General features: G+C 59.8%; 60 protein-coding genes, 1 tRNA gene and 1 pseudogene (2 of these 62 only partly in view). 16 read left to right on the top strand and 46 right to left on the bottom strand.

Going from position 1 to position 54,663, the window contains the following annotated elements:
• The 4 genes from HJC00_RS07765 to HJC00_RS07750 all read left to right on the top strand — a co-directional run.
• A protein-coding gene (locus HJC00_RS07765; RefSeq protein WP_221134831.1) for a CopG family transcriptional regulator crosses the window boundary here: on the top strand, positions 1-242 show its 3' portion. The gene continues 49 nt to the left of window position 1, outside the view; the window shows 242 of its 291 coding nt (coding positions 50-291); the start codon falls outside the window, past its left edge; the stop codon is at positions 240-242.
• A gap of 18 nt (positions 243-260) precedes the next feature.
• Complete coding sequence (locus HJC00_RS07760) at positions 261-470, top strand: hypothetical protein (protein WP_221134830.1); 210 nt, start codon at positions 261-263, stop codon at positions 468-470.
• Positions 467-841, top strand: coding sequence for a thermonuclease family protein (locus HJC00_RS07755; RefSeq protein WP_221134829.1), 375 nt, complete (start codon positions 467-469; stop codon positions 839-841). Before HJC00_RS07760 ends, HJC00_RS07755 begins: the two co-directional genes overlap by 4 nt.
• A 118-nt stretch (positions 842-959) precedes the next feature.
• Positions 960-1,277 carry a succinoglycan biosynthesis protein exoi gene (locus HJC00_RS07750; protein ID WP_221134828.1) on the top strand — a complete coding sequence of 106 codons (318 nt, stop codon included), beginning with the start codon at positions 960-962 and terminating at the stop codon, positions 1,275-1,277.
• Between the two features lie 61 nt (positions 1,278-1,338).
• Here HJC00_RS07750 and HJC00_RS07745 read toward each other — a convergent pair whose 3' ends face one another.
• The 23 genes from HJC00_RS07745 to HJC00_RS07630 form a co-directional block, all read right to left on the bottom strand.
• A complete protein-coding gene (locus HJC00_RS07745) occupies positions 1,339-1,794 on the bottom strand; it encodes a hypothetical protein (protein WP_221134838.1) in 456 nt (151 codons plus the stop codon).
• 231 nt (positions 1,795-2,025) lie between these two features.
• Positions 2,026-2,781, bottom strand: coding sequence for a hypothetical protein (locus tag HJC00_RS07740; protein ID WP_221134827.1), 756 nt, complete (start codon positions 2,779-2,781; stop codon positions 2,026-2,028).
• 180 nt (positions 2,782-2,961) lie between these two features.
• Complete coding sequence (locus HJC00_RS07735) at positions 2,962-3,390, bottom strand: DUF1515 domain-containing protein (protein ID WP_221134826.1); 429 nt, start codon at positions 3,388-3,390, stop codon at positions 2,962-2,964.
• A gap of 12 nt (positions 3,391-3,402) precedes the next feature.
• Positions 3,403-4,995 carry a hypothetical protein gene (locus tag HJC00_RS07730; RefSeq protein WP_221134837.1) on the bottom strand — a complete coding sequence of 531 codons (1,593 nt, stop codon included), beginning with the start codon at positions 4,993-4,995 and terminating at the stop codon, positions 3,403-3,405.
• 399 nt (positions 4,996-5,394) lie between these two features.
• A complete protein-coding gene (locus HJC00_RS07725; RefSeq protein ID WP_221134825.1) occupies positions 5,395-5,676 on the bottom strand; it encodes a hypothetical protein in 282 nt (93 codons plus the stop codon).
• Positions 5,676-6,389, bottom strand: a complete 714-nt coding sequence (locus HJC00_RS07720) for a lysozyme (RefSeq protein WP_221134824.1) — start codon at positions 6,387-6,389, stop codon at positions 5,676-5,678. Before HJC00_RS07720 ends, HJC00_RS07725 begins: the two co-directional genes overlap by 1 nt.
• 30 nt (positions 6,390-6,419) lie before the next feature.
• Positions 6,420-6,935 (bottom strand): hypothetical protein, encoded by a 516-nt coding sequence (locus HJC00_RS07715; protein WP_221134823.1) that lies wholly within the window; start codon positions 6,933-6,935, stop codon positions 6,420-6,422.
• Entirely contained in the window at positions 6,932-7,288 is a 357-nt protein-coding gene (locus HJC00_RS07710) for a hypothetical protein (protein ID WP_221134836.1), read from the bottom strand. Before HJC00_RS07710 ends, HJC00_RS07715 begins: the two co-directional genes overlap by 4 nt.
• Entirely contained in the window at positions 7,288-8,643 is a 1,356-nt protein-coding gene (locus HJC00_RS07705; RefSeq protein WP_221134822.1) for a hypothetical protein, read from the bottom strand. The genes HJC00_RS07710 and HJC00_RS07705 overlap by 1 nt, the downstream gene beginning before the upstream one ends.
• 241 nt (positions 8,644-8,884) lie before the next feature.
• Entirely contained in the window at positions 8,885-10,987 is a 2,103-nt protein-coding gene (locus tag HJC00_RS07700) for a hypothetical protein (protein WP_221134821.1), read from the bottom strand.
• Positions 10,988-12,967 carry a hypothetical protein gene (locus tag HJC00_RS32370; protein WP_259672203.1) on the bottom strand — a complete coding sequence of 660 codons (1,980 nt, stop codon included), beginning with the start codon at positions 12,965-12,967 and terminating at the stop codon, positions 10,988-10,990.
• Between the two features lie 137 nt (positions 12,968-13,104).
• Positions 13,105-14,106, bottom strand: a complete 1,002-nt coding sequence (locus HJC00_RS07685) for a tail fiber domain-containing protein (protein WP_221134820.1) — start codon at positions 14,104-14,106, stop codon at positions 13,105-13,107.
• Positions 14,090-14,488: a GNAT family N-acetyltransferase gene (locus tag HJC00_RS07680; protein ID WP_221134819.1), complete on the bottom strand. Its 399-nt coding sequence runs from the start codon at positions 14,486-14,488 to the stop codon at positions 14,090-14,092. Before HJC00_RS07680 ends, HJC00_RS07685 begins: the two co-directional genes overlap by 17 nt.
• A complete protein-coding gene (locus tag HJC00_RS07675; protein WP_221134818.1) occupies positions 14,485-16,308 on the bottom strand; it encodes a hypothetical protein in 1,824 nt (607 codons plus the stop codon). Before HJC00_RS07675 ends, HJC00_RS07680 begins: the two co-directional genes overlap by 4 nt.
• The gene (locus HJC00_RS07670; RefSeq protein ID WP_221134817.1) at positions 16,305-17,012 is read right to left on the bottom strand and encodes a hypothetical protein; all 708 of its coding nucleotides are present in this window, start codon (positions 17,010-17,012) and stop codon (positions 16,305-16,307) included. Before HJC00_RS07670 ends, HJC00_RS07675 begins: the two co-directional genes overlap by 4 nt.
• Before the next feature lie 15 nt (positions 17,013-17,027).
• Entirely contained in the window at positions 17,028-17,591 is a 564-nt protein-coding gene (locus HJC00_RS07665) for a hypothetical protein (protein ID WP_221134816.1), read from the bottom strand.
• Between the two features lie 66 nt (positions 17,592-17,657).
• Positions 17,658-18,443, bottom strand: coding sequence for a hypothetical protein (locus HJC00_RS07660; protein WP_221134815.1), 786 nt, complete (start codon positions 18,441-18,443; stop codon positions 17,658-17,660).
• A 21-nt stretch (positions 18,444-18,464) separates the two neighbouring features.
• Positions 18,465-19,436 (bottom strand): phage major capsid protein, encoded by a 972-nt coding sequence (locus HJC00_RS07655; protein WP_221134814.1) that lies wholly within the window; start codon positions 19,434-19,436, stop codon positions 18,465-18,467.
• Positions 19,437-19,452: 16 nt separating this feature from the next.
• A complete protein-coding gene (locus HJC00_RS07650; RefSeq protein ID WP_221134813.1) occupies positions 19,453-20,535 on the bottom strand; it encodes a hypothetical protein in 1,083 nt (360 codons plus the stop codon).
• A gap of 35 nt (positions 20,536-20,570) precedes the next feature.
• Positions 20,571-20,882, bottom strand: coding sequence for a hypothetical protein (locus HJC00_RS07645; RefSeq protein WP_221134812.1), 312 nt, complete (start codon positions 20,880-20,882; stop codon positions 20,571-20,573).
• Between the two features lie 11 nt (positions 20,883-20,893).
• Positions 20,894-22,987: a hypothetical protein gene (locus tag HJC00_RS07640; RefSeq protein ID WP_221134811.1), complete on the bottom strand. Its 2,094-nt coding sequence runs from the start codon at positions 22,985-22,987 to the stop codon at positions 20,894-20,896.
• The gene (locus HJC00_RS07635; RefSeq protein WP_221134810.1) at positions 22,987-24,558 is read right to left on the bottom strand and encodes a terminase; all 1,572 of its coding nucleotides are present in this window, start codon (positions 24,556-24,558) and stop codon (positions 22,987-22,989) included. The genes HJC00_RS07640 and HJC00_RS07635 overlap by 1 nt, the downstream gene beginning before the upstream one ends.
• Complete coding sequence (locus tag HJC00_RS07630; RefSeq protein ID WP_221134809.1) at positions 24,524-24,991, bottom strand: terminase small subunit protein; 468 nt, start codon at positions 24,989-24,991, stop codon at positions 24,524-24,526. Before HJC00_RS07630 ends, HJC00_RS07635 begins: the two co-directional genes overlap by 35 nt.
• Before the next feature lie 601 nt (positions 24,992-25,592).
• Here HJC00_RS07630 and HJC00_RS07625 point away from each other — a divergent pair.
• The 3 genes from HJC00_RS07625 to HJC00_RS07615 all read left to right on the top strand — a co-directional run bounded on the left by HJC00_RS07625 (position 25,593) and on the right by HJC00_RS07615 (position 26,345).
• Positions 25,593-25,775, top strand: coding sequence for a DUF3606 domain-containing protein (locus HJC00_RS07625; RefSeq protein ID WP_221134808.1), 183 nt, complete (start codon positions 25,593-25,595; stop codon positions 25,773-25,775).
• Between the two features lie 162 nt (positions 25,776-25,937).
• Positions 25,938-26,072, top strand: coding sequence for a YHYH domain-containing protein (locus HJC00_RS07620; protein ID WP_221134807.1), 135 nt, complete (start codon positions 25,938-25,940; stop codon positions 26,070-26,072).
• A gap of 21 nt (positions 26,073-26,093) precedes the next feature.
• Positions 26,094-26,345: a hypothetical protein gene (locus HJC00_RS07615; RefSeq protein ID WP_221134806.1), complete on the top strand. Its 252-nt coding sequence runs from the start codon at positions 26,094-26,096 to the stop codon at positions 26,343-26,345.
• Positions 26,346-26,729: 384 nt separating this feature from the next.
• On the opposite strand, the gene HJC00_RS07610 is transcribed toward HJC00_RS07615, so the two are convergent.
• The 5 genes from HJC00_RS07610 to HJC00_RS07590 form a co-directional block, all read right to left on the bottom strand.
• Complete coding sequence (locus tag HJC00_RS07610) at positions 26,730-27,413, bottom strand: transcription termination/antitermination NusG family protein (protein WP_221134805.1); 684 nt, start codon at positions 27,411-27,413, stop codon at positions 26,730-26,732.
• On the bottom strand, positions 27,410-27,697 hold the full coding sequence (locus HJC00_RS07605) for a hypothetical protein (protein ID WP_221134804.1): 288 nt from the start codon (positions 27,695-27,697) through the stop codon (positions 27,410-27,412). Before HJC00_RS07605 ends, HJC00_RS07610 begins: the two co-directional genes overlap by 4 nt.
• A 3-nt stretch (positions 27,698-27,700) precedes the next feature.
• Positions 27,701-29,302, bottom strand: a complete 1,602-nt coding sequence (locus HJC00_RS07600) for a bifunctional DNA primase/helicase (protein WP_246826473.1) — start codon at positions 29,300-29,302, stop codon at positions 27,701-27,703.
• Positions 29,303-29,494: 192 nt separating this feature from the next.
• Entirely contained in the window at positions 29,495-30,268 is a 774-nt protein-coding gene (locus tag HJC00_RS07595) for a DUF1376 domain-containing protein (RefSeq protein ID WP_221134803.1), read from the bottom strand.
• Between the two features lie 231 nt (positions 30,269-30,499).
• Positions 30,500-30,769, bottom strand: coding sequence for a hypothetical protein (locus tag HJC00_RS07590; protein WP_221134802.1), 270 nt, complete (start codon positions 30,767-30,769; stop codon positions 30,500-30,502).
• Between the two features lie 92 nt (positions 30,770-30,861).
• Between HJC00_RS07590 and HJC00_RS07585 the strand changes: the two genes are divergently transcribed.
• On the top strand, positions 30,862-31,638 hold the full coding sequence (locus tag HJC00_RS07585) for a helix-turn-helix domain-containing protein (RefSeq protein WP_221134801.1): 777 nt from the start codon (positions 30,862-30,864) through the stop codon (positions 31,636-31,638).
• Positions 31,639-31,950: 312 nt separating this feature from the next.
• Here HJC00_RS07585 and HJC00_RS32975 read toward each other — a convergent pair whose 3' ends face one another.
• The gene (locus HJC00_RS32975) at positions 31,951-32,430 is read right to left on the bottom strand and encodes an Arc family DNA-binding protein (RefSeq protein WP_221134800.1); all 480 of its coding nucleotides are present in this window, start codon (positions 32,428-32,430) and stop codon (positions 31,951-31,953) included.
• A gap of 107 nt (positions 32,431-32,537) precedes the next feature.
• Here HJC00_RS32975 and HJC00_RS07575 point away from each other — a divergent pair, with 107 nt between their 5' ends.
• The 6 genes and pseudogenes from HJC00_RS07575 to HJC00_RS07550 form a co-directional block, all read left to right on the top strand.
• Entirely contained in the window at positions 32,538-32,711 is a 174-nt protein-coding gene (locus HJC00_RS07575) for an Arc family DNA-binding protein (protein WP_221134799.1), read from the top strand.
• A 99-nt stretch (positions 32,712-32,810) separates the two neighbouring features.
• Entirely contained in the window at positions 32,811-33,140 is a 330-nt protein-coding gene (locus HJC00_RS07570; protein WP_221134798.1) for a hypothetical protein, read from the top strand.
• A 54-nt stretch (positions 33,141-33,194) separates the two neighbouring features.
• Positions 33,195-33,503, top strand: coding sequence for a hypothetical protein (locus HJC00_RS07565; RefSeq protein WP_221134797.1), 309 nt, complete (start codon positions 33,195-33,197; stop codon positions 33,501-33,503).
• Positions 33,500-33,769 (top strand): hypothetical protein, encoded by a 270-nt coding sequence (locus HJC00_RS07560; protein ID WP_221134796.1) that lies wholly within the window; start codon positions 33,500-33,502, stop codon positions 33,767-33,769. Before HJC00_RS07565 ends, HJC00_RS07560 begins: the two co-directional genes overlap by 4 nt.
• A complete protein-coding gene (locus tag HJC00_RS07555) occupies positions 33,762-34,424 on the top strand; it encodes a hypothetical protein (protein WP_221134795.1) in 663 nt (220 codons plus the stop codon). Before HJC00_RS07560 ends, HJC00_RS07555 begins: the two co-directional genes overlap by 8 nt.
• 128 nt (positions 34,425-34,552) lie before the next feature.
• Positions 34,553-35,602, top strand: a pseudogene (locus HJC00_RS07550) (recombinase family protein); the annotation flags it as partial.
• 30 nt (positions 35,603-35,632) lie between these two features.
• Here HJC00_RS07550 and HJC00_RS32360 read toward each other — a convergent pair.
• From HJC00_RS32360 to mnmA, 3 genes are all read right to left on the bottom strand, one after another.
• Positions 35,633-35,863 (bottom strand): hypothetical protein, encoded by a 231-nt coding sequence (locus HJC00_RS32360; RefSeq protein ID WP_246826472.1) that lies wholly within the window; start codon positions 35,861-35,863, stop codon positions 35,633-35,635.
• A gap of 244 nt (positions 35,864-36,107) precedes the next feature.
• Positions 36,108-36,184: transfer RNA gene (locus HJC00_RS07545), tRNA-Met, on the bottom strand.
• Between the two features lie 136 nt (positions 36,185-36,320).
• The gene (mnmA, locus tag HJC00_RS07540) at positions 36,321-37,520 is read right to left on the bottom strand and encodes a tRNA 2-thiouridine(34) synthase MnmA (RefSeq protein ID WP_221163830.1); all 1,200 of its coding nucleotides are present in this window, start codon (positions 37,518-37,520) and stop codon (positions 36,321-36,323) included.
• Between the two features lie 489 nt (positions 37,521-38,009).
• Here mnmA and HJC00_RS07535 point away from each other — a divergent pair, with 489 nt between their 5' ends.
• Entirely contained in the window at positions 38,010-38,273 is a 264-nt protein-coding gene (locus HJC00_RS07535; protein WP_210629949.1) for a hypothetical protein, read from the top strand.
• A gap of 74 nt (positions 38,274-38,347) precedes the next feature.
• Here HJC00_RS07535 and serA read toward each other — a convergent pair whose 3' ends face one another.
• The 14 genes from serA to ybgC all read right to left on the bottom strand — a co-directional run bounded on the left by serA (position 38,348) and on the right by ybgC (position 54,329).
• Positions 38,348-39,943, bottom strand: coding sequence for a phosphoglycerate dehydrogenase (gene serA, locus HJC00_RS07530; protein WP_210629948.1), 1,596 nt, complete (start codon positions 39,941-39,943; stop codon positions 38,348-38,350).
• A gap of 85 nt (positions 39,944-40,028) precedes the next feature.
• On the bottom strand, positions 40,029-41,207 hold the full coding sequence (locus HJC00_RS07525) for a phosphoserine transaminase (protein WP_210629947.1): 1,179 nt from the start codon (positions 41,205-41,207) through the stop codon (positions 40,029-40,031).
• A gap of 189 nt (positions 41,208-41,396) precedes the next feature.
• Positions 41,397-42,233, bottom strand: coding sequence for an outer membrane protein (locus HJC00_RS07520; protein ID WP_210629946.1), 837 nt, complete (start codon positions 42,231-42,233; stop codon positions 41,397-41,399).
• A 259-nt stretch (positions 42,234-42,492) separates the two neighbouring features.
• Positions 42,493-43,845 (bottom strand): phosphoglucosamine mutase, encoded by a 1,353-nt coding sequence (glmM, locus tag HJC00_RS07515; protein WP_210629945.1) that lies wholly within the window; start codon positions 43,843-43,845, stop codon positions 42,493-42,495.
• Positions 43,846-44,087: 242 nt separating this feature from the next.
• A complete protein-coding gene (gene ftsH / locus HJC00_RS07510) occupies positions 44,088-46,019 on the bottom strand; it encodes an ATP-dependent zinc metalloprotease FtsH (RefSeq protein WP_210629944.1) in 1,932 nt (643 codons plus the stop codon).
• A gap of 98 nt (positions 46,020-46,117) precedes the next feature.
• Positions 46,118-47,578 carry a tRNA lysidine(34) synthetase TilS gene (gene tilS, locus HJC00_RS07505; RefSeq protein ID WP_221163816.1) on the bottom strand — a complete coding sequence of 487 codons (1,461 nt, stop codon included), beginning with the start codon at positions 47,576-47,578 and terminating at the stop codon, positions 46,118-46,120.
• Between the two features lie 11 nt (positions 47,579-47,589).
• Positions 47,590-48,573 carry a tol-pal system protein YbgF gene (gene ybgF, locus HJC00_RS07500; protein ID WP_221146462.1) on the bottom strand — a complete coding sequence of 328 codons (984 nt, stop codon included), beginning with the start codon at positions 48,571-48,573 and terminating at the stop codon, positions 47,590-47,592.
• Between the two features lie 159 nt (positions 48,574-48,732).
• Positions 48,733-49,269 (bottom strand): peptidoglycan-associated lipoprotein Pal, encoded by a 537-nt coding sequence (gene pal / locus HJC00_RS07495; RefSeq protein WP_210629941.1) that lies wholly within the window; start codon positions 49,267-49,269, stop codon positions 48,733-48,735.
• 152 nt (positions 49,270-49,421) lie between these two features.
• Positions 49,422-50,732 carry a Tol-Pal system beta propeller repeat protein TolB gene (tolB, locus tag HJC00_RS07490; RefSeq protein WP_221146461.1) on the bottom strand — a complete coding sequence of 437 codons (1,311 nt, stop codon included), beginning with the start codon at positions 50,730-50,732 and terminating at the stop codon, positions 49,422-49,424.
• 20 nt (positions 50,733-50,752) lie between these two features.
• A complete protein-coding gene (locus HJC00_RS07485) occupies positions 50,753-51,166 on the bottom strand; it encodes a hypothetical protein (protein ID WP_221146460.1) in 414 nt (137 codons plus the stop codon).
• Complete coding sequence (locus tag HJC00_RS07480) at positions 51,167-52,306, bottom strand: cell envelope integrity protein TolA (protein WP_221146459.1); 1,140 nt, start codon at positions 52,304-52,306, stop codon at positions 51,167-51,169.
• An 8-nt stretch (positions 52,307-52,314) separates the two neighbouring features.
• Complete coding sequence (gene tolR / locus HJC00_RS07475) at positions 52,315-52,770, bottom strand: protein TolR (protein WP_008536277.1); 456 nt, start codon at positions 52,768-52,770, stop codon at positions 52,315-52,317.
• A gap of 18 nt (positions 52,771-52,788) precedes the next feature.
• Entirely contained in the window at positions 52,789-53,508 is a 720-nt protein-coding gene (tolQ, locus tag HJC00_RS07470; RefSeq protein ID WP_004671617.1) for a protein TolQ, read from the bottom strand.
• Positions 53,509-53,873: 365 nt separating this feature from the next.
• A complete protein-coding gene (gene ybgC, locus HJC00_RS07465; RefSeq protein WP_210629937.1) occupies positions 53,874-54,329 on the bottom strand; it encodes a tol-pal system-associated acyl-CoA thioesterase in 456 nt (151 codons plus the stop codon).
• Positions 54,330-54,492: 163 nt separating this feature from the next.
• Here ybgC and HJC00_RS07460 point away from each other — a divergent pair, with 163 nt between their 5' ends.
• Positions 54,493-54,663, top strand: the beginning of a protein-coding gene (locus HJC00_RS07460) for an NAD-dependent epimerase/dehydratase family protein (protein ID WP_210629936.1). The gene runs 1,050 nt beyond the window's last position; 171 of the gene's 1,221 nt are visible here — the first part of the coding sequence; its start codon is at positions 54,493-54,495; the stop codon falls past the right edge of the window.

Below are 54,663 nucleotides of genomic sequence, written 5' to 3'. Positions count from 1 at the left end.
TCGCGGATGTCTCCCGGGCTGATCTGCAGATCATGCTTCGCCGCGCCGCGCTGCTGTTGCGAAACTCCGGATCGATCGCGTTCGACGACGACATTGAAGAATCTCTCCGGGATCTGTCCGGCGAGCTAGGCAAGATGCGCAATGATACCGTCAGGTTCATCGTCCGGGAGTGGATGGAGAAGAACACCTATCTGCCGGTGCATGAGCTGGACGAAGATGGCGACGTAGACGGCACCGCATGACGCGTCAGGGAGGCAACAATGACGATCCGCATAGACCTTATCGATAAGGCCAACCTTCTGCGGGACCAACTCCGCCTGCTAGAGATGGCGGCGCATGCGGTGGATGACCGCGACCAAAGAAGCGCGCTTATAGGCGGCTGTGAGCAGGCCAGGGAATTTATGGAAGAATTGCTCGAGATAATGCGAAGCATGCCAAAGAGCGAGCCAGTCGTGGCAACGAGCGAATGATCGCTGGATTGATTCTCTGCGCCTCCCTGACGGCCGTTGATGGCGACACCGTGAAATGCGATGGGCAAAACATGCGACTGCTGGGGGAAGATATCCCGTTCGTCTCGGGAATCGACACGCCGGAGATCGGGAGTCATGCCAAGTGCATGAAGGAACGGAAGTTGGCGCTGATCGCCAAAGGCAGGCTGAAAGAGCTTCTGAGCGAAAAGGGATTGCGGATCGCATGGAGCGGCGCGGTGGACCGTACGCCATCGCACCGACCACTCGTTAACATCTACCGAACGAATGGGGAAGAGATCGGGAAGAAGCTGCTTCGCGAAGGATTCGCGCGGACCTGGAGCCCGAAGCAACGGAATGACTGGTGTGATTAGCTAGCGAGCCCTGCAATAGTGCTCGCGGAACCCAAGTATCACGATACGCCTTTTGGATAGATATTCGTCGTGATCCAGCACGGTTACCTTCTTCGCGCGAAATGACGGGGATGGGGGCATGCGTCAGGGTTATCGCGATCCGCATAGGAGATCGGTGTTGTTCAGGGCGCCAGGTTTGGTGATCGGCGCGGTCGCATTTGGTGCGGCCGGCGGCTGGACCGCGAGCGACATGCTGGCCTCATGGAGCGCTTCTGGCGGCTCCGGCCTAGCATGCAGGATCAAGGGCAACATCTCCATTGACACGGGCGAGCGCATCTTCCACGTGCCGGGGCAGAAATACTACGCACAGACGAAGATCAGTCCCCAGTATGGCGAACGGTGGTTCTGCTCGGAATTCGAAGCATGGGCTGCCGGCTGGCGGAAATCGAAATCCTAGCGAGCGGAGACAAAGAGGCCGCTTACATAGCGGCCCCCATTTTGCAAGCGCTTGGCTCCGTTCAGCCCGCGCTTTTAATACTTGTGTTGCAGAGGCTCCAATAGCCGCCACCCTTCTGGATCCATTTCAGATCGCCGAGCGTGCCCGCATCCTTGGCAGCGTGATAGGCATCAACGCAGGTGTGCAAACGACCCTTGGCAGGCGTTTCGCTCGAGTATTTCTTGTCGACTGCCTTCGGGAACTTCACGCTTTTTGGGGCAGCAGTCGTAGGCTTTTCCGGCTCTTTCTCGGTTGTTTTTGCGACGTCCGCCTCGTCTTCTTTGTCGGCGGCGGCAGCGTCCGCGCCACAGAATTTCGCGCGGAAATCGTTCCATTTCATGTCTTTGGCAGAGCCGTCGGCTTTGGCCGCCTGATATTTTGTACTGCATTCCTTCATCGTCAGAGCATGTGCCGGCGACGACATTATGAAAGCAGCCACAAGAGAGCCGGCGGCGGAGAGAAGAAGTTTGTGAGAGATGCGATATGACTTGGTCGATGCAACGAGAACCATGACACGCTCCTTGGTACGTGGGCCATATACTGCAAACGGTTACACTCGCCGAATGAACCTCCGATGAACATTTTTTTGGCTGAAACGTGCTTGCGTGTCGTCTTCAGCGGCGCCGAGGACCGGAGTCCCCTGCAACTGGTGAACATTTACCGCTAACGGCGAGGAAACGGGAAGATCACATGCAGAGAGCGTCGGTGGCTAGTGGCCATAGATAAAAAACTTAATCTGCTCAGGCTTTCCGGCGATATAGGTTGTCGTCTCAAAGTTGATCGCCGCTTTAGCTATCGAGCCTTCCCATTTCTGGCACGGCGGGGCGGTCACAACGACTGTGTCGCCGGGACGGAGATCGACATTGGGGAAAGTGCTTTTGTTCCCCGCCTCATCAATAAATTCCGGAGGGCCTTTCCACCCAGCGACATATCTCGCCAGGTCGTTTCGAGAGAGACACTCGGCTGTTGCCGTGTATGTCGGTGGATGTCGACCTGGCACAGGCTGCGCCTGGGCCGCGCCAGGATCTTGTTCAGGACCTTTAACGGTTTGGGCATTGGCTATATTTGTACCAACATCAATCGCTACAACCACTGGATCACCAGTGGCCATCCATACCAGAACTCCCTCTCCAGCAATTGAATTTATTTGCTGATCAGACAAATTCGGAAGTACTGTGTGTGCGACTGATATGCAAAGTGGGCAACCAGAGTTGATGACTGCAGATCCTATACTTTCTCTTATCTTTTTTTCATCGCCGGTGGCGAGAGCCTGAGCCACCTTAATTCCCACTACAACTGGGGTCGATTGTATGATCTGCGGTATCACACATTTGTCGTAGGGCATGCAAATACCGAAGCTATCTTTATACTCGCATCGACCGCATGCTTTTGCCATTTTGATTTCGGGGAAGAACATCGTGGCAGTTAGCGACAAAATTGCCAATGCAAATGCAAATAATCGCATGTTACCCTCCCATGTTGCCAAAGCGATACGCACTAGCCGGCCATAACTCCGCCCTGATCCGGTTAGTAAACTTTAAATTGACTCAGAAGGCTGTCGGCCGCAAGCGTTAGGGTTGTCCTTAATTTGGCGTAATCCTTATGGTGGCATCTGGTCATGCGCATAATCGTCAGATCCCATCAATCAATTGATCTTCAGCCAATGCCGCAGCCATGCGACAACGCCGTCGCTCATCCACGTGATCGTAGCACCGGCGGTCAGCCCAGCCATGGCTATGACGCCCGAGACGCCGTAACCGATCGTCTTTATGCGCTTCCAATCCTCTAAGGCCGGCTGGGTGGCCGCATGGTTGTGCTCCACGGTGGCCTTGAGAGTTTTGATCTCCTCTCGGATCTGAGCGTCCACCGCTCCGCTTATAGCTACCGTGGTTTCGAAGTGAGCTATCTGTTTTGCCTGCTCATCGAGTCGCCGATGGATCACTGATCGACTTTCATGGGCGTTCTCTTTCTCATCACTCACATCTTCCCGAAGGAGCGCCATATTCTCCTCTATCCCGGTAAGTCTTCCCTCCACACGCCCGAGAGCACGCAGGATGTCGTCGTTGGATGTCATCCATTCGGGCGCCTATGGGTAGAATTTCAGCTTCTCGGATTGCGGGATCCGGCTCACGGTCCTGAGGACATGATAGAGCGCGGGGTGGATGAAGTCCGCCGCTGTGTAGGCGTGCCCCATCAACAACGCATTATCCTGCACGTTGGTAGCGAGGACTTCGGCGACCCTGAAATCAGCCGTGCCGTCGCCATAGTCGGTCTTTTTCTCGACCAGCGTCCGGCTTGTAAATAATCCGGGCTGATATTCAAACATGACGCGCGCGCCCTGCGGTATGCTTGAGGGAACACGCATGGTGTCCCAGGTGGTGACGCCGTCCTGGTTGCCTGGGTGCCCCGTTATGTTGCCCAAAGGGAACGTCTCAGCGGCGGGCGGTTTAGTCGGATCAACGTCCGACATAAACGCCGGGAACACGTCTATGGTCTTGTTGTAAGCCGCGCTCGCCAGCACAAGCGCATTTGCCGCTGCCAACACCGTGCTCCACTGTGCTGTCACGGTATACGCCGCGACGGTTCTCCCGGAGTCACCCGAGCCAACGGTAGGCCACATGGTCACGCCGACGATATGCGTTCCGGCGCCATATCGTCCGCGCACGCGCGTTCCGGGAAGAGCTGTCTTGGCGGCCGCCCAGGTCGACGCTACGGTGGCGTTAGTGTCGTTTCGACCTGACCAATCAAGGACAAATGTCCATATCGGTTTGCCACCGTTGAACGTTGTGGCGATAGCGTCGATCATGTCCCAACGCTTGAGCGCATTGGTTGCCAGCTCTTGCGCAGACTTCGAGCCAGGCACGCCCATTACCAGCGGCATAATGCTACCCTGCGCTGGGTCGCGTTGATCTAGCCAGCGCCGGCCGATACCCAAATTACGCCGAGCGTCCGCAGACGCGGCAATCTCCTGCCGCTCGATCAAACTGTCGGCCAGGACCAGAGGAACCGGCCGGCCGTCCCATCCCTTGGCGAGAACCATGCAGGGGCCGTAGGCCATCTGTTGAGAGTTGGTGGCATTGCCGACTGTGTTGTAAAGCGCGTCACTATCGAGCGCCGCCGTAGAAGGCCCATTGGCCGTCGCCAGGGCGCGAATAGACGTCAGGTCGGCCGCGCCCCAATATTTCTCTCCCCGGTGGCGCTGGCAGCGATAGGCGGCGGCAAAGGTATTCCCGACCGTGCCGTGATAGACGGTGCGAACGCCGAAGATCGACCAGGCGGGCAGAGCCGAGGGCAGCGTGACTTGACCGTAAACAATGCCGGTCGCCGCGGTGACGGTCGCGGCAGCAACACCGCTGAACAAGATCGGGTATTCCGTGCCATCTGGATGGATGAAGAACACTTCATCAATCAGCATATCGGCGTTGGGCGACTGCGTTTCTTGCGGCGCGTTCCCACCTTCGGTCAGCGCAAAGCCGACAAATGGGATAAGAAAATCGTTCGTTGGATAGTCCGGCGAACCAAAGAACAGCTTTGAGCACTGGTAGTTGAGCCCCGTCTGATAGGTCCAAGGCGTCGTTGTGCTGCCAGTGGGCCAGCGTGTCCCGGTCGCCGCCGGCATGTAGCGATTAGGATCAGCGACCCATGTCGGATGTCCGGCTCCACTTGGAAGCGTGTTCATGCTCGACCAGTTGGCAGCACCAGCTGATGCGGCATATGCGGCCATAGCGCCGTTCAGCTCGGCGTAGCTTGTCCCCAGCGCATAGTTGATCCACGCGAGAAGGCGCCCATTGAAGCCGCCGACATTCGGGATTCCCACCATATCAAAGAGCGCCGACCAGTCGCCTTCGTAGCTGAGTGATGTGCCGGTGGAACTGCGAACTGCAGCCTGCCGGTCGCCCTGTGCGCTCGTCATAGTGTCTTGCCTCGATTTTCTGGTTTGGGATTGCCGCGCTACTTCCGGCAGGCCGCGTCTTGGCGGCATTGCTGATTGTTGGAAGCGATGGAGGGCCCGGCGGTCGGATCTTGCGAGGCCAGGAAAGCCGCTTTGGGATCGGAGAAGCGGGTAAACTGGTAGCCGCTACCGTTGACCGCATTCGTCTGCTGGCAGCCCGCTATCGCGCATGAACACGCGGCAACGCTCGAAAGCAGGAAGATTCCTGAAATTCGCATTGTTCTTCTCCAGGGTGTTGATGCGGTCGAGCGCTTCCTTGGCCGCTTTGACCTGTTGGGCCTGCCGCTCCTCGCGAGCGCCTATCCATTTGGCCGGGTAGAAAGCAGCCACTGCACCGAGAACGAGCCCGAGCGCTAGGACGACCGGGAGCTTAAAGCTGTCCGGTATGAGCTTGGTGAAGAAGTCCATTAGTTCTTCACCCGATCCCAGGCATATAGGCCGATACCAGCGATGCAGGCAAGAACAAGGACGCCGGCAAGAGCATAAGCCAGTGGGCCATCATGCGGGATGAACTGCAGCGCTCCGGTGGATGAAACTGCGGTGATCGTGCTGACGACCTTGCCGTTGATGAGAGGGGCGCGCTGCGGGAGGGCTGGCGTGCCGCTGGACTGGATATAGCCGCCCTTGGCCCAGAGTCCCGCCTCCGCCGCTCTGCGGTTCACCAGGCCGTTGCTGACAACCTTCTTGCCGTCGATCGTCGTCTTGTTCCACTTCGCCAGCTCACCAGGCACGGCGGCGTAGTTGCCGGCGTTCAGTTTCTTCAGCAGCGTCGACGACTTGAAGGCGCCGATACCGGCGTTGAAGGCGAACATGACGAGGGCGCCGAATTGATTATCGGTCAGATCGACCTTCACCAACGTCGCAACAGCGCGCTCGCACGGATCGAGGTCACTGCGGAGCCACGCGAGCGCCTGGGCTTCGGTGATGTCAGGTGCACCGGGATAGACGTCCGGGCCGGTATGGCCGTAGCCCTGGGTCGCCGTACCGCGAATCTTCATTCCCGGCCGCAGCCGCGTCTTCTTCAGGCCCGGCTTCGGATCGGCGTCGTCATAAACGAACGGAATGAAGAACTCCCACTGCTTGAGCGCAGCTTCGGTCGTGGCGTTGACTTGTCGCGCCATTGGGCATGCTCCAAATTGTGAGGGTGATCGTTAGGACCGGCGCTTAGGGCCGATCTGGAATGCGTAATGATGGTTCCGGCCGTCGTAGGACTTGTTTACCCAGCCGAGCCAGATTTTGAGATAGAAGCCACCGATGAGCGGCTGATCACGCTTGAAACAGAAGAACCGCGCGCCCTTGGCCGTCTCCATGACGTACCACTGATTTTTAGGGGTTTCGGTGATCTGCTGCTCGATAATGATGGTTCCGGCGGCAGGCATACCCAAGAGACGCGATTGCCACCCGTGGGCGGGATTGCGGCAGATCCAGCATGTCCGCTGCCACCAGAGGCGCCAGCCGGCGAGATCGGCGCGATAGCCTTTGACGCCCTGCCCTATCCCGCCATCGAGATCAGCGTCGACTGTCGAGAACCATTGCAGGATGCCGGGGAGACGCGGGCCGATCAGGAGCGACAGAGCCGCGAGAACGGGTGACAGCAGATAGGAGAGCAGCACGAACGCGAGGTTTTCCGGCCAATAGGCGATGTAGCGGACGATCGACGCGCTCATAGCTTGGCGGCCGCGGTGAAGAATTCATCGATCTGCTGCTGCGTGAAGCCCATTGCAGCGAATCCCGCCAACATCATTGGACTTTCCTTGACGAAGTCGCGGCTGTACTCAAAGGAATCCTGCGTCTCGCCGTCCTGCTGCGCTACCCATGCCTTGACCGCGTCGAGCAATCGGGAGCGACGAAGCTGCAATCGGAATTGCCGAGCGGAGACCGAGGAAACCTTAGTTGCGGCATTCAGAAACGCGGTGAGGGCGGGATCGTCATCGACGAAGAACTCTTCTGCCGTGCCCTCCTGCAGCTGCTCAAACACTCCATTGATGGCGCCGTCGCTCGATCGTGAAACGTATGGCATTATGCAGTCCTCCCGCATGGGAAATAGAAACCGTCCGTCCAGACCCACAAACTGCCGGACGCGCCAGACACGTATCGCACTTGCCTGCTCGTGTTCGTCCAGACATCGCCTCCCCCGACCGCAAAGCCGCTTGCCACTTGGATCGTGCCCACACTTCCGCCTGAGTCATTGCCGCCGGCGATCAGTGTTCCCTTTGCCGGGTCGTGGACGAGAGCGGAGTTGGTCGTCGCGCTGGAGGAGAACATGAGACGTAGCCTCGCCTCGGCCTTCACTCCATTTGGAACCGTGATCGCCAGGAGCGCCGACACCGTTGAGATGGGAATGTTGGTTGCTTCTCTTATGGGCGTGATAAATTGATAGAAGTCACGCGGGTACATGATGAACTGCCGGATATTCGAGCTTGCATCCGTCAGCACGACGCCGATCTGTTTCACGATGGTGTAGCCGGTGAGCAGAGTCGTCGTCACGCCGCCGATCGTCGCCGAGGTTGAGAAAACCACGTCGAAAGACAGGTCGGAATCCTTGCGCAGCGCATAGGCGAAATACGTGGCGCTGGCTGCTAATGCTCCGGTGTCCAGAGAGCCATTGCCAGTTCCGACTGCCCATGTCCCGTTGATGCGCTTGGTGAAGCTGCTGCCATTGGAGACGAAGGACGATCCTGACCGGACCGAACCGGCCGCAAAATCAATATGCGTGTTAGGGTTGGACGCGTTGTTCGAGAGCAGAAGCCCATCGATGAAGCTGCCTACCGCGGAGCTGTCGGCTTTGGCCACAAGCCTCGTCAGAACCTTGTTGGTGAAGAAAGCGGACCCGCTGCAGATGATGAAGGCGGAATATCCGTTCGGGACAACCAGCGTTGCAGCCCCGTCGATCGTCTCCGAGCCGTTCGGGTCAATCGTCACGTCGCCGCCATCGGCAATTGCCACATAGTGCCAGTTGGCGCCCAGCGTTGCGGCGGCTGTCAGGGTAAGCGTAGCGGCGGCTGTGAAGCGATGTACAGCATTATCGTCGGACGCGAGCGCAGTGTAGTCGCCTGACTTCGCCGCGTAGACCATGCCCTTGTCGAAGGTAACATCGACGCCGTTTTGTGTGAACCCGAGGAGACCTCCACCCTTGAGGTAGATGCCGGTCTGTGGGTTCGATGCGAAGCCGACACCCGGCGCCGAAACAGTGCCGCTTGCCGCCTTGATGGGCGCAACCATCGGCGCCGAGCCGTCACGTGGCAGCGAGTTGGTGATCTCGTTGCCGAGGTCGGACGTCAACTGGTTCCACGGCGCCGGGTCGATAATCTGACCGACTGACGGCGTCGTGCCGGCGGGTTTTGAATAAACGCCGGTGGATGGATTTCTGGGCATTCACCATCTCCAAAAGAAACGGCCCCGCGAATTGCGAGGCCTCGACGGTTGTAGTATTGGTTGCGCCATGCTGAGAGTTCTGCAAATCACCTGCATCGCCCTTACCACCGCGATCCTCTACGGGATCAACTGGGCGGTCGACGGCATTGGTAACTTCCTTGGAGGTTCGTTCGATGCGGGATTTGTGATGGGCATATGTTTTGCTGCCCTGCTCTATCTCGCTATTTGCTGGATTGACCCCTCATCGCGTCCTCGCGGTTCCGGCGTTCAGAAGCAGGGCTTTGACAACAGGATCGACTAACGCGGGCGTCGTTCCCATCCCCTGAGCTCTCACCAGCCCTTCGACCAGCTTTTCACGCTGCTCGCCGATAAGCGCCCGTGCCAAACTCTCGCGGGTGACGTTCCCGGTGTTGCTCGACATCAGCGCCTTCACGATGTCGTCGGCCTTGTCGATAGCGGCCGATCGCGCGGCACCAAGGAAGCCGCCTGCCTTGAATGCTTCCTTCACACCGAAACTTCCGGCTCCCCCGCCCAACTCATTTTGAGCTGCAATTCGCGCCGCAGTCTCGCTGTTGCGCGTGACGGTGTTGGCCGTGTCGGCATAGATGCGCTCGTTCTCGAGCACCTTAAACAGCCGATCGGCTTTCTCCGGTCCGAAGAGGGTGGAGAGACGCGCGCGGTTCCAATCCCCCTCCCCTTTGATTAATCTGTTCATGGCGGCGATATCGTTGGAGTTCGTGCCGACGATGCGGTCGATCTCTGCCCGGGCACCTTGCGATAGACGCAGCGGGACCGCAGACGGTCCAATCTGCATCCCCTGCGGCTGAACGCCCTGCTCGACCTCTGCGGCCAATTCGGAGGGGCGCGGCGCTGTGCGTCCACTGTCGAGAACCTGCTGACCGCGTGTCAGAGCTTCGTCCTGGCGGGCGAGTTCCGAAAAGCCTGCGTCGAGCTCCTTGATGCGAGGAACGGCACGGGTAAGGCCGTCGTCGAGCATCTGGCGGGCTTCCATCAGCGTGGCGATGGCCTTCGGATCAATTTCCGTCTTCAGAAGCCCATCGATTGCCTGACGCGTCTGAAACATGACGCCCGGATCTGAGGAAAGGAAGTTCGAGTTCGCAACGTTCAGCATATCGCGAACCTGCCGCAACCGGGCCTGAGCTGGGCCGCGGAGGCGGCCGATATCAGCTTCCATCGCGTCGGCTATCGGACTCATGTCGTAAGGGCGGCCCCCCCTGAAGACTTCGCGATAGAGAGGGCTGAACGAATTCTGATTGCCTTCGATCCCGGCCCGGACCTCCGAGGGAACAACGTTTGGTCCCATCGTCTCATCAATGGTTTGACCAATGCGAGCATTTGCGCCGGCCTGGCGATCGGTAAGCGCGTTCCGGATTGTCGCCTGCGCCTCCCCGGGCGTTGCCGCAAGCGCACCGGCCTGCTTCTGAAGGTTGGGGCCCAGGTCCGCCGGAATAGCCTCCGGACCCATTTCCGTCAGCCTGCGCGGTAGCGTCGAGGCGTCAAGACCGTCATCGGTGACCGCGCGCCGGAAATAGCCAAACGCCTGCGGGTCCATGCCGGCGACTTTGGCGGCCGTGCGCGCGCGGAGTGCGTCAACCAGCGACCTGGCTCCAGCTCCGATGACCTTTCCGACCATGGGGCCGCCTAATCCGAACAGGCCGCCCAATTTTGCCCCATGCCACATTTCGTCGATGTCACCACCGCTTCGGACGCCTGCGTCAGCGGCTCCAATGGCTCCGCCAGTGAACCCAGAGATTCCCGAACGAAGGGCCAAGCTGCCGCCGCCCGCGCCGAAAGCGACAGGGGCGGCCATGATTGCCGGGATAGTCCCCGCCACGGCTCCAGTTATCTGAGCTCCCTTATCGACATACGGGTTCGCTTCTTTTTCGGCTCTGTTCGCCTCACGGACGCGATCCAATACCTGATCATAGGTCTCGTCCGAAAATGCCGCGAGTGTCGCGGCTGCGGCCCGCTCGGTACCGCCGCGGATCAACGGCCCAACTATTGGAATACCTTCGATGAGACCGCCGACACCTGTCCTGGCGACTGAAAGAGCATCATCGGCCGGCAGCCCATACCGATCAACCGCTGGCTTCTTCTGAGCTCGCTCGGCCTCGCGCTTGGCTGCTAAATCAGCATAGATGCGCGCTCGTAGCTCTTCGCCGGTCTGAGGAGCGGCAGAAGTAGCTGGCCCAGGATCTGCCACAACGAACCCCGGCGGTGGCGGGGGCACGTTAGAACCCGCGCCACCATCAATGACAAAGCCAGGAGGCAACGGTGGAACGCTGCCCTGCATGATAAGGTCTTTGAGCGTTTTATCGGCCATTTATTTCACCGGAACCCATTGCTTGCCGTCGAACTCGATAACCTCGCCTGTCTGCGGGTTTGTGGCGCGGGGTCGAGGCATTCCTTGCTGCTGTGATGGCGGCTCCTGAACTGGGGCTTGAGCCGGTGGCTGCACGGGTGGCGCCGCTCCTGTTGCCGGCGGGGGCTGGACCAGGTCCGGCACTGCCGCAATATCCCCCAGAGTTGGCAGGATATCCGCCTCGTTCATACCGCGCCGGCCGATGATGCCACGATATTGCGAGATGTCGTTATCGAGCGCTCCGCGGTAGGCCATCATGCGACTGCGCGCTTCGCCGAGGATCGCCTTCCTTGTGTCGGGCTCAAGCCGGGAACCGCCGGTGACGCTGTCATATGCACCTTTAAGCCAGTCGGGCCACGACGAGGTGTTTTGCACCATCGTCATTTCGCCTTCGCGCACGACCGAGTTCGGGTCCATGATCTTGCCGAGGCCGTAGATCAGGTTCAGGTCGGATGCCTTCGAGTCCGTCTTGGCGGTGTCGATCATCGACGAGTAGGAAGGAAGCGCCTGCTGATAGCTCTTATAGGTCGGGAGGTTCTGGATCTCCTTACGGAGGCTCGACACGTCTTCCGGCTTATAGCCGGTGCCTTGGTAGACGACGCGATCCTGGCCAGGGCTAAAGAGCGTTTCACCCGGTTGCACAACCACTGGCTTATTTCTCTCGAAATCGGACTTCTGCCGCTCGAGATCAATGTTCGCTTGTTCTGCTGCTGTAAGCGTGCCGCGATTTTGCTGCTCCTGGCGGAATTTCTCGCGCTCGAAATCGAGCTTCGCCTGATCGGCCTGCGACATCTCCGATCGATAAACCGGCGTGAGGGTGCCGCTGCGAGGATCGGAGCGCAGCACAGTACCATCAGGCAGTACCTGAAAGCCGTATTCCGTCGGTTTCGTCAAAGCCTGCAGCGACTGCGCCGCTAGCGCCTTCACCTGCGGCGATGCGTTCGGGTTCATGATCGCCTGCACCAAAGCTTGTGCGCGCGGGTTCGCCATCGGGTTCGGCTGCTGCTGCGGGGCGTTGTCCAGCGCCTGGGCAAGGCGGACCGGCGCGGGCTGCTGCGATTGCGGAACGCCAGCGACGGGAGGAGTTGGTCCGACATCTCGGCTTGGCAGAGGCGGCAACGCTGCTTGAGGACCGGCCTGCGGCGGGATGACCTGGGCGGGATCGGAGGCGCGCATCTGGCCGGCTGCTCCAGGCATGGGAATGCCAATTGAGGGATCCAGACTTGCCACTTCGCCTGCAGCCGCGGGCGCCGGGTTGACCGGCGCCGGCTGCATCGATGATCTGGTTTGCCCAGCCGCAGGAGGTGCGGCGCTTGCTGCCTGCTGCGGCGGCATAGCGCCTATACCCATCATACCGGTGATGCCCTCTGCCTTCGCTCCCATCCACGGGCCCCAGCCGTGTTTGCGCGCCCAATCGAGCGCGAAGTCCACCTGGTGCTTCCACGTCGAAGGGTCGCGGGCATGGAGACCGGTTGCCTTTGTGAACTCGTCGCCGAGGCCTGCGTTCGGCATCGATTTCGACATACCGGCATAGTGAAGCTGGAAGGGACCAAATGAAGAGCCCTCGTCCCCGCCCCGATCAGGCTGCGAAGGATCAAAGACGTTCAAGCCCTCATGACCGGCGACCCGAAGAGAATAGTTCGGATCAATGCCCCTGGCGATCGATGCTTGGCGAATGTATTCCGCCACTTCAGGGTTGCCGCCAGCCTTGAAGGGTGCCGCGGGGATGTTACCCGCCGCGTCCACTTTCGGCATCGTCGAGCCGGAAGCGCCCGGGTTGGTTGGCTTATCACCACCAAACAGCGACGACAGGAAGCCCTTGGGCTGCTCAGGAGGCGTGTAAGGCTGACCGGTGATGGCTGCGATCACCTGGGCATCTGCCGCCTGCTGCTGGTTCGCCTGGTTGCGGACGGCGAGGCCGCCCATGAGCGCCTGCGCCATGCGTGCTGCGCCTTCCCATGGCGACTGGATCGGGCTCGTATCCGTGCCCTGCTGCAGCATGGCCGCAGCGAGGCGCTTGCGTGCGTCCGTGACGTCTGCCTGCGTCTGGCCCGTATCGCCGCCGAAGATGAAGCCCATCACAGAACCCCCGCGTAATTGACCATCTTGAACCTGCCAGGACCAACGGCGACGGCGCCGGGAGCGACTGCTTCGACCTCATCGGCCATGAAGCCGACTTGCCGACCGCCGCCCCATACATATTCGTATTCGTAAACCGGCAGTCCGGACGCTGTTTGGCCGATCTGATGAATGTTGCGCTTCAGCCGGCGATCGGACATCGCCCAGCCGCCGAGCAGCGCCGAGCCGAGACCGAACAAACCGCCCATGGCAGCATTCGAGCGGGCGGCTTGCTGATTATAGGCACCCATCTGCTGGTTATAGTTTTCGTTGATAAGGCCGGCTTGGTCGACGGTCGGAAGCTGTGTCGTCGGCGTATTGACGTAATTCGGCTGATTGACCTGCGAGCCGGACATCAGTGCCGAAATCTCGTTCAGCGGCTGGTTGCGCTCGGTCAGGATCGAATTCTGCGCATTGGAATACATGTCGCCGAGATACTGATCGGACGCCGCCTGCTTGCGCGTGGAGAAATCGCGCATCGCATTATCATAGGCGGCCGATCCCATCGTCACGCCCTTATCGGCAAGGCTCTGTTCCAAGCTCGCCTGATCGCGATCCCACTGATTGTTGAAGCCGGATTGCCAGTGGTCGTTGACGTATTTGTCGACGTTCCCAGAGCTGAGATCGACGTTCGTGTCGAGGATGCCGGAGATTTTTCCAGTCTGCGAATTCGCCAGCTTCGCCAACCCGAGCTGAGTCTGCTGCGTCTGGTCATAGATTGCTTGGTTTTGCGGCGAATAGGTCTGATAGGCCGAATAGGTCGGCAGCTGATACGTCTTCCCGTTCTGGTCGGTCATCGTCGTATGGCCGGTGACCTTGTACTCCAGCGAGCCGTCGGGCGTGTACTGGTTGGTGTGGCTGAGACCAGCGTTCGCAATCGCGGTGTCGACGTTCGTCGCAGTCTGCGCCGCCGCGGTCTGCGTGGGATCGGGCGCTTTCGGCGCCTTAGGCGTTGAGACCATAGGGGAAGTCCTCTTTCAAGATTCCATAGAGCAGCGCGTCGCAGTCGCCGAAATAGCCACGCTGGCGGCCTTCCAGACGCGCGCCGAGCCTGTCGAGCGCCTTCTGAGCAGCAAGGTTGTCTCCGCGCGTCCTGAACGTCGCACGGCGGCATCCAAGCTGCGCGACGACATAACGGAAGGCCGCCCGCATCAGCGTGACGGACAGCCGGTCAGCGGCGAGCGAAACCTCGACGTCATGCTCGGTCCAGACGTTGAAGACATAGCCGGCGACGATCCTTCCGCGATCGACATGCGCCAATGCCGTGTAGGGCGGCTCGAACGAAACCCCGATCTTGGCCCCGACCCAGGCCGCGATATCTGCCCGCGGCTCAGAGACGATCAAAGCGGCGCGCCCTTCTCGTAAAGCACTTCACCGCCGACAACGGCCGCCTCGGAGATCGAAGCCGACGAGCCGGAGATCAGAGCGCGCACGGTCGGCGCAAGTGCCGCACCGAACGCGCCGGCAGACGCGAATTTCCGCGCAAGGATCGTGCCGGGGAACTTGGACACACCCCAGACCGCGGTTCCCCATCTTGCCGCAGCACTGTTCTCGACGGACGAGAGAAGCGCGGTCGGGATCTTCGTCTGATAGTCGACCGAAATCCCGGCATACATCAGCGTCGAAACTCCGATCTGCGCCGTCACGCCGATCAGCTTGGAAAACTTGGTTGCCAATCCATCCCCGAAGCGGTTCCATGCTCCGACCATGAGGGCGTCGATCGCCGTGCCGTTGTCGCTGGCGCCGGCCTCGGCTTCATAGATCGTGCCATCGCTCGAACCGAAGAACAGTCGGTCCTGCCACGTCGCCCAACATGACGATGAGATACCGACGAAGCGGCACCAAGCGCCCGTCTCGGTGTTCATGACGTACTGATAAGGCCCAAAGGACGAAGGCAAGTTGACGATTGCCATCTGACGCTTCGGGAAACTCGACAGTTGCCATTCATCCGACGACGTGCCGATCGCGCCCACGGTCTCGCGCCACGTAGGCCCGATCTTCGCGGTGATGGCCCCGAGGCTGGTTGCGCCGCGGTCGAGTTGGACGGCCTTGGTAATCGGCACGATCCCATCCGTGGTCATTATCGCCAAATCGGCGCCAACGGGCATCATGCACCTGTCCGTGCCAAGCGGACGGCCAAGTTTGAACGTACCGAGCAGCCCCCAATTCGTCGTGCTGGACGGATCGGAGCCTTGATAGACGATCACCTCGCCTTCGGAAGACATCAGCACCAGGCATTGCTGCAGGCCTGTCGATACGGGAATGGTCCAGACGTTGATTGCGACCAGGGTGCCGCCGTATTTCATATTGCCGCCGACCGGCAGCACTGTAGCGGCGCCGCTGACGGCGTCGGTGGCGAGATACCAGACATTCGTCGAGTTCTTCTCGATGAACCACAGTCGCGAGCGGTAGGCCGTCACTGCGATCAGCAGTGACGGGTCAGATATACCGGTGATCATTGTCGATGAAACATACGGCGTGGCGACGGAGCCGGTTTCAAGCTGGGCATTCGTCACGGTGCCCGCCACGGTGAGGGTCAGGGTACCGGCGGCCGGTGTGAATGTGAGTGTCACTCTGTTGCCGACGCCGGTCCCGTTCAGGACACCGGCATAAGCACCCGAGAGTGTGATCGAACCAGTGCCGAAGAAGCTCAGGGTGTACGGCACGTTCTTGACCGCGACGTTCTGCGTTACCGGCGCTGCGCTCCCGACGATGTAATTGTTCGTCCAGGACGTGCCGTTGAAGAGCAGCGGCGTGTCCAAGCCGTTGACGAGCCGCAGATATTCCTGCCCTGCGGGGTTCGTGTACAGCTGCGCCGACCAATGCGCACTCGACTGACCAGACACCACGGCAGCGCCGACAGCGCCGCCAGCCGTCACGTCGAAGATTTTATCACCCGCCGCAGCGAAGAGCCGATTGCTCACCCCCGAATACGGAATGACGGTTTTGACGTCGGCGCCGAGGCCTGTGGCAAAGGCGAGATATCCATAGCGGGCGCGAACCCGGTTCGCCTCCGGAAAGAAGTTATCGAGCAGGAAAGCGGCATCCTTGGGCATGTCTGCCATCTCGACGTCGGTACGCCAGCCGCCGATCGGTGCAATCCAATCCTTGCTGGGAGAGACGCGGGTTTTGCCGGCGCTGGCTGGAACGGGCTGCCTTGTCATGGGTTCGGCACCGTGATGATGCCAGGCCAATAGTTGTCCGGAACCTGGCCTCTATTCGGCAACGAGATATCCATCGGCGCAGCTGCGCGGTCAGAGCCGATCGCCGACTCCTTCGCTCGCTCGAAATTTGCCATCTCCTCCCCGTAGTCGAGGCCCTTCGCGCGCTTCCATCGCCAAATGGTCGAGAGCTCGATCAGTTCTTCAGGAAACCGCGCCGTATCGGTGTCGTTGGCCCAGGTGTCAGCGTAGGTCGTCCCGCCGTTGACGGCGACCCATGAACTCGACACGTATTCGTATTGGATGGTTTCGCCGACATCGTTGGGATAGATCGCCAGTTTGCCGCCCAGCATGCGCCAGATCTGCGGCACCGGGTTCGAATTGATGATGGTGTTTCGCTCCCAAGTCTGCGGCTCGACCGGACCATTCAGCTGCCAAAGCCGCGATGTGTTCCAGACCTTCGAATTTTCGGCGAACCGATCCCAGTCTGCAGGCGGTTCCGAAGGTTCCGGAATGGCGCCGGTGGCAGTGAAGTTCCTGATCACGACAAGCGCCGACCAGTCATGTCCCCGCACAAGGTCGCGGCCGGCACGCTGCGACAGGATACGCAGCTGTGCGACCTGAGGGTCGGCGGAGGACATGACAGCCGTCGGCGGATCAATGCTGATTTCCGCGCAGACGTTCTGGATGATGGTCAAGAGCGACATGCGCGGATCTCCGATTTAAGCGGCTGCATTGCGACGGCCAGAGCCGCCCTGCTCTTTCGCCATGGCATCGAAACGCTTGCCCATTTCATCGATCTGCGCCTGAAGGCGCTGCACGTCGTCCTTGAGCCGTTCATTCTCCGCGGCGAACGCAGATGCAGCGCCGGCGTCCTTGGCCGTGGCGAGAAACGCCTGAGCAGCGGCAACGAGTTCATTTGCACCCATGCCGATCTTCTGCTTGGCGGTGTCGGAAAGTGCCGCAAGCTGCTCGACGCTGTAGACGTTGATGCCCTCAAGCTCCTTGACCTGGCTGACCTTGAGGTAAGGCCACTGAGCAAGCGGCGTGCCGACGAGTTGTTCGCGCGCAGCAGCGCCTTCCTTGAAGCGTCTATAGGATTCCGAGAAACGTTCCTTGTCGTGATCGGTCGCGACGCGGTGGACCTCGGTGTGCTTGTCGCCGGCGATGAAAATGGTGACGAACTCAGTGTCCTTGAAAATCGGGCGTCCTTCCTGTTCGGTGAGGAAAGGCTGCTCGACGGGCTCAATGCTGAAAGAGGCGTAGACGCCCTTATTATCGGTCATGGTGATTGCTCGCTGTTGATGGCGGGGAAAGGAAACGGGCGCCGAAGCGCCCGCCGTTTGTCAGAGTTAGTTCACCTTCGAAAGGAAGGGGCGCATCAGCGTTGCTTCGAGGACGCCCGTTGCAGTGACCGTGATGGCGGTGCCATTGGCCGTCGCGTTGGCGGACATGGTGATGCTCTGGACCACGCCCGAAGGCGTGTAGGTGATGCTGCTGATGGTCGTGCCACCCGGAATGCCGGTACCGGAGATGGCAGCACCGATGAATGGGCCGCCTTCCGGGCTGACGCTTCCCAGAGCCGACAGAACCGGCGAACCGTTGATGGTCGTGGCTGTGAAGGTCTGGTTGGCCGCCTGGAAGCTGACGTTGGCAATTGCCTTCGTCGTGGCGGTGGCGGATGCCGGGGCATTGGCGAGACCGGCGGTCGCGGTGGTTTCAGCGACGACGAGAGCCGCCGTTGCCGTCGACACCATTGCCGGAGCCTGCCCGTTGCGCTGCAGCCAGATGTAATAGGTGCCGGCAGCAAGGCTGATCGCCTGTGCAGGACCGCCCGATTGTGTCGGGGACTGGCTTGCCCCGGCGAATACACCGCAGCGATAGCCGACGACGGCCGCGGCCGTGGTCAGAAGCGTTGCGGTATAGTCGCGGTCCCACTGGAACCACTGACCAGGCTGAAGCGTGGTGGTCGATGCAAGGACGAGCTTGCAGTAGACCCATTCCGCTTCCTTCGCGCCCAGGGCGGTGGCGCCGAGGGAGAAATTCGGACCCGGAATTCCGGAGCCGGCGACGATCGGGCCTTCGACGACGAACGGGTTCGCGCCAAGACGATCGGTCTGGGAAGTTGCGATCGACATGTTTGCTTCTCCTCGTGACGATCAGGCGAACAGGACGCCCTGCAGGAAGGCGTTGTTCATGGTGAGGTTGCCCGCGAAGCCCATGAGCTGCACGAAGGCATCCTGGTTGGTGTTCATGCGCTGGTCGCCGATCGGAGCCATGTCGCGGTCGCGGTGCGGGCGATAGAACAGATATTTGGTGTTCAGGAAGAACATCTGGTTCAGCGGTGCGCCACCGCCGAAACCACCGTCGAAAACCACGTCGGCGCCCATGTACTGCAGGGTCTGGAACCCAGCCATGCCCTTGTCGGCCGAGGTGATCCGCTGGATCGCCTGGAGCGATTCCCAGTAGAGGCGGAAGTAGTTGTTGTCGCCGATGATCAGATCCGGAGCATCCGGACCGCGAACGCAGCTCATGTAAAGCCGGTTCATGTAGGACTGGATGTTCGTTGTGGATGCTGCGGCGCCGCCGTCCGCCGACGCCGAAAACTTCGCGTTCCGCCAGAATCCCCAGGTCGCACGATTAATGCCGCCGACGGTGCCGGAGGTCGGAGAGGTCGAAATCAGCAACTGAAGGCCGCCGATCTGTTTTCCGCCGTCCGCCGTGCCATCGGAATAGCAATCGAGCGCGATATTGTTCTTCAGGGTGATCTCCGCGTTCTCGATGCGCTGTTCGAGCAGATCGAGGACCGCGTCTTCACCGGAATTCTGGAGCTGCTCCAGACCGGACATCGACACGGCAACCGCTGCCTGCTTGTAGTCGTATTCGGCAGCGGTGATGACGTCGGAGGGCTGCACGTTCAGGATTTCGTAGCCGGAATAGCGCTTGAATGTGCTGTTTTCCTGATACTGCAGTTCCTGAACGATGGTGCGGCCGCCGGAAACGGGCTTCTTGCGGCCGCGGCTGTTGAGACGGGTGAGAAGACCGTTGTTCTTCGTCACGTCGTCGGCAACGACACCGCTGCGATTGCGCAGGGTTGTCGTCACGATTTCAGAGAGATTCGGTGAAACCATTGATCATGTCCTTGGATCAAACCTGACCGCGCGCAGCATGAAGAGCGCTGCGGAGCGAATCACGGATGGAGGTTGGTTGAGCGGCCGCCGCTCCCTGGGTTGGTCCAGGCGCGGACGAGCCGGAGATGGATCGCGAGGCGCGACGGGCTTGATCTGCCGCTGCTGCCCTCTGGGTATTCTGGGCTTGAATTTGGTTCGCCGGCGCAGCCTGGCTGATCAGCTGCTGACGAATATCGGGGCGCATCCAGCATGCGGCGTCGTAAGCGTCCTTGAGTGACGATGCACGCCCTGCGCTGATGAGGGCGACCATGTCGTCAAGCACGGCTTCGGCGTGCACATTTGCCGGATCGGAAAGGAACGCTTCGACTTGAGTTTGCGTGTCCCTTTTCCGGAGTACCTGTTCGACCGTTGCCTCGACATTGACGGGCTGAGGCGTCGGCTGTTGCTGGGCCTGCTGCGGCCGGCGCTGCAGGACCTGATCCTGCTGTCCGGCGACGAGGGCTTGAAGATTTACGCCGGCCATCCTGGCGACGTTGATCACTGTGTTGACGGGATCGCGGATCAGCGCGTTTTCCCAGTCGATAGCCTTCCGCATGACATCGGCATGTGTTGTGCCGGCCTGGCGTACGATCGGGGTGAATTCCTCGAGGCCCTTGTAATCCTGAAGCACGCGGAAGCCGCGATCGACCTCCTCTTCGCGCTTGCTGACTGCCGCCTGCACTTCGGGCGGCAGGCTCGCGAACTGCGCCTTTGCCTCCTGTGACCAGCCAGGCGGGACACGGTGCGCCGAAGCGGACGGCTGCTGCTCCTGTGCTGCGGCTGGCGTCTGCTGAGCAGCAGGAGCAGCGTTTGTGTCGGCTGCGGGCGTCTGCGCTGCCTTCGGAGCGGCCGCGAACTGCTGTGGCGCTTGGCCTGTCTTGTCCTGATCCTTCGGAGCAAAACGGCCGTGCTCGTCACGCTGGCGATCGGTGGCGCCGGCCGTCGCGGTTTCCGTGCTGTCGATCGCGGCCTTCAGGCTATCGCGAATGCTGAGCGGCTTATCGGTAGTCGTGCCGAGGTCTTCGCTGCCGTTGCCGGCATCGTTGATCATGTCTTCCATATCAGAGGGTTCCTATTTCGGGGATTGATGCCCGTTCAGGCGTTGTATTCGGCGTAAACCCGCCGCAGTTCGTTGCGGATCGCTTTCCGATCCGTCATGGGCTTCTCGATCGGCTGAGGCTTCTCATTGCCAATCTCGACCACGCCCGCGGCCCGATAAGCGGAACGCAGCTTTGCTTTCGAGGTGTAGTGCTTTCCGTCATGCATCGACTGGATTTCGATGCTGTCGCTGACGAAATGCGGCGCCGGCAGATCCGACTGCGCCAAATTCTTCACCGGCATGCAGTTATGCGGCCACGCATCGAGTTGGTGCCAGCCGGCGCAAACGCGGCAATAGCGTTCTCTCATCGTCAAACCTCTTACTGGTAGGCAGGCTGTTGCGGCGCTGCTGGCTGCTGAGCGGCCTGGAACTGCTGCATGGCCTGCATCGCCATATCGCCGCGAGCCTGCTCGACGGTCGTGCGGTGTTCGATCTCGGCCTGGGCGACCCCAAGCTGGGCTTTCCGCTCCTCGGCGCCGGCCTTCACCTGTGCCGTCTTCAGATCGATCATCTGCTCCGGCGTGGGTTCAGGCGGCTGCTTCGGTGCCGTTGCTGCCTGGGCGAGTTGAGCGCCCACCTGCTCCAGAGTGTTTTCCAACTGACGGCCGGCACGGAAGCCACGCGCTGCGAACAACAGCGTTTCGACCATCACGGGGACAAGCATGGGCTGCTGCTGCGCGATGGCGCCGGCCTGCTGGATAAAGCCGCCCACCATCTGCACGAACTCCATGCGGCGCTGCTTTTCCGCGTCCTCGTCGGGCTCAATTGTCGAGTCCGTCTCGATATCGATCCTGAAGCCGCGAACGCTGTCATTGCGAAGAAGCTGAACAACCTCGTCAATCGACGGCTGCTGCATCATCTGCGCCATCTCAGGCGGGATCGGCGGCTGCGGTGGTTGCGGAGGCGCAGGCTGCCCCATCTGCTGCGCGCGCATCGCCGCCTGCTGGGCGGCCATCTGAGCCTGCTGCATCTGCATTTGGATTTGCTGCTTCTGCGCCGTCGTCAGCAACTGGATACCCGAGACGAGCATCAGAGTTTCGGGTTGGAACTGATCGCAGATGATCTCCCCGGCAATCGCCACAACGTCACGGGCGAAGCGGGCAAGCTCTGCCTGGCGGTCACGGATGCGGATCGAACCCCACTGGCTTTTGATGCGCTGCGCCGTCGCCGTCTCCGAGGCTTGGGTGTCACCGCGCACGATGTCGCTAATACCCGTGATCTGATAGACGTCTTCGATTAGCTGCTTCCGCGCCTCGATGCAGGCAACGATGACCTTCTGCACATCGTCGATCGGTAAGGTGACGATGGCCTTTGAGCCACCCTTGTCCGTGAATGCCGTCCATTCCGGGATCGGAACCATGACCGTGTCGTTCTCCGGCCGCATCGCCTTTTCGATTGCCGGCGATACCGAGCCATCCCCTGAGGGATAGAAAATCTTCAGGCGCAGCTGATCGGTCAGCTTGTTGATGCGCTTGGTGAGGATGTCGATCTCGTCGCACTGGCCCTGGTAGTAGACGTAATCAGGCACCGGTATGAGCGAGCCGGTCGAGAGCGTGCCGAATGCCGGCCGCGGGCAAGGCCAGAAGCCCTTTAGCCTCAGTGGTGGTTCGGATACCTCGAGCGCGGCGGGGCAACCATCGGCGATCCAGACCGTGTAGTTCTCGCTTTTGCACCAGATCTCCCAGACATAAATCTTGCCCTCGTTCTGGGCCCGCTCCGTCTGGTTAGTGCCGTGATTGGAGCCGGCGCCGTCCTTGGCAAGCGAACCTCGTCCATCGGGAAACCGCTTGTCGAACTCCTCATCGGTCATGGACACACGACGGGCGACCCAGGTGACATCCTTCCAGCGCCGCGCCGGCGAATGCAGGAAGTCCGACCAGTGCACGTAGTCGATGCACACCCGCTCATCGGTGATCTGCTCCATGGGAGAGACATCATCCGGCATTCCCGGTGCATCGGACGGCTCTACACCCATGTCCAGCGGTTCGAAATCCGCCTCATAGCGGAGCCAGACCGTGCCCCTGGCGCAAAGCAGGAAATCATCCCTCACCGCTCGCATCACCGAGTCCAGATCGGCGTCGTCTGCGGTGAACGCAAGATTGCGCTCAACCAGTTCCGAGCCCATGCGGGCCACAGGCTGGGAGTCCTTGAAACGTCGCTCGACGACGGGCTGCGGTACCCGGGCATAGACGGCCGGCTGCAGTACCGAGACATTCGCCCAAAGCATCGGGAAGCGGCGCTTTGCGCTCTGCTGGTCTGACTGCTGCAGGTAAATCTTCTCGATCTTTTCGCAGCGATCGACCCATGTCTTGAAATAGCGCTGAGCCCGCTCAATTTCCTGCTGCCAGTGCGCGCCAACCTTCGCCAGATCATACTGGTCACCGGCCGGCAATGTCGTGGCTTCTGCGTCCATCAAACGTGCTCGCTATAGGTCGGTGTGGAGTTGACGAAATCGTTGAACGTCATTGTCTGGAACGTCGGCAGCGGCTTAGGTTCGGGTTTCAGCGGTTCGGCAGCGAGACCGGTGAAGATGATTGCCAAGCCGCCGAATGCGTCGGCGCCGTGCGATGCCCAGTTGTGAAGCGGCTCATCGCGGAATACGCCTAGATCCTCGTCCCATTCTTTCCGGTAGTTCCGCAGGCACTTCACGCCTTGAGAACATCCAGCCTGGTCAAACTCGACCTTTGCCAGGATGCGCCGCGTACCGTTGATGCGGTCATGGACATAGGCCCGCTCGACCTTCCGGACAGTGCCGAGGTTTCGAGCCTTGACCTCCTGCAGCATGATCTCGATGCGGGTCATGCCGCCGCGCGTCCATTCCCTCACGCGGATATCGTGCGGCATGTTGTGGACGCCGTAGACGTAACCGTTCTCTTTGGCGCGACGCTCCAGCTCGTCGAGCATTCCATCCATGCCCGTGCCGGTGTGCTCGAAATAGCCGATCATCCGAACTCGGCTCGGCAGCACCTGAAAGAGCCATACGCTGTTAGTATCATCCATGCCGATGTCGGAAATGGTGTGCACCGGATAACCAGGCACATGCGGGAACACGCCTAGACGCTCCTCAGCATCCACCATCGCCATCTGGTCGGCGTAGTAGGCGCCTTCGACACTGGCCTCGAATGCTTCGGCCGGCGTCGACGGATATTCCCGTTTCATGTCCCCGAGCTGCGTCTCAGCCTTCTTTACGTACCAAGCTTTCTGCCCGTCCGTCAGGTCGATGCCTTGCCCCGCCAGACCGCGGAAGTACTTTGCGAACGCATCGGTGATGATGACGCCTTCGGGCGCTATCGAGTATTGCGGCTCCTTCCACCACGGGAAGAAATGGAACTTGAAATCCAGCGGCGTCAGCGCCGCGGCCTGCCGATGCTTCACCTGGGCATCTTCGCAGAGATTGTAGAAATGTCCCTCCTGCCCCTCGGCAGTGCTTTCGATGAAGACCAACTGCCCGGCCTGCACGGTGTTCAAAGCGCCGGTGCGCACTTCCCTCGCCTTCTCCGGATACTTGGCGCAGAGCTTCCCGTATTCGGAGATATGCAGGTACTGGAGCGTTCCCGATCGAAGAGACGTGCCAACACGAATGCTCGAATTGTTCGCCAGCAGCAGTTCGCTCGTATTGTCTCTGACGATCGGCACCGCGGCGCGAATGCCCTCGGGCAAGCTGTCGTACGGAAATTTCACCTTGTCCCGAAAGATGGTCTGCGCATCCCCCAACGTGTGGGCGATGGTGCCGGCGCGGATATCCTTGTTGAACACACAGGCGTCCAGCATGAAGATCTGGATGAATGTGGTCAGGCCGAGCTGACGTGCCTTGAGCAACACGTTCAGATAATGCATCTGCTCGAAGAACGTCATCTGCGCCCAGTTCATTTCGAACTTGACGCGCTTCCCGCCCTTATCCGTGATCCAGTAGAGGTTGTTCAGCCGCCAGCGCCAGTCCGAGAACTGATCAACCGCCGTTTGGAAGTCCGCGCGTCCGGCCATTGATCGCATCCAACAACTCAGCGACACCGCTGGTCACGCCATGTTCAAGCTCGACCTTCGAGCCGTACTTCTTCGGCTTCAGCTTCTCCGCAATCCACTGACGAGTGGCGATCCGGAGCTGTGAGCGGCGAAGCGCCTCGCCATTTTCGACCCAGCGCGTTTCTTCGCCGAAACTCCGCTCCATCCAGTCGTTCGAACCGTCGTCGGCAATCTCGACCATCTCGTCGACGAAGCCGTCAGCCTGGATCTCGCGCGCCTGCGCATACTTGGTCCTGAAATCGGCTATGTCGTCGTCAGCGAGCCAAGCGAGGATGGTGGATTTCCCTGGCATCGTCTCATCGCGGCAAATCGATCGGAGGCTTTCGCCATCAGCGATCCTCTCGCATATGATGCTTGCCAGAGCCTGGGTGTACTTGGTGGGTCTGCCTGTCATGGTCCTGCCTTCTGATCGGCTGGGCTATTTCGGATGCGAGCGATGATGTGAGATGCTCCAGGGGGCCCCGATTGCTTCCTTTGAACTGCATTCTAGAGGAATGCCCATGCAAGAGCGGCGACGGCTGCAAGGCAAAGCAGCAACAAAACTGCGCGCTCGACCCTCTCATTCATATCGTCAACCATGCCGGCAGCGAGGCGAGCGCAAACATTACTGCCGCCAATACAAGAAGGCAGAGCCACACAAGCAGCACTCGGAAAGATCGAGGTAGCGCGGCCCCGCCAGCTTGCAGTCGATGCGCAAGGCTTCCTCTTGGGGGAACGTCGAATTTCCCTTCACCTTCGCTTTGTCGACCGTCGTGTGCGTCAGACATTCAAGCAGCCCCAGCAGAAATTTTCCCCGACAACTGCAACGCCGGCACCTTAAATGCCGGAATGAGTGATCATTGGTGAAACGCGGAGCGAGCCTGATTGTTTGAATCTAGAAATCGACGGTCTCTTGTTGCCACATTCGCTACATTGCTTCGGCAATAGCCACTTGCCTTTCAGCAGATCCGCGCAAATTCATTTGAGGGAGAGTCAAGCAACCACAGGAGGATGGAATGGCCGACAACAAGAAAGCACTGAAGCAGGACCGCAAAAGGGTCTCCGCGGAGCAACCTTATGAGCTTAGCTATTTCCGAAAAAAGCACGGCCTGACAGTTGACCAAGCGAAGGACATCATCAAGAAGGCCGGCAACGATAGAGACAAAGCCAACAAGCTTGCGGAGCAGCAGAAGAAATAGGCCCTCCACCTACTTATCCTGAAACGAAACCAACCAAAGCTGGTCGCCGATCCGCTGTTAACTATCGTGTTGAAAACGAGTCCCGTAGGTTGAATTTCGATCGACTTCTAGTCGAACGCGTGCATTACTAGAAGATGTAAATACATCCGGGGGGATCAACCAATGAAAGCCTTCAAAATCGCTCTCGCAGCGACCGTATTCGCTTTGTCTGCAGCCAGCGCTTTCGCCCATGGCGGCGGCCTCGACAGAAATGGCTGCCATACCAATCACAAGACCGGCGATTATCACTGCCACTGAACTTTCAGTATGGAGATCACGATGGCGTTCAGGAAGCTCAACGACCAGACGGCCGACTTCGATACGCAAATCGTGATCTCCGTTCACAACAACGACGGCAAGATCGAAGCGAGCATGCATCATCCGTTCGAGAACTCGTCGAGGATAGGTCTCGAACTGTCTGATGCTGTCGACCTCGCTCTCCACCAGCAGCAGATCACGCCTGGCCATCCGGAAATCGTCGTCATCGACGAAGACAGCGTCTGGCCTGCATCATTCACGCCGTTGAAATGACAGACACGGAGAAGCAGCTTGAACTGGTCCAACGATAACTGCCCTATCTGCAATGAGGGCGCTCGTGAAGCATTGCCGAGAATCGGCGACTTCGCCGAGTTCTCTTGTGACGATTGCGGGCGCTTCAGGATCACCGGGACTGCGCTGGAGACAGCTCGTCTTGAACGAGATGAGTCAGTGAGGCGTGCTGCCCTGGAAAAGGCAAGGCAGCGATCGGCAATGGACGGCTCTATGCCGAAGATCACATCTTACGATTTTTAGATTGATGCAAACGGACGCATTTCTTCCATCGTGCGGATTGCTGCTTATCCGCGTGGACCGGCGCTCTGCGCACTGAACATCCACAAATCAGTGCGCAGAAGATAACCGCTAGATTATGATTTCTCAAGCCCTTTGCCCGAGATTTCCTAGCGTTTCCATTGTTTCGGTTATGAATGCACGAGAGGAAGGCGTTCCCAGGCTCGTTGAGAGGTGTCCCCCCAGCTCCGTGAACTGAGCTCTTCGAATTCGACGAGTTGAGGCCTTCCCGCGACGTCCGGGCTGCTCCCGTTCGACTTCTTCTTCTCGCTGCCGGCGAGCGCGAGCCAGCAGGAAGTTCTGTTCCTGCTCCCACTCGATGTAGCGGAGGCGGTCGATCGTCTCCTGAGGAAATGCGAATGGCATGGGCCGTTGTTCCAACGACTTGGTGAAGCGCAGGATCTTGCTCACGCCGTCGACCTCTTCGACCTTGCGGAAATCATCAGGCCCGATGTTGATGAACAGGTAGCCTACGAAGGTCGGGAAGCGGCGCTCGATCCAATGGCCTTGTCGATGATGGCGGACCTCGATCCGGTAGCTTGGCATGAACGCTTCGAATCCCTCGTTGCGAAGGTTCCGCTCGATAATGCTTTCGCCCTTTCGGTCGTGCCCTTCCCGGATTGACGGGCAACGTTGCGCGCCTGGTGCGGTCTTCACTGCAAACCACGTCTCAACCGGCGCGAATCGCCTAGCCTCCCCTTTCCTTGCCTTAAGGAACTCAGTTTCTGAAAGCGCTTCAGCGTTCGGGCGTCCTGAAACTCTCACGTTCATGCCAGCCTCTTCTTGATCAGGTTGCGACGCTCGGGCGTCATCCGCACATATGACGGACGCCAGTTGATCGGGTTTGGGAGGTAGACGCGCCTGGGCGGGTCGATCTGATACCAGTTGCCATCGGCGTCGAGGAAGAACTGCAATCCCTCTGCAGCGAAGTGACCGGCCATGTCGTCAAAGAGTAGGTCGCAGATCAGCCCGGTTCCGCGAGGCGCCGTTTGCATCGGACGCCAGGGGTTTTCCCGGTCGTGCGCTTCGCGCTCCTGTCGTTCCTTGATGGTCATTTTTTAGTGCCGATCCTTTCCTTGATAGGCGTTGGATTTAGGTTTCGGTGGCTGATAGTCAGCCTCGCCACGAACTGACTTCCAGAGAGGGGCGAGCCCGTTCAGAGACTGGTATCCTTCGATCTCGGGCAGGTACTGCAGCGTCACGTCACCCTTGCGGCCCGACCAGGAGAATCGAGCCTTCTTGACCCAGACGACGGTTTCGTTCAGCGCCGGATCGGGAACATCGATCACGACACCATGGTCAGGCTTGTTGTACCAGGCGGCCGATCCCTCGATGTCGTACATGGTCGGAGTTCTGGCTTCGCCGCCTTTGCCAAGATCCTTGGTGGGATGCGCGACGACGATCGCCAGCACACCGTACCGAAGTGCAAACTTCCTGATCTGCCGGAGCGCGCGGTTGATGTATTGCGTCTCGCTCTCGTTTCGCGGCCTGTAATGCTCGACCTCGTTCCAGGGATCGATGACCAGGACCTTGATCGAATATCGCATGACCGCGTCCGCGGCGCGCTCGAGCAGCCATTCCAGCGTCATATCATCGTCAGTCTCGCCGGTCGGATCGGCATCGATGAAGACAAAATGCTTCTGGATAAACACGTCAGCTTCGGCGACAAGGTCTCGCGTCCATTGCTTCGTTTCCGTTCCGGTAGTCGCCAGACGGAGCTTGAAGCGAAGCGCCGGCACAGTCGGGATTTCGAAAGATGCCACGCCTACGCGCCAACCGTGGGCACGGGCGAGGTTGACGCAAAGATTCATGGTCCAGGTCGATTTGCCGTGGCCCGGAATGCCGGTGACTACCAGCAGCTCGCCGAGCCAGAGCTGAAGATAGGGATCGAGGTCCGGCCAGCCCGTCGAATAGGTTTTCGGCTCATCGAGCTCCGGATAGTCCGAGAGCAGATAGATGCCCTTGACCGGATAGGGCTTGGCTTCGGTGATGACCCTGACGACCGCATCAGCGCCATGACGCATTTTGACGTCGTTGAGATCCTTGCAGCCTTCCGGATAGGTCACAAATGCGCATCGGGCCGCACCAAGACGGCGAACCAGTTCCGCCGCCAGCCGCCGGCCCGGCGGATCGTTGTCGACAGCGAGAATGAACCGCTTGATCCGCTTGATGCGGTAACGGTTGTTGAAGACGAACTCGAACTTGCCGTGACTGTCGTCGTCAGGAACGGCATCCTCGAGCTGGTCGGGATTTTCACCTTGTGGCACGGGTGGAGCGCCATCAGGCACGCTTACCGTGGTATGAAATCCGCAATCGATCGCCGTTAGGCCATCGATCTCGCCCTCGGTGATGATCAGCGATTTGTGCCCTTCCTCAAGGGCTGGATCATCCATGCAGTCGGCGTTCCAGAATGTTTTGCGGCCGCCCTTCCGCTGCCAGAACTTCTTCCCGGGTGCCCGGTACTTCTCGCCCACGGCACTGCCGCCGTCGATGAACGGGAAGACGACAATGTTGCCGGCGATGTCGGGCTCTACCACGGTGCCGCCGTCGTCCATGGTGACGACTCTACCCGTATAGGCTCCGGAAAGTTCGGCGACCGCCGGGTCGATCTGCCGGTTTTGAAAAGCCTGGACGCCCACCGGGCCTAGCTTGTTCGTCAAAGTAGTCGCCTCCTTGGAAGCCGCAGTGATGGCAGTTGAACTGGACGCCTAGGCTGTCGATGCGAACCGAGAGACAAGGCTCTCGCTTGTTCCGCCTCGACGCTGAGCACTTCGGGCAAGTGGTTTTCTGATTTCCGGTTACGATCCGCCGAAGGCGAATGCCGTGCTTGTCGAGAATGTCGGTCGGAGTTTTCATATTCGAGGATCAGGCCGTCGCTGACCTCCTCCGCGATCGCGAACTGCTGCGGCCGTGGCGACCCGCTCGACGGCCTCTCGTTCCTTTTTCGCCAACGCTCCGCTGACGGCAGTGAACCAGCGCTTGCCCTTGGTGCCCGCCCACTCGTCCAGGGCCCATAGCTCCGCCTCGAGCGAGACATGCGGGAATGCCTTCCGCCACTGCTCCAGGTTCGCCTCAGTTAATCGGATTGCCTGAGCTTCGAAGGCAAAAATCTGAGATTTGGAAGGGTCGGCGGCAACAACATCGTCAGATGTTGTATTATTTTCTATTCCCTTCTCTTCCCTTCCCTTCCCTTCGTGCTCTGTTACAGAGTCAGTGACATTCCCTGTCACAGTGTCTGTCACAGAAGACTGACGTTGACGTTCTCGCGCCTCCCGAGCTGCCGCAGTGCGCGTCTTGTTCGTGCGAAGCTTGCCGACAGCCTCCGTGGCAAGCTCTATGACAGTGCTGTGCCATACTCGTCCGTCGCGTCGATCCCAACCCTTGAGGATGTCGTCCTTCAACTCTTCCCATTTCGCCGGCGAGCACATGGCGGCATCGGCCAAAACATCGTCGTCGTCCTCGATGCTGCCGGCCGGGATCTCGTGCCAGGCACGCATCCAAAGGTTCATCAGATAAAACGCGATCTCCGGATTCCGCTTACAACGAAGCCAAGCCTTCGACCTCCGCAGTCGCTCGATCTGAAGCGGCATGTACGGGAGGCATTGCACATCCAGCTCATCGCTCATGGGTTGATCTGCCTCCGGAACCGCGATGTCTATTTCCGGGGAGGATCGCCACTTTTGGGCGAGATAGCAGGTCGACCGATCCCGGCGCCGGCCGGTCCGTAAAGAGGGCGATGAACGCGCGCCAAGCCAACGCGGCGGCGCGCCCGTCCTGAAAGCTGAGAGACCTATCGGCGTTAACCTTCGCTAGACGGTAGGATTCCCACGCAGCGGTTTGCTCTTCCAACGTTGCGGTCATACTAGTTCCGCCCGCCGGTGGCCGGTCTCAGCCATCCATTTCATCAGGCCGAGAGGCATCTGCCTTCCGGCAGGCCAATTTTCTGCAAACCAAAGCATGACCTCATCATAGGTGCGCGCCGTGAATGTCTTGGAAGTGTCTTTGATACGTGAAAAAAACGCCGCGTCGTTTTTAACGCGACGGGAAACCGTTGATAAAGCGCATCCGCACGCTTTGGCAAAAGCGGACGCGGTGTCGAGCAAAGTAGAGCGAAGTTCGTTTTCCATCCATTAACGTTAACGGAAAAATCATTCGCCATCAAGCCGGCGGCTGATTTTTCGTTCTGGATTTTTCATTCGATCCGTTTGATATTCCAGTCATGGAAAAAGAACCAAACACGCTCGCAGACCGCATAAGGCACCGCCTTGAAGTCCTAAGGAAAAGTGCTGCGGCCGTCTCCTTGGAGGCCGGCCTCGGCAGATCTGCTGTTCAAGATATTCTTGCTGGAAATTCAACTAGCCCGAGGTTGGACACTATCCAGAAGCTGACAGGCCCTTTGCAATGCTCGCTTAGCTATCTTGTCGGCGGCACAGAAATCGCAACGACATCGAAAGATCCTAAACAGCCATTTCGCGACCTTAGTTTGTTGCCAGCGGTCCGAGATATCGAGAGCGGTGTCTTTCGCGCCCGTATTCCCCTGGAACACCGCTCATTTGAAAGAAACCTAGAGTGGGCATTGGATAAGACCCTTGAGGAGCAGCAGTACCCGGTTGCTACGGATCTTCGCCTGCCGAAGTTCAGTGTATTTCCTTATCGGCTGCTCGATCATTCCCTGGAAAACATCGGAATCTTCAAGGGCGACATCTTGATGGCCGCCAGCGGCTTCGGAGATCAGTACGACCTGCGGAATGGGCAGATTGTCATCGTCGAGCACTCCTTGGCATCTCAAAACCTGGATGAATGGATCGTTCGCGTGGTCGAAGAGAGCGATGAAGGCTTCCGATTAGTGCCAAAATCAAAAGACCCGGTCTACCGATCGTACAAAATTCCATCCACCACGTTTGGAATGGAAAATGCTTACAGTTCTGGCGAGGGAGAATCGGTTTCTATCCACGCCATTGTAACAAGCATCCATCGTGAGCTGAGCATCATATGACTGAAATTTCAGTCACAGACAATTGACGCCTGAAAAATCATTCATTAAGATACACCCATCTTAAACGATGGAGTGCACATGCAGCAGCTCACTTCCAGACCCGCGATGTCGAGCCGGGAGATCGGAGATCTGCTGGAAACCCGGCAAGTCAGTGTCAAGCGGACCATCGATCGGCTCGCCGAAACGGTCCTTGTCAGGTTTACGTCGTCGGTGGAAACTGCTCATGAAGGCGCCGCGCCGCCTGTTCTTGCTAAGGCGAGGTCGAGCGAGCGCGACAACGGTACGCACAACCTGCGTACCCCTTCCCGACAATCAGCTTTCGTCGTCCGAACCTGCCCGTTGCTTTCGAAAGAAATCGAGGAGAGCGAACCATGCGTCTTCTCTGATTCGCGACGGCGACACCTGGGGCGTGAAGACAGCAGCGTCGATCTTTTCAATTGGCTCCTCGAGGGCAGATGCAATGGCGTTCAGGTTGGTCATTACTTCGGGCCACGAAATTGGAACAGCCCCAGCATCCAGCGCTACGTACAGCACATTCTTCTTGGCAAGCATCTGAAGAAAATGGTTCACTGTAGACGACGATGCTTCGTAATTCTGACTGACCCTTTTGAACTCGGATCCAAAAAAATTGGGATCGAGCGAATTTTCAAGGCGATGGACAATCTCAGCATTCATGCTGCGGCCATTGGCGTCCGCCTCCTCTCGGATGGCATCGCGCATACCTGCCGGCAGGCGCAGCATGAACTTATCTTGCTCCGAAACTGGGTCTTTCGAAATCGTGCTCTTGGCCATAATCGGCCTCCAATCAACACTTCTATATTAATGATGTCATAGTGCTACATCGGCATTGACGGCAATGGTAGCACTATGACATATTAACCTTAACGAAGGAGAAGAGCGTGAATCGGGGATTGAAGAAAGTAATGCTGCGGCTTCCGCACGAGGCCAAATCCTTCGTCGAAGCCGAAGCCAAAAGAAACCAAAGCTCGCAGAACAGTGAAATCATCCGCTGTATCGTTGAGCGCATGGAGAAGCTCCAAGCCGCCAAATTGCCGGTCTTGGCCCAAAAATGAAAACGGCGATCTAACGAGGTTGCAGCCTCGATGATCGCCGAATTCGAAAGACTACCGCCTGGCAGCGGAAATCAACGTCCACACCTTGGAGATTTGGACATGGGAAGTCATAGCACGAAAGATGCGACGTCTTCAATCGCCCACACCGCCCAGAAGATCCACCTGATGGTGGTCGTGGCGAACTGCGCAATTGAGCTCGACGCATACGAAGCCAACGTCAGCACGAAAAAGCAGGTGCTGCGCGAAGCCTACGCCGATTGGAAGGAGACCCGCGGCATCGCGCGCATCGAGCGAGACAGCGACGAGTGGAAGGCGATGATGGGCGACACTCACGGAGCCTATCAGAACCTCGTCTACGCCAAGAAGAACGAGGCCAATGCGCGCCGGCGCCTCAAGACGGCCGTACGCAACTTCCGGAACTGCAACTAACCAGCGACCGGCGCACGTTGCGCCGATCTCCCAAACATCACTGGAGATACGATCATGCCGAACATGAAAACGGCCGCTGGCGAAGCTATGCCGAAAGTACCGCCTACCGACGCCGAGATCATCAGCGCGTTCAGAGACCTCGAACACGAGATCTGCTGCCTCAACCACATGACCGACATTCTTGCCGACCTTCTCGACGACCAACTGGTCCCGATGGAAACGAGAGGCAACGACGCGCTGATGATCATGCTGACAAAATACCAGCTTGAGACCCTGAGCTTTGCCTGGAACGACGTCTCCTTCCGGGCGACACGGGTCCGAGATGCATTTTACGCCGCGGGTGAAGGGGAGATGATCCGATGAAGCCCAATGCAAACCTCAAACCTTCCGACCTCGTTTACGAGCTTGCCGACCTTGAGCGGCTGCTGGACACAATCCGTAATTTGCTGGTCGAGGAGGTCGACTACAGGCTTCCTGATGGGGGGCGGAATAACCCGCTCGATCGCGTCACCAGTCTCATCAACATCGCACACTTCCACGTGGCGCACGTGGCTGTGGGGATCGAACACTTCGACATTCCCGGCGCCTACGTATCCCGGCGGGAGATGGAGGGCAGCTCCAATGCTTAAGTCTCCTCATCCAGCCGTCGATCTTTCTTTCATGCGGCCCAGAACCCGCGCAGAGGGTGGCGGGATCGAATACTGGAACGTCCAGACCGCCGGCGATTATTCCGTCACGGGCAACTATACCTGTGATTCCGCGAAGGGCCGCAGTCTTGCCCTCGAGTATCTGGAATACGTCGGCGAACATCCGACTGTCGGCAATGCTACCCTTCTCGGCAACATCGTTCTGGATATGATCGCAAAGCAGGCGGCGAAGGGGCTTGTCCTGGGGTTCATGAGCGCGGTCAACGACTATTCCATGACTGTCGCTCGCATAGTCGCCGGTAAGATCACAACAAACAGCGCACTAAGTCCTTCGCTCACGCGAGCTATCGAGGATTGGCGCGCGGCGGATACCCGGTTCAGCAATGAGATGAAACTCGACCCCGGCCATGACAACGATGAGCTCTGGCAAGCGAAGGAAGACGCTGAGACGGCAATGTTGAAAGAACCATGCCGATCGCTCGATGATGTCCGGGCGAAAGCTGAGATCGCGTTGCGCGACGAAAACGTCTTCGACAGCATCGCCAACTGCACGATCGGCAGCGAACATGCGCTGCGCATCTTCCTTCGGTCGCTGCTTGGTGACGAGCGGACCCCTGTGGATAACGGGGGGAACTAGGCCATGGAGGCCCCAAGCCCCCTCATCGAACTGGTTAAGGCGCTCGCCAGGAGGCGGGCGCGACTTGACGCCATTCCGCCCGAGCCCGCTAATGAAAACCTCTCAGAGGAAAAGCAGGCAACAAAACAATGAAATGCGCGGTACTCTACGCTCGCTACTCGACCGATTTGCAGAACGACAAATCGGTCGAGGATCAGTTCAGATTATGCCAGGACTTCGCCGGCCGGCTGGGCGCCAAGGTCATCAAGCAGTTTTCGGACAAGGCAAAATCGGGCGCTTCGATGTTTGGCCGCCCTGGTCTTGCTGATCTCATGACAGCCGCCGAACGCGGCGAGTTCGATATCCTGATCACCGAATCCACTGATCGCGTGTCGCGTGACATTGCCGACCTCGCCCACGTCCACAAGGTGCTGAAATTCCGCAACATCGAGATGCAATGCGTCAACGGCGGTCTAATGGATACCGTCCAGATCGGCATGTATGGCATCGTCGGACAGATGCAGCGCGAGGAAGGCGCCCGCAAGGTAAAGCGCGGCATGACCGGCGTCGTGCGCTCTGGCCGCAATCCCGGAGGCAAGGCTTATGGATATCGACCGATCGCCGGCCAGAAGGGCGAGTTGGAGATCGTCGAGGAAGAGGCGGCCATCATCCGCAGGATCTTCGACATGTACGAGGCTGGGATTAGCGCGCGCACTATTGCAAAGGCGTTGAATGACGAGCGTGTGCCGGCGCCCCGCGGCAAGCAGTGGAACGCTTCGACCATCAACGGCAACAGCAATCGCGGCAACGGTATTCTTCGGAACCCGATCTATTCCGGCCAGATCGTTTGGAACCGAGTCCACATGGTCAAAGATCCTTCGACCGGTAAAAGGGTGTCCCGGATCAATGACGATTCGGCGGTCGAGACAATCGACGCCCCTCACCTTCGGATCGTTGATGACAGGCTTTTTCAGCTCGTGAAGGACAGTAAGAAGGAACGAACTGGAGTGGCCGCGCGGACTGCGCCCAAGAACAAGAGGCTGCTGTCTGGTCTGCTACGCTGCGAGTGCGGAGGATCGCTGTCAATCATCGGCGCCGATCGGAGCGGGCCGCGCGTACAGTGCACCGTAAACAAGGAATCGGGCAGTTGCTCCAATGATGCCCGCTATTACGTCGAGAAGATCGAACGCGATGTCATTGACCGGCTGCGGGTAATGTTCGCTGACACCTCAATCATCGACGCCTACGTCGAAGAATACAAAGCCGAGAGCAAGCGGATAGCCGCGGAGCGTCGCAATAGTCGTGGCAACACTGAACGGGCGCTGGCGGACGTCCAAGACCGGATTGGCCGCCTTCTCGATCAGGTAGCCCGAGGAACGATTGAAGAAGAGGACGTTCTGTCGATGCTGCCCCCGATGAAGGCAGAGCGCGAACGGCTGAAGAGTGAACTTGCCGCACAAGAGCCGCCGTCGAACGTGATCGAAATCAAGCCGAAGGCGGTGACGAGATTTCGGGAGGATGTGGAAAGCCTGGCCGAAATCCTCAAGGAGCGAGGGGCAGAGCCAACGGTTGAAATGGCGAGAGCCTTCAGGGATGTCATCTCAGGCATCATCGTTTCCCGAAGGAAACCGGGAGAGGCCTACCACTATGAGATCAAGGGATGGCTTGAAGGAATTGCCGGACCAGACTTGTCGTCTGTTTTGTTGGTAGCGGAGGAGGGATTTGAACCCCCGACACAAGGATTATGATTCCTCTGCTCTGACCTACTGAGCTACTCCGCCACTGGTCAAACGATACCTGCTCGCGAAGCGCTGCGGGCTCGTGGGATGAGCGGCTTATAAGGTGCGCTTCGGCTTTGTGTCAAGCGCAGGATGGAGAAAAACGCTGAGCTTTGCCGCCCATCGTTTCTGATGGGTTTCAGGCAGCGACGGGGCCGGCCAGCAAGGCCTTGAGCGAAGCTTCGGCCGAAGGTTCGCGTTCGGAGCGTTCGATGAAACCGCCGCCGAAGACACGGGCGTCGTCGCCGGGCGCCGAATAAAGGGCGCAGGCCTGGCCGGGCGCGATACCCGCCTCGCCGACGGTCAGATCGACATAGGTGCCGGTGGCATCGACATGCAGTACGGCAGGCGCCGGTGCCCGCGTCGAACGGACCTTGGCGTAGCAGACAAAACCGCGGCCGGAAGCGGCCTCCGCGAGCGGAACGTCGCCCAGCCAATTGACATCGCGCAGATAGACGCGGTGCGTTTCCAGCGCTTCCTTCGGCCCGACGATGACGCGGCGTGAGCGGGCATCGAGATAGACGACATAAAGCGGTTCGCCCGTGGCGATGCCGATGCCGCGGCGCTGGCCGATGGTGAAGTGCAGGATGCCTTCATGGCTTCCCAATACGCGGCCGTCGAGATGGACGATCTCGCCGGCGAGCGCCGCATTCGGCTTCAGCTTGGTGATGATGTCGGAATATTTGCCCTGCGGCACGAAGCAGATGTCCTGGCTGTCGGCCTTCTTCGCGACAACGAGCCCCATCTCTTCGGCGAGCCTGCGGGTTTCGGCCTTCGGCAGGCCGCCCAGCGGAAAGCGCAGATAATCGATCTGTTCCTGCGTCGTGGCGAAGAGAAAATAGCTCTGGTCACGGTCGGCGTCGGCCGGCCGGAAAAGCGCGCGGCGGCCGGGCTTCTCATCCGAAGGGTTCGGTCGCGAGCGGATATAATGACCCGTCGCCAGCGCATCGGCGCCGAGCTCCTTGGCGGTCGCCAAGAGATCGGCAAACTTGACGGTCTGGTTGCAGGAAACACAAGGGATCGGTGTTTCGCCCGCCACGTAGCTTTCGGCGAAAGGATTGATCACCGTCTCGCGAAAACGCTTTTCATAATCGAGTACGTAATGCGGAATGCCCAGCGTTTCGCAGACGCGGCGGGCGTCGTCGATGTCCTGGCCGGCGCAGCAGGAGCCGGCGCGGTGAACAGCGGCGCCATGATCGTAAAGCTGCAGGGTGATGCCGAGCACGTCGTAACCCTGCTGTTTGAGAAGGCCGGCCACGACGGAGGAATCGACGCCGCCCGACATGGCGACGACGACGCGGGTCTCTTCCGGCTTCTTGTCAAAATCCAGTGTGTTCAACGGCGGTGCCAAATTCTGCGCGCTCATAACCCGCCCTTGCGCTGCAATTGCGGCGGATTGCTGATCTCAGGCGGGATCGGCCGCCTTTTTCGGTAGGTGACCGATATAGAAAGGATTGTATCGCGACGCAAGGGGCGGCGGCGGACAGCTCGCGATCGCGTGAGAAAGCAAGCGCGGCTGAAGCCACGCCTTGGAAGCGGGGGGTACTGCTCAGGCGCCGATCAGCTTGTTGCAGGCGAATGCGATGCCTGGATTGGCGATGACGACAGCCGCCAGCGCCAGTCCGATTATCGAGAATGAATAGTGTTTCATGTCATCCTCCTTCAGCCCATGCGAATTACGCAGCTCCCGGCCGCCATTCTCAAAATAACGAATGCCTGACCGGCACAACTGCAAACAGTGAAAAAAATAATTTCGCCCTATGGAACTATTCTGCCGGATACGCGTTGCCGAAGATCAATGTCGCAATCGAATGCTGCGGAGGGTTTCATGGCCAGGTTCGGCACGACGACGGATTACACCAGGATCAGAGACTGGATCGAAGCGCGCGGCGGCCATCCCGCCCGCATAAAGGACGCGCGTGACAGCGAAACCGTCCGCGTCGATTTCTCCTCCGAGCCACTGGAAGAGATTTCCTGGGACGAGTTCTTCCAGGGTTTCGACGGCAGCAGGCTCGCCTTCCTCCACCGCACGAAGGCGCAGGACGAAGCCGCCCGTCTCGGCAGGATCGTCCGGCGGCGTCGGCACCGTTGAAACCTGTTCCTGACGCAGCAAAGCCCGGTGCCGTTTCCTGCGCCGGGCTCTTGTTTTCCTTGGAGGAAGGAAACTCAGTCGATATTGAAGGTCAGCAGCTTTGCCTGGCGGATCGCCTGGTGCGCCGTCAACTGCGTGAGCACGCCATCATCCACCTCGCCGTCGACATAGAGCAGCGCAATTGCGTCGCCACCCTGCTTGTCGCGGCCGAGCTGGAAGTTGGCGATATTGACACCGGCAGTGCCGAGCGTCGTGCCGATGAAGCCAATCATGCCGGGGACGTCGGTATTGGTGATGTAGATCATGTGCGAACCGACATCGGCATCAAGGTTAATGCCCTTGATCTGAATGAAGCGCGGCTTGCCATCCGAAAACACCGTGCCGGCGACGGAGCGCGTCATGCTTTCGGTCGTCACCGTCAGCTTGATATAGCCATCGAAGACGCCCGTCTTGTCGCGCTTGACCTCGGAAAGCACGATGCCCTTTTCCTTGATCATGATCGGCGCGGAAACCATGTTGACGTCGGCGACCTGCGAGCGGATCAGGCCCGCAAGAACCGCGCTCGTCAGCGCCCGCGTGTTCATATTGGCGGTCACACCATCATAGAGGATTTCGATTTCCTTGATCGGCTCCTCGGTGACCTGCCCGACGAAGGCGCCGAGAACGTCCGCAAGACGGATGAAGGGCTTCAGGATCGGCGCTTCCTCAGCCGTGATCGACGGCATGTTGATGGCGTTGGAGACCGCGCCGTTGACAAGGTAGTCCGACATTTGTTCGGCAACCTGCAGCGCGACATTTTCCTGCGCCTCGGTCGTCGAAGCGCCGAGATGCGGCGTGCAAACGACGTTCGGCAGACCGAACAGCGGGCTTTCCTTGGCGGGCTCGACTTCGAAGACGTCGAAGGCGGCACCGGCGACGTGGCCGGACTTGATGGCTTCGGCAAGTGCCGCTTCATCGACCAGGCCACCGCGGGCGCAATTGATGATGCGCACGCCGGGCTTCGTCTTTGCCAGCGCTTCCTTGTTGAGGATGCCGCGCGTCTTGTCGGTCATCGGCACGTGCAGTGTGATGAAATCGGCGCGGGCGAAAAGCTCGTCGAGTTCGACTTTGGTGACGCCCATCTCCTCCGCGCGCTCCTTGGAAAGGAACGGATCATAGGCGACGACATGCATCTTCAGACCGATGGCGCGGGAGCAGACGATCGAGCCGATATTGCCGGCGCCGATGACGCCGAGCGTCTTGCCGGTGATCTCGACGCCCATGAATTTCGACTTCTCCCATTTGCCGGCCTGCGTCGAGGCATCGGCGGCCGGAAGCTGGCGGGCGACGGCGAGCATCAGGGCGATGGCGTGTTCGGCGGTCGTGATCGAATTGCCGAAAGGCGTGTTCATGACGATGATGCCGCGGCGCGAGGCGGCCGGGATATCGACATTGTCGACGCCGATGCCGGCGCGGCCGACAACCTTGAGGTTCTTCGCCCCTTCGATGATCTTTTCCGTCACCTTGGTGGCTGAGCGGATGGCCAGACCATCATATTTGCCGATGACTGCGAGCAAACGGTCCTTGTCCTTGCCGAGCTGCGGTTCGAAATCGACTTCGACGCCGCGGTCGCGGAAGATCTGGACGGCGGTTTCCGACAATTCGTCGGATACGAGAACGCGAGGTGCCATTGTGGCCTCCTTCAAAAGTGTTCAGCGATGAATGAAAATGGAATGCTGGGCTCCGCCGGATGTGGCGAAGCCGGACGCGATCACGTCAGGCGGCGGCCTGAGCAAGCTGCGCCTTCTGCGTTTCGAAGGCCCAGGAAAGCCAGGGCATCAGCTTCTGCATGTCGGACGCCTCGATCGTGGCGCCGGCCCAGATGCGCAGGCCCGACGGCGCGTCGCGGTAATGACCGATGTCATAGGCGACACCTTCCTTTTCCAGGAGGCCGACGAGGCCTTTGGCGAAATTCGCCTGGCCGTCGTCATCGAGCGCCGTGATGTCCTTGTCGACGATCTTCAGGCAGACGGAGGTGTTGGAGGCCGTTTCCGCCTTGACGGCGAGATTGGCGATCCAGTCGTTTGCCGCGACGAAATCGTGGATGACCTTGGCATTGGCATCGGCACGAGCGATCAGGCTCTGAAGACCGCCGAGCTCCTTGGCCCAAAGCAGCGCATCGATATAGTCCTCGACGCAGAGCATCGACGGCGTGTTGATCGTCTCGCCCTGGAAGATGCCTTCCGTCAGCTTGCCGCCCGAGGTCATGCGGAAGATCTTCGGCAGCGGCCAGACCGGCGTGTAGGTGGTGAGACGCTCGACGGCACGCGGCGAGAGAATGATGACGCCGTGGGCCCCTTCGCCGCCCAGCACCTTCTGCCAGGAGAAGGTGACGACGTCGAGCTTGGCGAAATCGAGCTCCTGGGCAAAAGCGGCCGAGGTGGCGTCGCAGATCGTCAGACCCTTGCGGTCGGCAGGAATGAAATCGGCATTCGGGACGCGCACGCCCGAGGTCGTGCCGTTCCAGGTGAAGACGACGTCGCGGTCGAAATCGACGGCGGAAAGATCGGGAAGCTCGCCGTAACCCGCTTCGAGCTTGCGCACATCCTTGAGCTTCAGCTGCTTGACCACATCGGTTACCCAGCCGGCGCCGAAGCTTTCCCAGGCGAGCATGTCGACGCCGCGTTCGCCGAGCAGCGACCAGAGCGCCATTTCGACGGCGCCGGTGTCGGAGGCCGGAACGATGCCGATGCGGTAATCCGCCGGCACTTCGAGAATTTCACGGGTAAGGTCGATGGCCTGCTTGAGCTTGGCCTTGCCGACCTTCGCACGATGCGAACGGCCGAGGGCCGCGTCGGAAAGGGCTTCGAGCGACCAACCGGGGCGCTTCGAGCAGGGGCCAGAAGAAAAATGGGTATTGTGCGGACGGATGTCCGGCTTTGCGGTCTTCGCCATGATGCTATCCTCTCAGATAGAAAGCCCTTCGTTGGGGAAGGGTGTCCCGCCGCCGTGTGTATGGATCGGAAGCTTCATAGTCAAGATCGAAGTGTCGCAAGCTGTAGATATTTTGACGCAGGCAGGGTGGCGAAAAATGAAAAAGCCGCCCGGAGCGGGGGCGGCTTCTGATGCGATGGCTTGAGAGGCTTACTTGTAGACCGGCTGCTGCAGCGGGATTGCCGGCGGCTCGTAGGCGACCGGCTGAGCGCATCCGCCAAAGAGGTAGCGGCCACCGACGCGGACTTCATGGGCGCTGAGGCCCCTGTCGCGGCCCGGACCGCCATTTTCGGCATAGCCGAACATGTTGCCGCCATCGATATGCAGGTATCGGTAGCCGACATCGGCCTTGAAGTTGCAGGTGACGTCGACCGAGGCGCCGGCCATGAGGGCGTAGGTGAAGCGCCAGTTGCCCTTGCCGCCGTGGGTGACCTCGTCGTCGCAGAAGCTGCCGTCATCGGCGCAGGCGACATTGCGCAGGTTTTTCCACTTGACGTAGGAGCCGCCGATACCGGCGCCGACATACGGCGTCACATAGCCGTAGGTGCCGAGATCGACATAGGCGTTGGCCAGCAGCGTATAGGCGGTCAGCGAAGAGCGGTCGCGCGAGGTGCAATCCACCAGCGGGAAGCCGCACTGCCCGGATGTCGAGCCATTGAAATCCGCCTGGGTGAGATAGTCGAAGGTCAGATCGGTGCGCAGATAGCTGTTGATCTGATAACCGACACCGCCGCCAACCGTCCATGCGTCGTCGACATCGGCGTCGTCGAAATCGACCTCCGTGGCGTTGCTGCCTTGGAAATAGCGCGCGCCGCGCAGATCGGTGAAGGCATAACCGACGTCGCCGCGCAGATACCAGCCGGTCGCTTCGGCAACCGCCACCTCCGGCGGCTGTTCAGGGATGGGTTCGGCAGGGGCGAGATCCGCGGAATAGGCGTTTGTCGCTATCAACAATGCTGCGAGGATGCCGGACAAGCTTCTCTTCATGGATTTCACTCCAAAATCCCGTTGCGTCGGCAGGCTCAGTCGCTGCCAATCTGATACGCTTGGCATGGATAATGAATTGAAAACGTTAAAAGCTGCTTAACCACGCTTATTTACTTTGATTTCAAGCATCGAAGTCGCATGAAACAGAAGATCGACTGCGTCGGAAAATGGTTTGAGCAGAGATACATGCCGCCGACGTGCACAACAAAAAAGCCGGCGCTCACGCACCGGCCCTTTGATTATCTGTTCACACAGAGTGTCAGGCAGCGGTCCGGACATTCGAGATCATCCCGATCAGCTCGTTGACGATGCGCTCGATCTGAGTGCGGTCGTCGCCCTCGGCCATGACGCGGATCAACGGCTCGGTGCCCGAAGGCCGGATGACGAGGCGGCCGTTTCTGGCGAGCTCGGCTTCGGCATCGGCAATCGCCTTCTGTACCTGAATATCCTCCAGCGGCTTGCCGCCGCTGATGCGGACATTGCGCAGGAGCTGCGGCACCGGCTCGAAGCGCCGGCAGACTTCGCTGACGGTGCGGCCGGTGCGCTTGACCGCGGCAAGGATCTGCAGCGCTGCGACCAGACCGTCGCCTGTCGTACCGTAATCCGAAAGCACGATGTGTCCCGATTGCTCGCCGCCGACATTGTAATTGTGCTGGCGCATATGCTCGACAACGTAGCGGTCGCCGACCTTTGTGCGGGCAAGCGCCATGCCGCGTTCGTCGAGGAAACGCTCGAGGCCGAGATTGGACATGACAGTGGCGACGATACCGTTGCCGCGCAGCTGCTGGCTCTCGGCCCAGCTCTCGGCGATGACGGCCATCAGCTGGTCGCCGTCAACGATCGAACCGTTCTCGTCGATAATGATGACGCGGTCCGCGTCGCCGTCGAGCGCGATACCGATATCGGCCCGAACCTCATCGACTTTCTTCTGCAATGCGACGGGACTGGTGGAACCGCAATTGAGATTGATATTGGTGCCGTTCGGTTCGTTGCCGATGGTAACGACATCGGCGCCGAGCTCCCAGAGCACGGCGGGCGCCACCTTGTAGGCAGCACCATTGGCGCAATCGATCGCGACCCTCAGCCCTTGCAGCGTCACGTCGCGCGGCAGTGTGCGCTTGGCATGTTCGATATAACGATCATGCACGCCGTCGACGCGTTTGGCGCGGCCGATATCGTCGGACTTGGCAAGCTGCGCGTTCAGATCCTTTTCGAGCAGGTCCTCGATCTCGGCTTCGATGTCGTCCGAAAGCTTGTAGCCGTCGGGGCCGAACAGTTTGATGCCGTTATCTTCATAAGGATTGTGCGAAGCGGAGATCATCACGCCGATATCGCAGCGCAGCGAACGCGTCAGCATGGCGACGGCAGGCGTCGGAATCGGGCCGAGAATGAAGGCGTCGAGGCCCGCAGCCGTGAAGCCTGCCACCATGGCGTTCTCAAGCATATAGCCGGAAAGGCGCGTATCCTTGCCGATGACAACGCGATGACGGTGGTTGCCCCGGCGGAAGATCGTGCCGGCGGCGATGCCGACCCGCATGGCGAGATCCGGCGTCATCGGGAAGACGTTGGATTGACCGCGAATACCGTCCGTACCGAAATAGCGTCTTTTCATCTGCACTCCTGCGCTTTGGCGCGCCATTCTAGGCAGCGCATCGTTCCAAGCAAATCCGGCTTCAGTGGATTGTCGTCAGTCCAGGAGCGTGATTCATGCTTGCTTCTCTTCAGCGGAATGCCACAAATTGCGGCAATCGGCACGTAAATTAGCGAGAAAAATGATTATATCCCGTTACCAATAAAAAAGGCCGGATCTCCCATAGCGGAAATCCGGCCTGTTTTCGAGATGCTGTCACAGCTTCAATGCGGCTGCGGTTCGAGACCGGCTTCGGGCTCATCACCCTTGGTGGCAGGCCGCACGCCGGCCTTCGGAACGGCCGATCCACGGCTCGGCGGCGAATCGTCGCCGAGATCGCGGGAGGGCTTCTCACCGCGGATCAGCGCCTTGATCTCATCACCGGTCAAGGTCTCGTATTCGAGCAGACCTTCGGCAAGGGCGACGAATTCGTCGTGCTTTTCCGTGAGGATCGTTCGGGCCTGCGAATAGGCTTCGTCGATCAGGCGGCGCACTTCATTGTCGATCTTCTGCGCGGTCGCTTCCGAAACATTCTTCGACTGCGAAACCGAGTGACCGAGGAAGACTTCCTGCTGATTCTCGCCATAAGCGACCTGACCGAGCTGATCGGAGAAGCCCCACTGCGTGACCATGGCGCGGGCAAGCTTGGTGGCCTGCTCGATGTCTGAAGACGCGCCTGAAGTGATGTTCTCCTTGCCGAAGGTGAGTTCCTCGGCGACACGGCCGCCCATCATGATGCAGAGGCGCGAGACCATCCATTTGTAGCTCATCGAGTAGCGATCGCCCTCGGGAAGCTGCATGACCATGCCGAGCGCACGGCCGCGCGGAATGATCGTCGCCTTGTGCAGCGGATCGGCAACAGCGACGTTAAGCGCGGTGATGGCGTGGCCGGCCTCGTGATAGGCGGTGAGCTTCTTCTCCGCTTCGGTCATTGCCGAGGAACGGCGCTCGGCGCCCATCATGATCTTGTCCTTGGCGTCCTCGAACTCCTGCATGGTGACGACACGCTTGTTGCGGCGGGCAGCCATGAGGGCGGCTTCATTGACGAGGTTCATCAGATCGGCACCGGAGAAACCGGGTGTGCCGCGGGCAAGAACCTTGAGATCGACATTCGGCGCCAGCGGAACGTTGCGGGCATGCACTTTGAGGATGCGCTCCCGGCCGACGATGTCGGGGTTCGGCACCACGACCTGGCGGTCGAAACGGCCGGGACGCAGCAGCGCCGGGTCGAGGACGTCGGGGCGGTTGGTGGCGGCAATCAGGATCACGCCTTCATTCGCCTCGAAACCATCCATCTCGACCAGCAACTGGTTCAGCGTCTGCTCGCGTTCGTCGTTGCCACCGCCGAGACCGGCGCCGCGATGGCGGCCGACGGCATCGATTTCGTCGATGAAGATGATGCAGGGCGCATTCTTCTTCGCCTGCTCGAACATGTCGCGCACGCGGCTTGCACCGACGCCGACGAACATTTCGACGAAGTCGGAACCCGAAATGGTGAAGAAGGGCACGTTGGCTTCGCCGGCGACAGAGCGGGCGAGCAGCGTCTTACCGGTGCCCGGAGGGCCGACCAGCAGCACACCGCGCGGGATCTTGCCACCGAGACGCTGGAACTTCTGCGGATCACGCAGGAATTCAACGATTTCCTCGAGATCCTGCTTGGCCTCGTCGACGCCGGCGACGTCTTCAAAGGTCACCCGGCCATGCGCTTCCGTCAGCAGCTTGGCCTTGGACTTGCCGAAACCCATCGCGCCGCGGGAGCCGCCCTGCATCTGTCGCATGAAAAACAGCCAGACGCCGAGAATGAGAAGCATCGGCAACAGCGTGCCGAGATAGCTCAAAAAACCCGAAGAACCATCCGTTTCTGGACGGGCGGAAACCAGCACATTCTTCTGCTGCAGGCGATCAAGCAGGCTGTCGTCGATGACAGGCGAATAGGTCTGGAAGGTGGAGCCATTTTCAACATAGCTTCCCGAGACACGGTTGCCCGTGACCACGACTTCCTTCACACGGCCCGCATCAACCTCACGCAGAAACTGCGAATAAGGGATATCGCGGGAACCCGTCTGCGCCGGCGCCGTCTGAAACATGCTGAAAAGGGCGATCAGCAGAAGCGCGATGATCGCCCACAATGCGAAATTACGTAAGTTAGGGTTCATTGAACTCCCCAGCACTGCAACAGCCGCCTCATGGCGACCGTCTTAATTAGGTTCTAACATAGGGTTGCGCCGCGCTATTGCCAAGGCAATCCCCCAAGTCAGATGGTTTTTCCGTCAATACTTCTTAAAGGCAGCCCCGCATAGGGCGCCATCGCGAAAACCGCCGAAAGCCTGTCGGCAAAGATGAAATCAAATCGTGTCAAAAAGCGGTCGAAGGGTGCGAAATAGGGCGTCAATTCAACCATTGAAGCGGATTCTGGAGATAAATAGGCTCCATCTGAGGATAAGGCGGGCGCCGACTCGATTACGCGTTTCCATGCGGATTTGGGAAGCCCCCTGTCCCGCCCTCCCTCATTCCTGTGCCCGTCACAGGATTCCAGCGCGTCCAAGTCCTTGGGCGCAGAAGACTTGTTACGCATCGATGAGTCATTCGCCGCGCCGACCCGCGGCGGCTGGATTCCTGTGACGGGCACAGGAATGAGGGCGGAGCGCGTGGCCTGAGCTTCCACCCTCATGGTCGTTCGTAGCCGGTTTTCAACACGGAACCTCCCATCCCAAACCCCAGCCTCCCCCGGCCGCAACACCAGCGGCATTATCCCCCGGTTCTCCCGCGCCAGATAAAGCCCATCGCACCTGAGATCGAACACCACTCGGCCGGTGGTCATCCGTCCCGGCTTGCTGCCGGCGGCGAATGCGAGAACACGGTCCATCTGCACCCTGCCCGGCGCGAATGGCTGCCCGCCGAACACGGCTGTCAGGCGGCCGAGCGTATAGTCGAGGACCGCATGGTCCTGCCGCAACCCGTCGGGCATTACCTGCCCAAGCACGCCGCCGTGAAGCTGGAAATGACAATCCAGCCACTCGGCGGCTCGAGACGACAGGGCCAGCCTTTCTTCCCAGACTGCGCGAATATCCGTCTCCGCCGCAGGACCGGCAGACAGCTGCCGGCGCATCCGCACACGCTCGTACTTGGTATCCTCATTGCTCGGATCGTCGATCCACCGCACGCCCCGCGCCCGCAGGAAAGCGCGTATATCTGCCCGCGCGACAAAAAGAAGCGGCCGCAGGATCCAGAGGCGCCGGTCGAAGAGCACGGCGTCGGCGATACCGCTCGAAAGTTGCTCTGTTCGCATCCCGCGCATCCGCAGCGTTTCACGCTGGTCGTCCAGCGTATGGCCGGTGACGATAAGATTGGCGCCGAACGCTTCCGCTGCCTCGGCCAGAAGGCTGTAACGGGCTTCGCGGGCCGCAGCCATGATGCCGGTTTTCGGCTTTTCGCCTTGCCATGTCGAGATAATATGGGGAATGCCGAGGGATGCACAGAGGGCTGCGACCTCTCGCGCCTCGTCTGCGGAGCCGGCGCGTAGCGCGTGGTCGACCGTCGCGGCACAAAGGGAAATTTCAAGATGGGGCGCGGCCTTCACGGCTTCATCGAGGAGGAGAAGCAGGCCGCTGGAATCGCTGCCGCCCGAGATCGCGACGAGAATACGCGCAGGACTTCGAAGCGATGCGAGAAACTGAAGGATTGCCTCTCGAGGCGATGCGGCTTCCGGAGACATTCCGGAAGACCTCAGCAGGCGAGGCGTTTCTGTTCGCTCGCAACCTTGCTTATGACGGCGCGTGACGCCTTGGGATAACGCTTCGAGACTTCGCGCAGGGTCGCGCAGGCCGTCTCTTTATTGTCGAGGGCCGCAAGCGACATGCCGAGCTTCAGCAGCATTTCCGGCGCTTTTTCCGAGCTACCGTATTTCTGATGCGCGTTGAGGAAAGTCTTGGCCGCCTCGTTGTATTTGCCCTGTGAATAAAGCGCCTCGCCGAGCCAGAAATTGGCGTCCGCCGCCCGCGCACTGCTCGGGTAACGGGCGATGTACTGGTTGAATTCCTGCTCGGCCGTGCCGTAATCGCCTGACAATACGTGGCCGTAGGCTGACTTGTACTGATCCGCCTCGTTGCCGAGCGAGGCCGTCTGCTGCGGCGTCCCGCTATTGGGAATCGGGGCGGAACCGATAGTGGCGTTTTCGTCGACGCTTCCGCCGATCGCGTTGCCGTTCTGATCGAAGTCGATCGAGCCGAGCTGCTTCGGAGGCTGGCCGAGGCCGGTATTACTGGGCACATCGGTGGAGGGAGCCGTTTCGGCCCCCTGCGGTGCTTGGATCACCCTGGCGACGTCGTCGCTCCCGGACGCTGCCGGAGCGACATCGGTCTCGCTCTTTTTGACCGGAGCCTTGGCGCCACCGCCGCCGCTACCGGTTTTTTCGAGCTGCTGGAAGCGGAATTCATTGTCTTCCTGCTGCTTGCGGATCGTCTCCTGCATCTGCAGGAGCTGAAAGCTCATCTCCTCGATTCGGCCGTTCAGCTGCCGCATTTGCTCTTCGAGCTGCTGCACACGGATTTCCGCGTCCCCGCTCTGCACCCTGACGACGGGAGGGGCCGGCTGCTGTTCCGCGGATCGGCCGCCAAGATGCAGCCCGAAGAACGAGGCCGAGTAAGCCGCTCGTTCGCTCCCGGTCATAGCCGCCAGGCACAGCATGCCTGCCACGACAAGTTTCTTCATATGTATCGTCCTGTCCCAGTGATTCTTCGCGCCGTGAGGCACGAACAGGAGATTTTTCCAATTGCTGTCAAAAAGCAACGGAGTCTGGCCAAAGTGTGGTCAAAAAGAAAAGGCGGCCCCGGATGGGACCGCCTCCGTAAAACCAATTATAACTGGAAATTACATGCCGGCGCCGCCGAGCACGGTGACCGCGCGGCGGTTCTGCGACCAGCAGGAAATATCGTCGCAGACGGCGACCGGCCGTTCCTTGCCGTAGGAGATCGTCTTCATGCGCTGCGCCGGAACGCCGCGCGAAGCGAGGTAGTCCTTGGTGGCAGCAGCGCGACGGGCGCCAAGGGCGAGGTTATATTCGCGGGTGCCGCGTTCGTCGGCATGGCCTTCAACGGTGATCTGGTAGTTCGGATAACGGCCGAGCCACTGTGCCTGACGGTCGAGCGTCTGAGCGGCATCGGCGCGAATCGACGTGGAGTCGGTATCGAAAAAGATGCGGTCACCGACATTGACCGTGAAGTCCTGGGTCGAGCCCGGCGTCGCGGCGCCTGCGCCGAGACCCATGTCGCCGGCGCTGTTCGGCATGCCGCCGTTCTTCTTGTTCGCGCAGCTTGCAAGCGCGAGACCGGCGACAAGCGCGATCATGACGGGGTTGCGGGCAAAATTCTGCATACGGCTCATTGCCGGGGTATGAATTCGGCTCATGGCCGGTCTCCTTGCGAGTTCATCAGGGTTTCCGGACAGTAACCGCACTCGGTTAACCGCCCCTCAAAGATTATGGTTAACAATTTACTGATTTGTCCCGTGTCGCCCGGTTTCCACGACTTTGAGGCGACATAAAGGCATTGATGCACTCGCTACTCCAGCAGCGGCGACCATGCCGGGTCGGAAGCATAGCTCGGCGTCTTCACCAGCTGCTCGTTATAACCGGTCAGATCAATCGAATAGAGTTGCGGGCCACCCGCGCCTGCCGCCTGGCGGAAGAACATCAGCACACGGCCGTTCGGCGCCCAGGTCGGGCCTTCATTGTGGAAGCCGGACGTCAGGATGCGCTCGCCCGAGCCATCCGGCTTCATCACGCCGATCGAGAACTTGCCGCCGGACTGTTTGGTGAAGGCGATGAGATCCCCGCGCGGCGACCAAACCGGCGTCGAATAGGAGCCGTCCCCGAAGGAAATACGGGTTTGGCCCGAGCCATCGGCGTTCATCACATAGATCTGCGGCTTGCCCCCTCGGTCGCTTTCGAAGCTGATGCGTGCACCGTCAGGCGAATAGGAGGGCGAGGTATCGATCGCCGCCGTCGAGGTCAGCCGCGTCGTCGTGCGCGAGCGCAGGTCCATCGTATAGATGTTGGAATTGCCTTCCTGCTGCAGGCTCATGATCACCTTCTGGCCATCCGGCGAAAAGCGCGGCGAGAAGGTCATTCCGGGGAAGTTGCCGACAACTTCGCGCTGCCCGGTTTCGAGCTGCAGCAGATAGACGCGCGGTTGCTGGTTGGCGAAGGACATGTAGGTGACTTCTTGCCGGCTCGGCGAGAAGCGCGGCGTCAGCACGAGGTCGCTGCCGTCGGTCAGCGTCCGCACGTTGAAACCGTCCTGGTCCATGATTGCGAGCTGCCGCTTACGCTGCTGCTTGGTCCCCGATTCAGAGACGAAGACGACGCGGGTGTCGAAATAGCCTTCCTCACCGGTGATCTGCTTGTAGATTGCGTCGGCGATGATGTGGGCCACACGGCGCCAGTTCTCCGGCTGCGTATAGAACTGCTGCCCGGTCATCTGCTGCCCGGCGAAGGGATCCCAGAGACGGAATTCGGCCCGAAGACGTCCATCGGCCTCCTGCGTCACACGGCCGGTGACCAGCGCCTGGGCGTTGATGACCTTCCAATCTTCAAACCGCGGCGCGGCATCGGGGTTGGAAATCTTCTCAATGAAGGCGCTCTTGTTGATCGGTGCGAAAAGGCCGGAACGCTGCAGGTCGGCGGCGATCACCTGCGAGACCTGCGCACCCATATCGCCCTGCAGGAAGTCCGTCACCGCAATCGGCAGCGGCTGAACGTTGCCTTTTCGAATGTCGAGGGTGACGAGCGCATTGGCCGGCGTCGCAAAGACGGCAGTGGTCGCCAGACCGACTGCGACCAAAATGGCGCGGAAAAAGGAACACTTTGTCATACCAAACAGCCTTTCAGCATCTATGGAATCAGATCGCTGGATTCGAAGTGCAGGACGACTTCCCTCCAGGATTCGTATTTTTCTTTCGGGAGCATGGTGAATGGCGCGGAACGCGGAACAGCGCGGAGAGCCGCAGCCGACAGGCTTTTCCGAGCCGCTTCGGTGCCGCCCGAGGCTGTGACCTTGGGTGAACCAACGATCGCGCCAGCCTTATCGTGCCACAGGTGGATTGTAATCACGACTCCGCCGTCCCTCGCCTGCCCGGGAGGAACATTGAACGAGGAAGCGATTGCGTGCTGCAAATCCCCGGCCGAGTTGTCGGAGATCGACGGATCGACCGGTTGCGCCAACGCTTCAGGTGCACAAGCCAGAACCGTTCCAAACCTGATGGCGGCCGCAATAGACTTGTTGCCATGGGACAGGTCCATCAGCATCTAGATTCCCATGCTGCTTGGATCGAAGTTAAGGTCGAACTCATTCCAAGCGTCATACTTGTCCTTCGGAAGCATCGAGAAGGGTGCGGATTTCATGACGGCTCTGTATGCGCCGCTTTCCAGCGCACGGCGTGTGGCATCGCTGCTGCTGCCGCCCGATGACTCGACTTCCGGCTGGCCGATAATGTTGCCATCCCTGTCGAGCTTCATATGCACCTTGATGACCATGCCAGAAAGGCCTTCCATCCCCGGCGTGACAAGCCAGTTCCCCTCGATCAAGCCGCGCACAGCATCTTCTTCGCTCTGGCTGAGTTTCGAGCCACCATTGCTCTTCTTCGCACCGAGCGATGCCTCCTGCGTCGAGCGCTTGGCGCCGCCAGCGGAAGGATCGGTCTTGTTCAACAAGGCCGAAATCTCGTCAGCATTGAAATCGCTCTTCATCGTCGAGGCCGATTTCGCCACTTCCTGCTTTTTGTCGGCCTTCTTCTTGTCCGTCGGTTTTTCCGCAGCCTTCGGCTCGTCCGCGGGCTTTTCCGGCGGCTTTTCGGCCGTCTTCTGCGGTTCCGGCGGCTTTACCTGCGGCTTGACGACCGGCGTCGGCACCTTGTCCGGCAAAGCTTCCGCATCCGGCTTCGGCGGCTCTTCGGGCTTGGCCTGCTCTTCCGGCGGTTTTTCCTCCGGCTTCGGCGGCGTCACTTCAACGGGCTTCGGCGGCGGAATGGAGGCAACCTCCTTCGGCTGATCGACCTCAGTCTCTTCCTTGTTGACTTCCTTGACATCGTTCGGATTCGGATCGGTCGTCGGCAGTGGCTTCTCGCTCGAATTCGCTGCCGCAGCCTCCGTATTACTCGGCTTGGCGTTCGGCACCGGCGGCGTCTTCAAGTCGACATTGTTGTCGCCGGCGTTTTCGGCAGGCTGCGAGATCGGCGGCCGGCTCGTCGGCACGGGCGCGGACGTCTCCTTCTTCGGAGCCTTCTTGTCGCCTTGCTGCAACTGGGTGATGGATTCCACCGGCACGAGATCGACCGGCATCGCTTCGAAATCCTCGACCTTGAAGGATTCCGGGGCGCTCAAAGACACCATCGCCCAGGTGAGCACCAGGCAATGCAGAACAGCAGATGTGACGACGCTGGTCTTCATCTTGAACGCTATTGGTCCTTCTTCTGCTGCGTCACGAGACCGATATTCTTGAAGCCGGCCCCCTGGATGCGGGCCATCACGTCAGCGATGACGCCATAGGGCGCCGTCGCGTCGCCGCGCACGAAGATGCGTTCGTTATAGCCGGTGGTGGCGATTGCCTCGAGCTTGGCGGCAATCTCCGCTGCCGGGATCGGCGTTTCCTGCAGATAGACTTCGCCGGAGTTCTTGACCGAGATCGTGATCGGCTGCGTCTCGGAATTCAGCGCCTTGGCCTGCGTTTCCGGCAGGTCGATCGGCACGCCGACGGTCATCATCGGTGCGGCGACCATGAAGATGATCAAAAGCACGAGCATGACGTCGACGAGCGGCGTCACGTTGATTTCAGAAATGACGGCCTTATTCCGACCGCCGCGACGGCGGCGTCCGCCGCCCCCGCCGCCATTGCCTCCAACAGCCATACCCATCTGAGAATACTCCGTTGGTTACTGAGCGGCAGCGCGCGGCTGCAGCTTCTCGTCGATCTGGCGCGAAAGTATGGCGGAGAATTCGTCCGCGAAACCTTCCATGCGGGCCGAAAGCTTGCCGGCATCGGCAGAGAACTTGTTGTAGGCGATAACGGCCGGAATAGCGGCGACGAGGCCGATCGCTGTGGCGAGCAGCGCTTCGGCGATACCGGGTGCGACGACCGCGAGGTTCGTCGACTTCGAGCCGGCGATCGCCTGGAATGAGGTCATGATACCGACGACCGTGCCGAAGAGACCGATGAACGGACCGGCCGAACCGATGGTCGCGAGCGATCCCAAACGGGCGCCGAGATATTCGGTTTCGCGGGCGAGCGTCACGTCCATGGCGCGGTCGATACGCATCTGCAGGCCGATCGGCGAGCGCGCACCGCGCTCGAAGGATTTCTTCCATTCGCGCATGGCCGCGACGAAGATCGACGCCAGGCCGGTATTGTTGCGTTCCGACAGCGAGCGGTAGAGTTCTTCCAGCGACTGGCCTGACCAGAAAACCTGTTCGAACTTGTCGAACTGGCGCCGTGCGCGGCCATAGGCCAGATACTTGTCGATGACGATCGCCCACGTCCAGACCGAGGCTGCGATGAGCCCGAGCATGACGAGCTTGACGACGATGCCGGCCTGCATGAAAAGCGACCAGAGGCTGACGTCCGTCGTGGCTGCTGCCAATCCTACTTGTTCCATTGATCCAAAATCCCCGAATCCAAACGCCCGGCGCTGGACCGGGCGGCACAAAATGATCTCGCAAGAAGTGTCCGGCGACCGCCGCCCAAAGCCCTGGTCAAGCTTCCAAGCTCTTCTTCCGCCTTCTTGCCGTCAAATTTGGTCAAAGGAAGGCGTGCACCGCACAAACTCCGACTTTCCCAGTAAGACACTATTATGGTTAATAGATCGTTAGTGCCGGACTATGACAGCAAGCCTGCGTTCGGAAGATTTTGTTCCGTGGATTACTTGACCGGAGCATGGGCCGGCTGCCGAAAGAGCGCTCATCCTGCGGCGCGGGAATTCCTTCACATAAAGTTCAAGTTTTGACAAGGCCTGGTTCGGCACTACAAAGGATGGCTGCCTTCCAGGAATTTTGCCGCCAGCGTTTCCGGCAGCCGCCGTGGCCGCCCCTTGGCGTTGATGACGGCGATGATCACCCTGGCTGCAATCAGCAGGCTTTCGCCTGAACGGATCTGCTGGTTGAGCACCATCTTGGCGCCTCCGGCCTTTTCCGTATGCGTCAGGATCGTCAGCACGTCATCCATGCGCGCGGGGCTCTTGAAATCGATCTCCATGCGATGAACGACGAAGACGAGGCCTTCCTCGTCGGCGCTGACGAGTTCGCGCTGCTCGACACCGAGGCAGCGCAGATAGTCGGTACGGCCGCGCTCGAGGAAGTGCAGGTAGCGGGCGTGATAGACCAGGCCGGAGAAATCCGTATCTTCATAATAGACCCGCTGGACGAGGCGGTGTCCAGCCTCCGTCAGCTCTCCCGAAATGGAAAAAGGGCGTTCCGTCATAATTTTCTCCAAAGTGAGGTGCCCTCTTTGGCGCAACGCTTCGCGGCAGGCAAGCATTGAATGCCCGGCCGGCAGCCATTGAATGCGCCGCCGGCAGGCATTGAATGATTGTCATAATTCCTAACTATTCCCGATAATAAGCGACCGATCAGGAGACGATGCGATGAAGATTGCGGTTATGGGCGGAGACGGTTTCATTGGTTGGCCCACCTCGCTCCACCTTTCCGATGCCGGTCACGATATCCATATTCTCGACAATCTCTCGCGCCGCTGGATCGACACCGAACTCGGCGTTCAGTCGCTCACTCCGATGGATTCGATCCAGGAGCGCACG

The organism is Rhizobium sp. NLR22b (genome assembly GCF_019685295.1).
Lineage (GTDB): Bacteria > Pseudomonadota > Alphaproteobacteria > Rhizobiales > Rhizobiaceae > Rhizobium.
Note: the sequence above shows the minus strand (reverse complement) of the source record. Positions and strands in the feature narration are given on the sequence as shown.

Excerpts from the sequence above, each read along its gene's own strand:
- HJC00_RS07740 (WP_221134827.1), bottom strand. The coding sequence starts at position 2,781 with ATGCGATTATTTGCATTTGCATTGGCAATTTTGTCGCTAACTGCCACG.
- ftsH (WP_210629944.1), bottom strand. The coding sequence starts at position 46,019 with ATGAACCCTAACTTACGTAATTTCGCATTGTGGGCGATCATCGCGCTT.
- HJC00_RS07635 (WP_221134810.1), bottom strand. The coding sequence starts at position 24,558 with ATGGCCGGACGCGCGGACTTCCAAACGGCGGTTGATCAGTTCTCGGAC.
- ybgF (WP_221146462.1), bottom strand. The coding sequence starts at position 48,573 with ATGAAGAAACTTGTCGTGGCAGGCATGCTGTGCCTGGCGGCTATGACC.
- HJC00_RS07700 (WP_221134821.1), bottom strand. The coding sequence starts at position 10,987 with ATGGCCGATAAAACGCTCAAAGACCTTATCATGCAGGGCAGCGTTCCA.
- HJC00_RS07485 (WP_221146460.1), bottom strand. The coding sequence starts at position 51,166 with ATGCTGATGGACCTGTCCCATGGCAACAAGTCTATTGCGGCCGCCATC.
- HJC00_RS07720 (WP_221134824.1), bottom strand. The coding sequence starts at position 6,389 with ATGGCGCGACAAGTCAACGCCACGACCGAAGCTGCGCTCAAGCAGTGG.
- HJC00_RS07760 (WP_221134830.1), top strand. The coding sequence starts at position 261 with ATGACGATCCGCATAGACCTTATCGATAAGGCCAACCTTCTGCGGGAC.
- HJC00_RS07705 (WP_221134822.1), bottom strand. The coding sequence starts at position 8,643 with ATGCCCAGAAATCCATCCACCGGCGTTTATTCAAAACCCGCCGGCACG.
- HJC00_RS07595 (WP_221134803.1), bottom strand. The coding sequence starts at position 30,268 with ATGAGCGATGAGCTGGATGTGCAATGCCTCCCGTACATGCCGCTTCAG.
- HJC00_RS07590 (WP_221134802.1), bottom strand. The coding sequence starts at position 30,769 with ATGGAAAACGAACTTCGCTCTACTTTGCTCGACACCGCGTCCGCTTTT.
- HJC00_RS07535 (WP_210629949.1), top strand. The coding sequence starts at position 38,010 with ATGGCCAGGTTCGGCACGACGACGGATTACACCAGGATCAGAGACTGG.
- HJC00_RS07650 (WP_221134813.1), bottom strand. The coding sequence starts at position 20,535 with ATGGAAGACATGATCAACGATGCCGGCAACGGCAGCGAAGACCTCGGC.
- HJC00_RS07645 (WP_221134812.1), bottom strand. The coding sequence starts at position 20,882 with ATGAGAGAACGCTATTGCCGCGTTTGCGCCGGCTGGCACCAACTCGAT.
- HJC00_RS32370 (WP_259672203.1), bottom strand. The coding sequence starts at position 12,967 with ATGGCGCAGGCGCTCATGGGCGGCCTCGCCGTCCGCAACCAGGCGAAC.
- HJC00_RS07480 (WP_221146459.1), bottom strand. The coding sequence starts at position 52,306 with ATGAAGACCAGCGTCGTCACATCTGCTGTTCTGCATTGCCTGGTGCTC.
- HJC00_RS07715 (WP_221134823.1), bottom strand. The coding sequence starts at position 6,935 with ATGAGCGCGTCGATCGTCCGCTACATCGCCTATTGGCCGGAAAACCTC.
- HJC00_RS07520 (WP_210629946.1), bottom strand. The coding sequence starts at position 42,233 with ATGAAGAGAAGCTTGTCCGGCATCCTCGCAGCATTGTTGATAGCGACA.
- serA (WP_210629948.1), bottom strand. The coding sequence starts at position 39,943 with ATGGCACCTCGCGTTCTCGTATCCGACGAATTGTCGGAAACCGCCGTC.
- HJC00_RS07615 (WP_221134806.1), top strand. The coding sequence starts at position 26,094 with ATGGCGTTCAGGAAGCTCAACGACCAGACGGCCGACTTCGATACGCAA.
- glmM (WP_210629945.1), bottom strand. The coding sequence starts at position 43,845 with ATGAAAAGACGCTATTTCGGTACGGACGGTATTCGCGGTCAATCCAAC.
- HJC00_RS07750 (WP_221134828.1), top strand. The coding sequence starts at position 960 with ATGCGTCAGGGTTATCGCGATCCGCATAGGAGATCGGTGTTGTTCAGG.
- HJC00_RS07560 (WP_221134796.1), top strand. The coding sequence starts at position 33,500 with ATGAAGCCCAATGCAAACCTCAAACCTTCCGACCTCGTTTACGAGCTT.
- HJC00_RS07670 (WP_221134817.1), bottom strand. The coding sequence starts at position 17,012 with ATGTCGCTCTTGACCATCATCCAGAACGTCTGCGCGGAAATCAGCATT.
- HJC00_RS07675 (WP_221134818.1), bottom strand. The coding sequence starts at position 16,308 with ATGACAAGGCAGCCCGTTCCAGCCAGCGCCGGCAAAACCCGCGTCTCT.
- HJC00_RS07630 (WP_221134809.1), bottom strand. The coding sequence starts at position 24,991 with ATGACAGGCAGACCCACCAAGTACACCCAGGCTCTGGCAAGCATCATA.
- tolR (WP_008536277.1), bottom strand. The coding sequence starts at position 52,770 with ATGGGTATGGCTGTTGGAGGCAATGGCGGCGGGGGCGGCGGACGCCGC.
- HJC00_RS07610 (WP_221134805.1), bottom strand. The coding sequence starts at position 27,413 with ATGAACGTGAGAGTTTCAGGACGCCCGAACGCTGAAGCGCTTTCAGAA.
- tolB (WP_221146461.1), bottom strand. The coding sequence starts at position 50,732 with ATGACAAAGTGTTCCTTTTTCCGCGCCATTTTGGTCGCAGTCGGTCTG.
- HJC00_RS07620 (WP_221134807.1), top strand. The coding sequence starts at position 25,938 with ATGAAAGCCTTCAAAATCGCTCTCGCAGCGACCGTATTCGCTTTGTCT.
- HJC00_RS07730 (WP_221134837.1), bottom strand. The coding sequence starts at position 4,995 with ATGAACACGCTTCCAAGTGGAGCCGGACATCCGACATGGGTCGCTGAT.
- HJC00_RS07660 (WP_221134815.1), bottom strand. The coding sequence starts at position 18,443 with ATGTCGATCGCAACTTCCCAGACCGATCGTCTTGGCGCGAACCCGTTC.
- tolQ (WP_004671617.1), bottom strand. The coding sequence starts at position 53,508 with ATGGAACAAGTAGGATTGGCAGCAGCCACGACGGACGTCAGCCTCTGG.
- HJC00_RS07640 (WP_221134811.1), bottom strand. The coding sequence starts at position 22,987 with ATGGACGCAGAAGCCACGACATTGCCGGCCGGTGACCAGTATGATCTG.
- HJC00_RS07585 (WP_221134801.1), top strand. The coding sequence starts at position 30,862 with ATGGAAAAAGAACCAAACACGCTCGCAGACCGCATAAGGCACCGCCTT.
- HJC00_RS07685 (WP_221134820.1), bottom strand. The coding sequence starts at position 14,106 with ATGGTCTCAACGCCTAAGGCGCCGAAAGCGCCCGATCCCACGCAGACC.
- HJC00_RS07755 (WP_221134829.1), top strand. The coding sequence starts at position 467 with ATGATCGCTGGATTGATTCTCTGCGCCTCCCTGACGGCCGTTGATGGC.
- pal (WP_210629941.1), bottom strand. The coding sequence starts at position 49,269 with ATGAGCCGAATTCATACCCCGGCAATGAGCCGTATGCAGAATTTTGCC.
- HJC00_RS07710 (WP_221134836.1), bottom strand. The coding sequence starts at position 7,288 with ATGCCATACGTTTCACGATCGAGCGACGGCGCCATCAATGGAGTGTTT.
- ybgC (WP_210629937.1), bottom strand. The coding sequence starts at position 54,329 with ATGACGGAACGCCCTTTTTCCATTTCGGGAGAGCTGACGGAGGCTGGA.
- HJC00_RS07735 (WP_221134826.1), bottom strand. The coding sequence starts at position 3,390 with ATGACATCCAACGACGACATCCTGCGTGCTCTCGGGCGTGTGGAGGGA.
- HJC00_RS07655 (WP_221134814.1), bottom strand. The coding sequence starts at position 19,436 with ATGGTTTCACCGAATCTCTCTGAAATCGTGACGACAACCCTGCGCAAT.
- HJC00_RS07625 (WP_221134808.1), top strand. The coding sequence starts at position 25,593 with ATGGCCGACAACAAGAAAGCACTGAAGCAGGACCGCAAAAGGGTCTCC.
- tilS (WP_221163816.1), bottom strand. The coding sequence starts at position 47,578 with ATGTCTCCGGAAGCCGCATCGCCTCGAGAGGCAATCCTTCAGTTTCTC.
- HJC00_RS32975 (WP_221134800.1), bottom strand. The coding sequence starts at position 32,430 with ATGGCCAAGAGCACGATTTCGAAAGACCCAGTTTCGGAGCAAGATAAG.
- HJC00_RS07665 (WP_221134816.1), bottom strand. The coding sequence starts at position 17,591 with ATGACCGATAATAAGGGCGTCTACGCCTCTTTCAGCATTGAGCCCGTC.
- HJC00_RS07565 (WP_221134797.1), top strand. The coding sequence starts at position 33,195 with ATGCCGAACATGAAAACGGCCGCTGGCGAAGCTATGCCGAAAGTACCG.
- HJC00_RS07725 (WP_221134825.1), bottom strand. The coding sequence starts at position 5,676 with ATGGACTTCTTCACCAAGCTCATACCGGACAGCTTTAAGCTCCCGGTC.
- HJC00_RS07570 (WP_221134798.1), top strand. The coding sequence starts at position 32,811 with ATGGGAAGTCATAGCACGAAAGATGCGACGTCTTCAATCGCCCACACC.
- HJC00_RS07555 (WP_221134795.1), top strand. The coding sequence starts at position 33,762 with ATGCTTAAGTCTCCTCATCCAGCCGTCGATCTTTCTTTCATGCGGCCC.
- HJC00_RS07525 (WP_210629947.1), bottom strand. The coding sequence starts at position 41,207 with ATGGCGAAGACCGCAAAGCCGGACATCCGTCCGCACAATACCCATTTT.
- HJC00_RS07605 (WP_221134804.1), bottom strand. The coding sequence starts at position 27,697 with ATGACCATCAAGGAACGACAGGAGCGCGAAGCGCACGACCGGGAAAAC.